This is a genomic window from Prescottella defluvii, from assembly GCF_000738775.1.
Classification (GTDB): domain Bacteria; phylum Actinomycetota; class Actinomycetes; order Mycobacteriales; family Mycobacteriaceae; genus Prescottella; species Prescottella defluvii.
Map to the genome: position 1 here is coordinate 1 of NZ_JPOC01000017.1, position 57,671 is coordinate 57,671.

At 68.8% G+C, this 57,671-nt stretch carries 56 protein-coding genes (1 of these 56 running past the window's edge); 22 read left to right on the forward strand and 34 right to left on the reverse strand.

The features are described 5' to 3' along the window. Window positions 1–16: 16 nt before the first annotated feature. The 9 genes from IJ15_RS0106115 to IJ15_RS0106155 form a co-directional block, all read right to left on the reverse strand. The gene (locus IJ15_RS0106115) at window positions 17–325 is read right to left on the reverse strand and encodes an antibiotic biosynthesis monooxygenase (protein ID WP_031937460.1); all 309 of its coding nucleotides are present in this window, start codon (window positions 323–325) and stop codon (window positions 17–19) included. Window positions 326–383: 58 nt separating this feature from the next. Further along, window positions 384–1,451 (reverse strand): ferrochelatase, encoded by a 1,068-nt coding sequence (locus IJ15_RS0106120; RefSeq protein ID WP_031937461.1) that lies wholly within the window; start codon window positions 1,449–1,451, stop codon window positions 384–386. A 67-nt stretch (window positions 1,452–1,518) separates the two neighbouring features. Further along, complete coding sequence (gene inhA, locus IJ15_RS0106125) at window positions 1,519–2,316, reverse strand: NADH-dependent enoyl-ACP reductase InhA (protein WP_031937462.1); 798 nt, start codon at window positions 2,314–2,316, stop codon at window positions 1,519–1,521. 52 nt (window positions 2,317–2,368) lie between these two features. After that, window positions 2,369–3,091 (reverse strand): 3-oxoacyl-ACP reductase FabG1, encoded by a 723-nt coding sequence (gene fabG1, locus IJ15_RS0106130; protein ID WP_031937463.1) that lies wholly within the window; start codon window positions 3,089–3,091, stop codon window positions 2,369–2,371. A 69-nt stretch (window positions 3,092–3,160) separates the two neighbouring features. After that, window positions 3,161–4,141, reverse strand: coding sequence for a VWA domain-containing protein (locus tag IJ15_RS0106135; RefSeq protein WP_031937464.1), 981 nt, complete (start codon window positions 4,139–4,141; stop codon window positions 3,161–3,163). Then, complete coding sequence (locus IJ15_RS0106140; protein WP_031937465.1) at window positions 4,138–5,094, reverse strand: DUF58 domain-containing protein; 957 nt, start codon at window positions 5,092–5,094, stop codon at window positions 4,138–4,140. The genes IJ15_RS0106135 and IJ15_RS0106140 overlap by 4 nt, the downstream gene beginning before the upstream one ends. Continuing rightward, complete coding sequence (locus IJ15_RS0106145) at window positions 5,091–6,209, reverse strand: AAA family ATPase (protein ID WP_031937466.1); 1,119 nt, start codon at window positions 6,207–6,209, stop codon at window positions 5,091–5,093. The genes IJ15_RS0106140 and IJ15_RS0106145 overlap by 4 nt, the downstream gene beginning before the upstream one ends. Before the next feature lie 112 nt (window positions 6,210–6,321). After that, window positions 6,322–7,773: an NlpC/P60 family protein gene (locus tag IJ15_RS0106150; protein WP_031937467.1), complete on the reverse strand. Its 1,452-nt coding sequence runs from the start codon at window positions 7,771–7,773 to the stop codon at window positions 6,322–6,324. 274 nt (window positions 7,774–8,047) lie between these two features. After that, a complete protein-coding gene (locus tag IJ15_RS0106155) occupies window positions 8,048–8,620 on the reverse strand; it encodes an Rv1476 family membrane protein (RefSeq protein WP_051918559.1) in 573 nt (190 codons plus the stop codon). A gap of 321 nt (window positions 8,621–8,941) precedes the next feature. On the opposite strand from IJ15_RS0106155, the gene IJ15_RS0106160 reads away from it, so the two are divergent. Both IJ15_RS0106160 and IJ15_RS0106165 read left to right on the forward strand, forming a co-directional pair. Continuing rightward, window positions 8,942–11,740, forward strand: coding sequence for an aconitate hydratase (locus IJ15_RS0106160; protein WP_031937469.1), 2,799 nt, complete (start codon window positions 8,942–8,944; stop codon window positions 11,738–11,740). Between the two features lie 113 nt (window positions 11,741–11,853). Continuing rightward, window positions 11,854–12,420, forward strand: coding sequence for a TetR/AcrR family transcriptional regulator (locus IJ15_RS0106165; protein ID WP_031937470.1), 567 nt, complete (start codon window positions 11,854–11,856; stop codon window positions 12,418–12,420). A 36-nt stretch (window positions 12,421–12,456) separates the two neighbouring features. On the opposite strand, the gene IJ15_RS0106170 is transcribed toward IJ15_RS0106165, so the two are convergent. The 4 genes from IJ15_RS0106170 to IJ15_RS0106185 form a co-directional block, all read right to left on the reverse strand. After that, complete coding sequence (locus IJ15_RS0106170) at window positions 12,457–12,813, reverse strand: hypothetical protein (RefSeq protein ID WP_031937471.1); 357 nt, start codon at window positions 12,811–12,813, stop codon at window positions 12,457–12,459. Window positions 12,814–12,823: 10 nt separating this feature from the next. Further along, window positions 12,824–13,141, reverse strand: a complete 318-nt coding sequence (locus IJ15_RS0106175; protein ID WP_031937472.1) for a hypothetical protein — start codon at window positions 13,139–13,141, stop codon at window positions 12,824–12,826. A 105-nt stretch (window positions 13,142–13,246) separates the two neighbouring features. After that, window positions 13,247–13,471, reverse strand: coding sequence for a helix-turn-helix domain-containing protein (locus IJ15_RS0106180; RefSeq protein ID WP_031937473.1), 225 nt, complete (start codon window positions 13,469–13,471; stop codon window positions 13,247–13,249). Between the two features lie 141 nt (window positions 13,472–13,612). Continuing rightward, complete coding sequence (locus tag IJ15_RS0106185; protein WP_031937474.1) at window positions 13,613–15,244, reverse strand: ABC-F family ATP-binding cassette domain-containing protein; 1,632 nt, start codon at window positions 15,242–15,244, stop codon at window positions 13,613–13,615. 164 nt (window positions 15,245–15,408) lie between these two features. Here IJ15_RS0106185 and IJ15_RS0106190 point away from each other — a divergent pair, with 164 nt between their 5' ends. Together IJ15_RS0106190 and IJ15_RS0106195 are read left to right on the forward strand one after the other, a co-directional pair. Continuing rightward, complete coding sequence (locus IJ15_RS0106190; protein WP_031937475.1) at window positions 15,409–16,179, forward strand: SDR family oxidoreductase; 771 nt, start codon at window positions 15,409–15,411, stop codon at window positions 16,177–16,179. A 29-nt stretch (window positions 16,180–16,208) separates the two neighbouring features. Then, window positions 16,209–17,294, forward strand: a complete 1,086-nt coding sequence (locus tag IJ15_RS0106195) for a lycopene cyclase family protein (RefSeq protein WP_231569437.1) — start codon at window positions 16,209–16,211, stop codon at window positions 17,292–17,294. A 1-nt stretch (window position 17,295) separates the two neighbouring features. Here the strand turns inward: IJ15_RS0106195 and IJ15_RS0106200 are convergent, their stop codons facing one another. Beyond that, a complete protein-coding gene (locus IJ15_RS0106200) occupies window positions 17,296–18,291 on the reverse strand; it encodes an alkaline phosphatase family protein (RefSeq protein WP_051918561.1) in 996 nt (331 codons plus the stop codon). A 195-nt stretch (window positions 18,292–18,486) separates the two neighbouring features. On the opposite strand from IJ15_RS0106200, the gene ku reads away from it, so the two are divergent. After that, complete coding sequence (gene ku / locus IJ15_RS0106205) at window positions 18,487–19,308, forward strand: non-homologous end joining protein Ku (protein ID WP_031937478.1); 822 nt, start codon at window positions 18,487–18,489, stop codon at window positions 19,306–19,308. Between the two features lie 113 nt (window positions 19,309–19,421). Next, window positions 19,422–19,649 (forward strand): PLDc N-terminal domain-containing protein, encoded by a 228-nt coding sequence (locus IJ15_RS0106210; protein ID WP_231569438.1) that lies wholly within the window; start codon window positions 19,422–19,424, stop codon window positions 19,647–19,649. 60 nt (window positions 19,650–19,709) lie between these two features. Here IJ15_RS0106210 and IJ15_RS25975 read toward each other — a convergent pair whose 3' ends face one another. From IJ15_RS25975 to IJ15_RS0106255, 9 genes are all read right to left on the reverse strand, one after another. Continuing rightward, a complete protein-coding gene (locus IJ15_RS25975; protein WP_156112033.1) occupies window positions 19,710–20,288 on the reverse strand; it encodes a hypothetical protein in 579 nt (192 codons plus the stop codon). 53 nt (window positions 20,289–20,341) lie between these two features. Beyond that, on the reverse strand, window positions 20,342–20,833 hold the full coding sequence (locus IJ15_RS0106220; protein WP_031937481.1) for a DUF1990 family protein: 492 nt from the start codon (window positions 20,831–20,833) through the stop codon (window positions 20,342–20,344). 4 nt (window positions 20,834–20,837) lie between these two features. Further along, on the reverse strand, window positions 20,838–21,248 hold the full coding sequence (locus IJ15_RS0106225; RefSeq protein ID WP_031937482.1) for a metal-sulfur cluster assembly factor: 411 nt from the start codon (window positions 21,246–21,248) through the stop codon (window positions 20,838–20,840). Further along, entirely contained in the window at window positions 21,245–21,784 is a 540-nt protein-coding gene (sufU, locus tag IJ15_RS0106230) for a Fe-S cluster assembly sulfur transfer protein SufU (protein WP_031937483.1), read from the reverse strand. Before sufU ends, IJ15_RS0106225 begins: the two co-directional genes overlap by 4 nt. Window position 21,785: 1 nt before the next feature. After that, window positions 21,786–23,048, reverse strand: coding sequence for a cysteine desulfurase (locus IJ15_RS0106235; RefSeq protein WP_031937484.1), 1,263 nt, complete (start codon window positions 23,046–23,048; stop codon window positions 21,786–21,788). 5 nt (window positions 23,049–23,053) lie between these two features. Continuing rightward, on the reverse strand, window positions 23,054–23,845 hold the full coding sequence (sufC, locus tag IJ15_RS0106240) for a Fe-S cluster assembly ATPase SufC (protein WP_031937485.1): 792 nt from the start codon (window positions 23,843–23,845) through the stop codon (window positions 23,054–23,056). A 54-nt stretch (window positions 23,846–23,899) separates the two neighbouring features. Further along, on the reverse strand, window positions 23,900–25,102 hold the full coding sequence (sufD, locus tag IJ15_RS0106245; RefSeq protein WP_031937486.1) for a Fe-S cluster assembly protein SufD: 1,203 nt from the start codon (window positions 25,100–25,102) through the stop codon (window positions 23,900–23,902). Further along, window positions 25,102–26,547 carry a Fe-S cluster assembly protein SufB gene (gene sufB, locus IJ15_RS0106250; protein WP_031937487.1) on the reverse strand — a complete coding sequence of 482 codons (1,446 nt, stop codon included), beginning with the start codon at window positions 26,545–26,547 and terminating at the stop codon, window positions 25,102–25,104. Before sufB ends, sufD begins: the two co-directional genes overlap by 1 nt. Before the next feature lie 62 nt (window positions 26,548–26,609). After that, window positions 26,610–27,290, reverse strand: coding sequence for a helix-turn-helix transcriptional regulator (locus tag IJ15_RS0106255; protein ID WP_231569439.1), 681 nt, complete (start codon window positions 27,288–27,290; stop codon window positions 26,610–26,612). A 222-nt stretch (window positions 27,291–27,512) separates the two neighbouring features. Here IJ15_RS0106255 and mptB point away from each other — a divergent pair, with 222 nt between their 5' ends. The 5 genes from mptB to IJ15_RS0106280 all read left to right on the forward strand — a co-directional run bounded on the left by mptB (window position 27,513) and on the right by IJ15_RS0106280 (window position 33,640). Then, on the forward strand, window positions 27,513–29,201 hold the full coding sequence (gene mptB, locus IJ15_RS0106260) for a polyprenol phosphomannose-dependent alpha 1,6 mannosyltransferase MptB (protein WP_051918574.1): 1,689 nt from the start codon (window positions 27,513–27,515) through the stop codon (window positions 29,199–29,201). A 59-nt stretch (window positions 29,202–29,260) separates the two neighbouring features. Continuing rightward, entirely contained in the window at window positions 29,261–30,169 is a 909-nt protein-coding gene (locus tag IJ15_RS0106265; RefSeq protein WP_031937490.1) for an ABC transporter ATP-binding protein, read from the forward strand. Continuing rightward, window positions 30,166–30,963 (forward strand): ABC transporter permease, encoded by a 798-nt coding sequence (locus tag IJ15_RS0106270; protein ID WP_031937491.1) that lies wholly within the window; start codon window positions 30,166–30,168, stop codon window positions 30,961–30,963. Before IJ15_RS0106265 ends, IJ15_RS0106270 begins: the two co-directional genes overlap by 4 nt. Window positions 30,964–31,031: 68 nt before the next feature. After that, window positions 31,032–32,609: a hypothetical protein gene (locus tag IJ15_RS0106275; RefSeq protein ID WP_031937492.1), complete on the forward strand. Its 1,578-nt coding sequence runs from the start codon at window positions 31,032–31,034 to the stop codon at window positions 32,607–32,609. Window positions 32,610–32,665: 56 nt separating this feature from the next. Then, window positions 32,666–33,640 (forward strand): COX15/CtaA family protein, encoded by a 975-nt coding sequence (locus tag IJ15_RS0106280; RefSeq protein ID WP_031937493.1) that lies wholly within the window; start codon window positions 32,666–32,668, stop codon window positions 33,638–33,640. 71 nt (window positions 33,641–33,711) lie between these two features. On the opposite strand, the gene IJ15_RS0106285 is transcribed toward IJ15_RS0106280, so the two are convergent. Continuing rightward, window positions 33,712–34,065 carry a hypothetical protein gene (locus tag IJ15_RS0106285; RefSeq protein ID WP_031937494.1) on the reverse strand — a complete coding sequence of 118 codons (354 nt, stop codon included), beginning with the start codon at window positions 34,063–34,065 and terminating at the stop codon, window positions 33,712–33,714. 23 nt (window positions 34,066–34,088) lie between these two features. Between IJ15_RS0106285 and IJ15_RS0106290 the strand changes: the two genes are divergently transcribed. After that, a complete protein-coding gene (locus IJ15_RS0106290) occupies window positions 34,089–35,054 on the forward strand; it encodes a quinone oxidoreductase family protein (RefSeq protein WP_031937495.1) in 966 nt (321 codons plus the stop codon). 60 nt (window positions 35,055–35,114) lie between these two features. Here IJ15_RS0106290 and IJ15_RS0106295 read toward each other — a convergent pair whose 3' ends face one another. Next, window positions 35,115–36,104: a heme o synthase gene (locus tag IJ15_RS0106295; protein WP_031937496.1), complete on the reverse strand. Its 990-nt coding sequence runs from the start codon at window positions 36,102–36,104 to the stop codon at window positions 35,115–35,117. 205 nt (window positions 36,105–36,309) lie between these two features. Here IJ15_RS0106295 and tkt point away from each other — a divergent pair, with 205 nt between their 5' ends. The 9 genes from tkt (at window position 36,310) to IJ15_RS0106340 (ending at window position 45,692) form a co-directional block, all read left to right on the forward strand. Further along, window positions 36,310–38,412 (forward strand): transketolase, encoded by a 2,103-nt coding sequence (tkt, locus tag IJ15_RS0106300; RefSeq protein WP_031937497.1) that lies wholly within the window; start codon window positions 36,310–36,312, stop codon window positions 38,410–38,412. A gap of 6 nt (window positions 38,413–38,418) precedes the next feature. Further along, window positions 38,419–39,549 carry a transaldolase gene (gene tal / locus IJ15_RS0106305; RefSeq protein ID WP_031937498.1) on the forward strand — a complete coding sequence of 377 codons (1,131 nt, stop codon included), beginning with the start codon at window positions 38,419–38,421 and terminating at the stop codon, window positions 39,547–39,549. 4 nt (window positions 39,550–39,553) lie between these two features. Beyond that, window positions 39,554–41,095: a glucose-6-phosphate dehydrogenase gene (gene zwf / locus IJ15_RS0106310; RefSeq protein ID WP_031937499.1), complete on the forward strand. Its 1,542-nt coding sequence runs from the start codon at window positions 39,554–39,556 to the stop codon at window positions 41,093–41,095. Further along, window positions 41,092–42,000 (forward strand): glucose-6-phosphate dehydrogenase assembly protein OpcA, encoded by a 909-nt coding sequence (gene opcA, locus IJ15_RS0106315; protein ID WP_197059764.1) that lies wholly within the window; start codon window positions 41,092–41,094, stop codon window positions 41,998–42,000. Before zwf ends, opcA begins: the two co-directional genes overlap by 4 nt. After that, window positions 41,993–42,742 carry a 6-phosphogluconolactonase gene (gene pgl, locus IJ15_RS0106320; protein ID WP_031937501.1) on the forward strand — a complete coding sequence of 250 codons (750 nt, stop codon included), beginning with the start codon at window positions 41,993–41,995 and terminating at the stop codon, window positions 42,740–42,742. Before opcA ends, pgl begins: the two co-directional genes overlap by 8 nt. A 294-nt stretch (window positions 42,743–43,036) precedes the next feature. Continuing rightward, a complete protein-coding gene (locus IJ15_RS0106325; RefSeq protein WP_031937502.1) occupies window positions 43,037–43,492 on the forward strand; it encodes a DUF6389 family protein in 456 nt (151 codons plus the stop codon). Between the two features lie 120 nt (window positions 43,493–43,612). Then, a complete protein-coding gene (locus tag IJ15_RS0106330) occupies window positions 43,613–44,233 on the forward strand; it encodes an AIM24 family protein (protein WP_031937503.1) in 621 nt (206 codons plus the stop codon). Window positions 44,234–44,262: 29 nt separating this feature from the next. Next, a complete protein-coding gene (locus IJ15_RS0106335) occupies window positions 44,263–44,943 on the forward strand; it encodes an AIM24 family protein (RefSeq protein ID WP_031937504.1) in 681 nt (226 codons plus the stop codon). Further along, on the forward strand, window positions 44,940–45,692 hold the full coding sequence (locus IJ15_RS0106340; protein WP_031937505.1) for an AIM24 family protein: 753 nt from the start codon (window positions 44,940–44,942) through the stop codon (window positions 45,690–45,692). The genes IJ15_RS0106335 and IJ15_RS0106340 overlap by 4 nt, the downstream gene beginning before the upstream one ends. Before the next feature lie 118 nt (window positions 45,693–45,810). Here the strand turns inward: IJ15_RS0106340 and ppc are convergent, their stop codons facing one another. After that, window positions 45,811–48,606 carry a phosphoenolpyruvate carboxylase gene (gene ppc, locus IJ15_RS0106345; protein WP_031937506.1) on the reverse strand — a complete coding sequence of 932 codons (2,796 nt, stop codon included), beginning with the start codon at window positions 48,604–48,606 and terminating at the stop codon, window positions 45,811–45,813. Window positions 48,607–48,780: 174 nt separating this feature from the next. Beyond that, on the reverse strand, window positions 48,781–49,014 hold the full coding sequence (secG, locus tag IJ15_RS0106350) for a preprotein translocase subunit SecG (protein ID WP_031937507.1): 234 nt from the start codon (window positions 49,012–49,014) through the stop codon (window positions 48,781–48,783). A gap of 117 nt (window positions 49,015–49,131) precedes the next feature. Here secG and IJ15_RS26925 point away from each other — a divergent pair, with 117 nt between their 5' ends. After that, the gene (locus IJ15_RS26925) at window positions 49,132–49,260 is read left to right on the forward strand and encodes a hypothetical protein (RefSeq protein ID WP_269321477.1); all 129 of its coding nucleotides are present in this window, start codon (window positions 49,132–49,134) and stop codon (window positions 49,258–49,260) included. A gap of 97 nt (window positions 49,261–49,357) precedes the next feature. On the opposite strand, the gene tpiA is transcribed toward IJ15_RS26925, so the two are convergent. From tpiA to uvrC, 7 genes are all read right to left on the reverse strand, one after another. Continuing rightward, window positions 49,358–50,143, reverse strand: coding sequence for a triose-phosphate isomerase (tpiA, locus tag IJ15_RS0106360; RefSeq protein WP_031937508.1), 786 nt, complete (start codon window positions 50,141–50,143; stop codon window positions 49,358–49,360). A gap of 3 nt (window positions 50,144–50,146) precedes the next feature. Next, the gene (locus tag IJ15_RS0106365) at window positions 50,147–51,358 is read right to left on the reverse strand and encodes a phosphoglycerate kinase (protein ID WP_031937509.1); all 1,212 of its coding nucleotides are present in this window, start codon (window positions 51,356–51,358) and stop codon (window positions 50,147–50,149) included. 4 nt (window positions 51,359–51,362) lie between these two features. Then, a complete protein-coding gene (gap, locus tag IJ15_RS0106370) occupies window positions 51,363–52,382 on the reverse strand; it encodes a type I glyceraldehyde-3-phosphate dehydrogenase (RefSeq protein WP_031937510.1) in 1,020 nt (339 codons plus the stop codon). A 184-nt stretch (window positions 52,383–52,566) separates the two neighbouring features. Further along, on the reverse strand, window positions 52,567–53,544 hold the full coding sequence (gene whiA / locus IJ15_RS0106375) for a DNA-binding protein WhiA (protein ID WP_197059766.1): 978 nt from the start codon (window positions 53,542–53,544) through the stop codon (window positions 52,567–52,569). After that, window positions 53,541–54,602: a gluconeogenesis factor YvcK family protein gene (locus IJ15_RS0106380; RefSeq protein WP_031937512.1), complete on the reverse strand. Its 1,062-nt coding sequence runs from the start codon at window positions 54,600–54,602 to the stop codon at window positions 53,541–53,543. The genes whiA and IJ15_RS0106380 overlap by 4 nt, the downstream gene beginning before the upstream one ends. Next, window positions 54,599–55,465 carry an RNase adapter RapZ gene (gene rapZ, locus IJ15_RS0106385; protein WP_031937513.1) on the reverse strand — a complete coding sequence of 289 codons (867 nt, stop codon included), beginning with the start codon at window positions 55,463–55,465 and terminating at the stop codon, window positions 54,599–54,601. Before rapZ ends, IJ15_RS0106380 begins: the two co-directional genes overlap by 4 nt. A gap of 29 nt (window positions 55,466–55,494) precedes the next feature. Then, window positions 55,495–57,671 carry the 3' portion of an excinuclease ABC subunit UvrC gene (uvrC, locus tag IJ15_RS0106390; protein WP_051918565.1) on the reverse strand. It continues 52 nt past the right edge of the window, so 2,177 of the gene's 2,229 nt are visible here — the last part of the coding sequence; its start codon lies beyond the right edge, outside the window — the gene reads right to left on this strand; its stop codon occupies window positions 55,495–55,497.

A 57,671-nucleotide genomic window follows, 5' to 3' on the forward strand; every position in this document is an offset into this window, starting at 1 on the left:
TGCCCGGGCATCACACCTAGGTCGTGTACATCCCCAGATCCGCTTCGATGCCGAGACGATTCCAGAACGCGGTCCTGTCGAAACCGGTGTTGCGGGCCCGTTCGGCCATCACTCGCCCAGCCGCATCGTGTGCATGCCGGTCCCTCCACTTCACGACGGTGACCACATTGAAGCGACTCTCGCCCTCGTGCAGCCGGACGACGTCGTTCCCGACGATGCCGTCCAGGCGCCCCAGCGTTTCGTGGGTCTCCCGCACCTTCGCCAGGAACTCGTGCAGGGACGACTCGGGGACGTGGAACTTGTCGATACGCAGAATCTCGGTCATCACGCGAACCTAGAACCTCGAGCCAGGTCGAGGTCAAGCACCCGGAGCGCCGATCGATTCAGTTCCCGCCCGGACGCCGCGCCGGCGCGCAGCAGTTCACCGCACACGGCAACCCGTCCACGGTCGCACCCAGCAGCGGTTCCCTGCCGAGACGTACCGGCGCGGCGCCGGAGCGGCGCTCCTCCACGAGCTCCCGGATCATCTGCGGGAACCGCGAATCCGTCCCCGGCGTCGCGGCACGCGCGAACTCGATGCCCAACTCCGCGGCCTTGTCCCGGGCCTCGGTGTCGAGGTCCCACACCACCTCGAGGTGGTCCGACACGAACCCGACCGGGCACACGATCACCGCCGGAGCACCCGCGGCGGCCACCGTCTCGAGATGATCGCAGATGTCGGGGTCGAGCCACGGCACCTGCGGCGGGCCGGACCGCGACTGCCACACCAGGTCGAAGTCGTCGACGCCGGCGACCTCCGCGCACAGACGGGAGGCGTCCGCGACCTGGCGGCTGTACAGGTTGCCGCCCTCGGCCGGCGGGCCTGCGTTCGCGTCGGCCGCGATGGGCACCGAATGTGCGGTGAACACCAACCGGGCGTGATCCCGGACGCCCTCCGAAAGCTCCTCGCGCGCAGCACGGATCGCGTCCGCGAACGCGGCGACCATCAACGGGTGGTCGTAGTACTGCCGAAGCTTCGCCAGCGTCGGCGCGTCGGTCACCGCGGTCCGGGCCCGCGCGATGTCCTCGTCGTACTGCCGGCACCCGGAGTAGCCGCCCCACGCCGACGTCGGGAACACCAGGGCGTTGCGGACACCGTCGTCACGCATGCGGGCGACGGTGTCCTCCACCATCGGATGCCAGTTGCGGTTGCCGAAGTACACCGGCAGATCGATTCCGGCGCCGCGTAGTTCGGCCTCGACGCGTCCGATGATGTCCCGGTTGAGCGCGTTGATCGGCGACACGCCCCCGAAGTGCATGTAGTGCTCGGCCACCGCGGCGAGGCGTTCCGGTGGCACGCCCCGTCCGCGGGTGACGTTCTCGAGGAACGGCATCACGTCCTCGGGCTTCTCCGGTCCCCCGAAGGAGAGCACGAGGAGTGCGTCGAAGTCCGTGTCCCGCTGTCCGCTCATGCCCTCATTCTCGCCCAGTGCCGAAATCGCCGCCCGCGACGGGGCCGAAATCTCTGCCCGCGACGGGTCAGCCGACCACCGCATGGAAGCCGCCGTCGACGTAGATGATCGACGCCGTGGTGCCGGGCAACCAGTCCGAGAGCACGGTGCACACACTCTTCGCGACGGGAGTCGGGTCGTCGACGTCCCAGCCGATCGGCGCGGCGTTGTCCCACGCGGTATTGAGCTTGTTCAGTTCCGCACCGGGGCCGGTGGCGTCGCCGGCGATGGCCTTCGCGGCGAGCGTCTTGACCGGGCCGGCCGCCACGAGGTTGGAGCGGATCCCGCGGACGCCGACCTCCTTGGCGACATACCGGTTCACTGCCTCGAGCGTGGCCTTGGACACGCCCATCCAGTTGTAGAACGGCATCGCGCGCGACGGGTCGAAGTCCATGCCGACGATCGACGCGTTGTCGTTGAGGACCGGCAGCAGCGCCTTCGCCAGCGACGCGTACGAGTACGCGGAGACCTCCATCGCCTTCGAGATGTCCGACCACGGCGCGTCCAGGAACGGTGCGCCGAGACCCGAGCGCGGCGAGAACGCGATGGAGTGCACGACGCCGTCGATGCCCTCGGGCGCCAGCTCGCGAACTCGGTCGGCGAGGGTCGCGAGGTGTTCGTCGTCCTGGACGTTCAGCTCGACGGCCGGCGGCACCGGCTGCGGCAGACGCTGCGCGACGCGATCGATCAGCCGCAGTCGGTCGAATCCGGTGATGATCACCTTCGCGCCCTGCTCCTGTGCCACCTTCGCGACGTGGAACGCGATCGAGGCGTCGGTGATGATGCCGGTGACGAGAATGGTCTTGCCCGCGAGCAGTCCGCCCATGTTGCTACTCCTGTTGATGAAAGTCGTTGGGTGCGTGAGGTTTCGGGCGAATCTAGTGACCCATGCCCATGCCGCCGTCGACCGGGATCACGGCGCCGGAGACGTACGCGGAGTCCTCGGAGGCGAGGAAGCTGACCACCGCGGCGACATCCTCGGCCTTGCCCAGGCGCTGCAGCGGGATGAACTTCTTGGCGGTCTCGCGCAGATCCTCGGACAGCTCGGCAGTCATGTCGGTCTCGATGAAGCCCGGCGCCACGACGTTCGCGGTGATCGACCGCGAGCCCAGTTCACGGGTGATCGAGCGCGCCATGCCGATGACGCCGGCCTTGGAGGCCGCGTAGTTGATCTGACCCGCCTGTCCGGCCATACCGACGACCGAGCCCAGGAAGATCATCCGTCCCCAACGCGCGCGCAGCATGGCCCGGTTGGCGCGCTTGGCGCACCGGAAGGCGCCCGTGAGATTGGAGTCGATGACGCGCGAGAACTGCTCCTCGTCCATCCGCATGAGCAGCGTGTCGTCGGTGATACCCGCGTTGGCGACCAGCACCTCCACCGGACCCTGATGCTCCTCGACCTCCTTGAAGGCGCGGTCGATCGACTCCGAGTCCGTCACATCGCACTTGACGCCGAACAGGCCCTCCGGCACGCCCGACCCGCGGTGGGTGACGGCAACCTTGTGTCCGTCGTCCAGAAGGCGCCGCGCGACGGCCAGGCCGATACCGCGGTTGCCTCCGGTCACGAGCACGGAACGGGACGGGGAGCTGGAATTCGACATGCGGTCAAACCTATCTGTTCGGTCGCCGGTTTCGGGCGCAGGTGGACGAATTCGACGAAGCGGACCGGATCAGGGCACGCGCTGGCGCAGGACCAACGCCGTCGCCAGTCCCGCCGCGCTGAAGAGCACGCCCAGCACCAGCCAGGGACGGCTGGCGTCACCGCGGGCGTTCTCGAAACCGATCTGCTCCTCGAGGGTGTCGTACACGTCGCGCAGTTCCTCGAGGCTGGACGCGGTGAAGAAGCTGCCGCCGGAGAGATTCGCGATCTCTCGCAACGACGGATCGTCCACCGGGACCGGGATGCGGTCGCCCTCGATCTCGACGGTGCCGTAGTTGGTGCCGAACGAGATCGTGGAGATCGGCACGCCCTTGTCCTTGGCCAGCCGGGCCGCGGTGAACCCGCCACGCGGGTCGTCCTCGCCCTCGGGCACCGTCTGCTTGCCGTCGGAAAGCAAGACGATCCGCGCCGGCGGCGCCTGCTCACTGCCGCCGAGGACGGCCGCGAGCGTGTCGATCGACTGCAACGACGTGAAGATCGCCTCACCGGTCGCCGTGCGCTCGCTGAGCTCGAGATTGTCGATCGCGGCCTTCGTCTCGTCACGGTTGGGCGTGGGAGAGACCAGGACCGAGGCGGTGCCGGCGAACGCGACCAACCCGAGGTTGATGCCGGGGGTCAGGCCTTCGGCGAACGCCTTGGCCGCCTCCTGCGCGGCCGCGAGCCGGCTCGGTTCGACGTCGGTGGCCTTCATCGACAGTGACACGTCGATCACCAGCACCACCGTCGCGCGGTTCCGTGGCACCCGCTTGTCGGCGGTGGGCCCGGCCAGCGCGACGGTCAGGAAGACCAGGCCGACGAGCATCAGGGCGATCGGAATGTGCCGGGTCAGGTTCGGCCGGTTGGGCGCGACCTTCTCGAGCAGCTCCATGTTCGCAAAGCGCAACACGTGCTTCTGACGGCGACGCTGGACGACGACGTAGCCCGCGACCAGCGCCGCGACGACCGCAAGGAACAGCAACCACCACGGAGAGGCGAACTGCGACAGGCTCATCCGCGTGCCACCCGGGTTCCGGGCGCCCCGTAGCTGTGCCGCCGGGAGGAGACGAACCGCACCACGTCGGCGATCCAGTCCCGATCCGTGCTCAGGCTCAGGCGCGGCGCCCCGCAGCGGCGCAGCGTCGCCTCGACGTCCGCCCGATGCGACTGCGCGGCGCGCGCGAAGTCCGCACGCAGCTGGGGTGTGGTCGAGAACTCCCGTGTCCGTCCCGATTCGGGATCGAACAGCACCACGTCGCCCGCGTCGGGCAGCGCCGTGTCACGCGGGTCCAGGACCTCGATGCCGAGCAGATCGTGTCGGCCGGACAGGGCCCGCAGCGAGCGTTCCCAGTCGATCGGCCCCAGGAAGTCGCTGATGACGACGGCCAGTCCGCGTCGACGCTCCGGACGGCGGAGCGACTCGAGGGCACCGCGCAGGTCTCCCCGGACGCCGTCGGCCGCGTGCGGTGTGGAGGCGATGCGCCGGAGCATCGCCTGCGCGTGGACGCGTCCCCCGCGCGCCGGAATCCGCACCGTCCGATCGCCGGTCGCGACGATCGCACCGATCCGGTTCCCACTGCCCCCGGCCAGGTACGTGATGGCCGATGCCGCGGCCACCGCCAGGTCACGCTTCTCGCATCCGACGGTTCCGAAGTCCAGGCTCGACGACAGGTCGACCACGAGCCAGGTCTCGAGTTCCCGGTCGGCAACCGTCTGCCGGACGTGCGGATGGGTGGTGCGGGCGGTCACCGACCAATCCATCTGCCGCACATCGTCACCGGGCTGGTACTCCCGGGCGTCACCCGGTTCGGAACCCGGCCCGGGAATCAGTCCGAGGTGATCGCCGTGCAGCACCCCGTCCAGTCGTCGGCGCACGGTGAGTTCGAGAGTCCGCAGGGCCGCGGTCAGCTCCGGGTCGCGCAGCGATCCGGAACGGAACGACGGCACCGCTGCCGCGCGCCGGGTCACTGTTGCTGCGTGCCCGTCGCAGACAGGGACGCGGGCTCGAACGCGGGCGGCGCCGGCGGCGCGACCGGCTGAGCGCCGACCTGCGGCAGTCCGACCGTCTGCAGCACCCGGGCGATCACGTCCTCCGGCGACACCTCGTCGGCGAGCGCGTCGTACGACAGGACCAGACGGTGCCGCAACACGTCGGGAATGACCTCGAGTACGTCCTGCGGGACGACGTAGTCGCGTCCGCGCAGCAGAGCCAGCGCGCGCGATGCGGAGATGATGCCGAGCGTCGCGCGCGGCGATGCCCCGTACGCGATCCAGCCGGCGACGTCGTCGAGGCCGAACTGTCGCGGGGTGCGGGTCGCGGCGATCACCCGGACCACGTAGTCGACCAGCGCATGGTGGACGAACACGTTGCTCGCGACCTTCTGCAGCCGGACCAGTTCCTGCGCGTCGAGAACCTGATGGGGCTCCGGTGCGGCGACACCCATCCGGTAGACGATCTCGCGCTCCTCCTCCACCGACGGATAGTCGACGAGCACCTTGAACAGGAAGCGGTCCCGCTGCGCCTCCGGCAGCGGATAGACACCCTCGTTCTCGATGGGGTTCTGCGTCGCCATCACCAGGAACGGCTCGGGCATCGGGTACGTCTTGCCGCCGATCGACACGTGCCGTTCGGCCATGACCTCGAGCAGCGCCGACTGCACCTTCGCGGGTGCACGGTTGATCTCGTCGGCAAGCAGGAAGTTCGCCACGACCGGGCCGAGTTCGGTGTCGAACTGTTCGCGGCCCTGCCGGTAGATGCGGGTGCCGATCAGGTCGGTGGGCACCAGGTCCGGGGTGAACTGCACGCGGGAGAACGATCCGCCGACAACCTTCGCGAACGTCTCGACCGCGAGGGTCTTCGCGACACCCGGAACGCCTTCGAGCAGTACGTGTCCCTTGGCGAGCACACCGACGAGCATGCGCTCGACCAGCCTGTCCTGTCCCACGATGACTCGCTTGACCTCGTAGATCGCCCGTTCGAGGGTGTGCACGTCACGAGCGAGATCGGACACCGGCGTCCCCGCGCTCGCGTGCGCCCCCTCCGAGCCGGACCCAGCTACCGCGCCGTCACGTGAGGTCACCAAGAATCCCCGCTTCCACCTAGATCGTTCTCATCAACTCGACCGACTCGACTGACTCGACCGTCCGTTCAACTATTCCAGGTGTCGCCCGCAGACCGCAGCCAGGCGACGTGACCTAGGACACCATACGGACAGCGTAGGGCGTCATCCCGTCCCATCGCACCGGTGAGACCTTCACGATCGACCCGGACTGCGGCGCCTCGAGCATCGTTCCGTCGCCGAGGTAGAGCGCGACGTGCTGACTCGCGTTGGGACCGTAGAAGATCATGTCGCCGCGCCGCATCTCCGACACCGCCACCTGGGTGCCCGCCGTGTACTGGTATCCGGAGTAGTGCGGCAGGGAGATCCCGGCACCGGCGAAGGCGTAGATCATCAGTCCGGAGCAGTCGAATCCGATCTTGTCGAAATCTCCGAAGCTGTCGGCGACGCCGCCGTCCCGGATGCCGAGGGTCGGGCCGCTGGCGTTGCCGCCGCCCCACGCATAGGGGACACCCAGTTGCGACATGCCTCGGTCGATCACCGTCTCGATCGCCGCACCCCCGGTGACGGCCGGCGACATCGGGCGCGGTGCCGACTGCGCCGGCGGCGTCCAGCCGCCGGAGTCCCCGTCGTCGATCTGGGTGTGCGGACGCTGACCGTCCGCCAACTGGGACGCCCGGTCGTTGGCCGCACGATCCTCCGCGGCCCGCCGCGCCGCCTCCTGAGCAGCGGCTGCGGCGGCCGCCGCGGCCGCCTCCTCCGCTTGCCGCTGGTTGTCCCAGTCGATGTAGGCCTCGCGCTGCCCCTGCAGTCCGGCAACGTTGCTGCGGGCCGCGTCGAGTTGCGTCTGGGCCGCGTTCCGGTCGGCCTCGATCCGCGCCTTCCGGGACGCCTGCTCCTCGAGCGCGCTGCGGGCGGCGACGATCGACTGCTCCGCTTCCGCCTTCTTCGACTCGGCCTCGCTCGCGGCGGCGTCCGCGCGCTGCTTGGCCTCGCGAGCGGCGGAGTCACGGTTGGCCTGCTCGGTCCGCGCCCGCTGCAGGTTGTCGAGGACCGCCTTCTGGCTGCCCGACAGCAGCCGCAGGGTCTGTGCGCGGTCGAGGACGTCGTCGGGTCCCTCGGCTCCGAAGTACGACGACAGTGACGACACGTTCCGGCCCTTGGTGTAACTCGACACCGCGTAGTCGGTGAACCGCTTCTGCGCCTGCTCGATCTGCGTTCCGGCATCCGTGAGCGCCTGCTGGCTCTGCGCGACCATGCCGTCGGCCGCGTCGGCGGCGTCCCGCGCGCTCTGCAGGTCGACGAGGGCGCGGTTGACGTCCTCGCGCCTGATGGCGACCTCGTCGTCGAGTCGGGACAGTTCCTGGTTCGCGGTGGCCACCTGGTTGATCAGATCCCCCACCTCGACGACACCGTCGGAGACCTGGGCATTTCCGCTCTCGATCTCGGCGTCGGACGGATTGGGCGGTGGCGGCGGTACCGCGGCCGCGATGCCCGGCGTCCCCGCCACCAAGGCCCCGACGACGCTCAGTCCCAGCACGACTCGGGCGAACCGGGAAACCGTAGGCGGGAAGTCCGGACGTCGCACGCCGACGCGTGTGCGTCTGGAACTGCGCCTCACAAGACCTCCCAACGGCTGCGACCGGGCCGGAAACTCGCCCGACGCTTCTCTAGACACTTCTTCCCCAGAAAGTGCCATTGGCACCGTACGACACTTTGCGCTCCCTGGTGAACTCTTGTCACAAATGACGTGGCAGTAATTCGACCTGGGGAAATGGCGTGAATACACCGAATCGACGACCCTCGCGCAGGCAGGGGTCGTCGATTCGGCAGGTGGACGTTCGCGCGGCGAACGTCGGGTGTCAGGGAGTGTTGCGGTCCCCGCCGAGATCGGAACCGGCGGACGGCACCGCGGCGGTCGGCGTCGACGTGGTGGCGTCTGGGCCGCGACGGACCTTCGCGACGTAGGACGCCCCACCCACCAGCACGACCACCAGCACCAACAGCGCCGTGATCAGCGCCCAGGGCGTACCGGAATCGGTGATCTCGTCGACGAAATTGTTCGCCGACTGCACCGCGTTGCCGGTGTAGGTGTGGTCCTGCGCGCCCTCGAGCACGACGCGGCTCACCGTGTCGCTGTAGGTACCGGGCGAGGACGGCGACAGGACGAGCACCGTACCGCCCTCGGACTGCCCCACCTCCGAGGCGAGATCCCGCAAGTACTCGGCCCGAGCCGGGTCCTTGTCCACCACAACGACGCTCAGCTTGATCCCGTGGTCCTCGGCGCGGATCACGACGTCGCGGAGACCGTCCACGTCCGATGCGGGCGCCGAGACTCCGTCGTCCGCGAGATCCGCGAGCACCGAGTCGATGGAGACGCCATCGGGAATGGTGGTGGCGTGCGGGAGCAGGGCGTGCGCGATAGGAACAGACATCTCTCATCCGGGGTCGGTGACGAAGGGCAAGCGTGCACTGCACAGTACGTGACGGGCCACCGTGTCCACCGTCCCCGCAGTTGTGCGCGCGCGCCGACTGCGTGAGGATTGGATCGACGCGAACCGGCCCGGGCCCGCCCGGCGAAACCTGACAAGACCCTGCAGTCTCACAGGACAAGCGTACTGTTAGACTTCATTCGAGACGCCCGCGGAACTGTTCGGGTTCGGTCCACCGACCGGATCGGGCACTGTTCGCGTGCCTCGCTTCAGCCGTCGACACAGCCCCGTCGACGGCGAACCTCAAAGACGAGTGGAGCTGACGTGACCACCAGTATTGATTCGTTCGGCGCCAAGGGAACGCTAGAGGTCGGAGACAACTCGTACGAGATCTTCCGCCTCGCGTCCGTCCCCGGCACCGAGAAGCTGCCCTACGCGCTGAAGGTTCTCGCCGAGAACCTGCTGCGCACCGAGGACGGCGCCAACATCACCGCCGATCACATTCGCGCCATCGCGAACTGGGACCCCTCGGCTCAGCCGAGCGTCGAGATCCAGTTCACGCCCGCACGCGTGATCATGCAGGACTTCACCGGCGTGCCGTGTGTCGTCGACCTCGCCACCATGCGTGAGGCCGTCACCACCCTCGGCGGCGACCCGAACAAGGTCAACCCGCTCTCCCCCGCCGACATGGTCATCGACCACTCGGTGATCCTCGACGTCTTCGGCCAGGCCGACGCCCTCGAGCGCAACGTCGACCTCGAGTACCAGCGCAACGGCGAGCGCTACCAGTTCCTGCGCTGGGGCCAGGGCGCGTTCGACGACTTCAAGGTCGTCCCCCCGGGCATGGGCATCGTGCACCAGGTCAACATCGAGTACCTGGCACCGACCGTCATGACCCGCAACGGCCAGGCGTACCCCGACACCTGCGTCGGCACCGACTCGCACACCACGATGGTCAACGGCCTGGGCGTGCTGGGCTGGGGCGTCGGCGGCATCGAGGCCGAGGCCGCGATGCTCGGCCAGCCGGTCTCCATGCTGATCCCGCGCGTCGTCGGCTTCAAGCTGACCGGTGAGATCAAGCCCGGCGTGACCGCGACCGACGTCGTGCTCACCGTCACCGACATGCTGCGCAAGCACGGCGTCGTCGGCAAGTTCGTCGAGTTCTACGGCAAGGGCGTCGCCGAGGTGCCGCTGGCGAACCGCGCGACCCTGGGCAACATGAGCCCCGAGTTCGGTTCCACCGCGGCGATCTTCCCGATCGACGGTGAGACCATCAACTACCTGCGCCTGACCGGCCGCAGCGACGAGCAGCTCGCGCTCGTCGAGGCGTACGCCAAGGAACAGGGCATGTGGCACGACGCCGACAAGGAGCCCGCCTACTCCGAGTACCTCGAGCTGGATCTCGGCACCGTCGTGCCGTCGATCGCCGGCCCGAAGCGCCCGCAGGACCGCATCCTGCTGTCGGAGTCCAAGGACGCGTTCCGTCGCGACATCGTCACCTACGTCACCAACGGTGCCGAGGCTGCACACTCCGACCTGGACGAGGCCGTCGAGGAGTCCTTCCCGGCGTCCGACCCGGCCTCGACCGCCGGCGTCTCCGACGTCGCCGCGGTTCCGTCGGCTGCCAACGGTTCGCACGGCCGTCCGTCCAAGCCGGTCACGGTGACGACCGACCGCGGCGAGTTCGTCCTCGACCACGGCGCGGTCGCGGTCGCGGGCATCACGTCCTGCACCAACACCTCGAACCCGTCGGTCATGCTCGGCGCCGCACTGCTCGCCCGCAACGCGGTCGAGAAGGGCCTCGAGACCAAGCCGTGGGTCAAGACCAACATGGCGCCCGGCTCGCAGGTCGTCTCCGACTACTACGAGAAGGCCGGCCTGTGGCCGTACCTCGAGAAGCTCGGCTTCTACCTGGGCGGCTACGGCTGCACCACCTGCATCGGCAACACCGGTCCGCTGCCGGAGGAGATCTCCAAGGCGATCAACGAGCACGACCTGTCGGTCACCGCGGTCCTCTCCGGTAACCGCAACTTCGAGGGTCGCATCTCCCCCGACGTCAAGATGAACTACCTGGCGTCGCCGCCGCTCGTCATCGCGTACGCGCTGGCCGGCACCATGGACTTCGACTTCGAGACCGACGCTCTGGGTCAGGACCAGGACGGCAACGACGTCTTCCTCAAGGACATCTGGCCGTCCGCCCAGGAGATCGACGACACCATCAAGACGTCGATCAGCCAGGACATGTTCCGCAAGTCCTACGCCGACGTCTTCAAGGGCGACGAGCGCTGGCAGAACCTGGCCACCCCGGAGGGCGACACCTTCGCGTGGGACGAGAAGTCGACCTACGTCCGCAAGGCGCCGTACTTCGACGGCATGACGATGGATCCGGCTCCGGTCTCCGATATCTCGGGCGCTCGCGTGCTCGCGCTGCTGGGCGACTCGGTCACCACCGACCACATCAGCCCGGCCGGCCCCATCAAGCCCGGCACCCCGGCCGCGCAGTACCTGGACGCCAACGGTGTCGAGCGCAAGGACTACAACTCCCTGGGCTCGCGTCGCGGCAACCACGAGGTGATGATCCGCGGCACGTTCGCGAACATCCGCCTGCAGAACCAGCTGCTCGACGGCGTCTCCGGCGGCTACACCCGCGACTTCACGCTCGAGGGTGCACCGCAGTCGTTCATCTACGACGCGTCGCAGAACTACCAGAAGGCCGGCATCCCGCTGGTCGTGCTGGGCGGCAAGGAGTACGGCTCCGGTTCGTCGCGTGACTGGGCCGCCAAGGGCACCAGCCTGCTCGGCGTCAAGGCCGTCATCGTCGAGTCCTTCGAGCGCATCCACCGCTCGAACCTCATCGGCATGGGCGTCGTCCCGCTGCAGTTCCCCGCCGGCGAGTCGGCCGGGTCGCTGGGCCTGGACGGCACCGAGGTCTTCGACATCGCGGGCGTCGAGAAGCTGAACGAGGGCGTCACCCCGGAGACGGTCAAGGTCACCGCGACCAAGGCCGACGGCTCCAAGGTCGAGTTCGACGCGGTCGTCCGCATCGACACCCCCGGCGAGGCGGACTACTACCGCAACGGCGGCATCCTGCAGTACGTGCTGCGCAACATGATCCGGGGCTAGTCACCTGATCGTGTGATCTCGGTTCCCCGGGATCATTTCAGCGCGTTTGACGGCGGGCTCGGGACGTCAGTCTCGGGCCCGCCGTCGCAGTTTCGTACGAAAGGATGTCGGCTGTGCCCAAGGTCAGCGAAGACCATCTCGCAGCACGGCGGAGCCAGATTCTCGACGGGGCCCGCCAGTGCTTCGCGCAGTACGGCTACGACGGCGCGACCGTGCGCCGCCTCGAGGAAACCACCGGGCTCTCGCGCGGTGCGATCTTCCACCACTTCAAGGACAAGGACGGACTGTTCCTCGCCCTTGCCCACGAGGACGCCAAACGCATGGCCGACGTCGTCGCCGAGGGCGGTCTCGTCCAGGTGATGCGTGACATGCTCGCCTCACCGGAGCAGTTCGACTGGCTCGGCACCCGACTCGAGATCGCCCGACGCCTGCGCACCGACCCGGAATTCGCCCGCGACTGGACCCAGCGCAGCGCCGAACTCACCGAGGCCACCGTCCGCCGGCTCGAACGTCAGAAGTCGGCCGGACGTCTGCGCGACGACCTGCCCACCGATGTCCTGCTCGACTATCTCGATCTCGTCCTCGACGGTCTCATCGCCCGCATCGCCTCCGGGCACGGCGGCGAAAACCTTTCGGCCGTCCTCGATCTCGTCGAGGAATCGGTGCGGCGTCAGGAGTGAGCCACGCCGCGGGGTTCCAGAACGTCGCAGGCCGGCTCACACGCGGCGTCGGCGCCACACCCGGACGCACAACGCGATTCCCGCGAGGGACACCGCGGCCAGCACCCATCGCAACCGGCGCAGTGTCACGAGCCGCTGGTACTGCTCGCCGGAGAGGAACTGCCTCGTCGTCGGACCGAAGCTGGGCGCATCCCACCAGTAGCTCCCCGCGCCGGTAACCACCTGGGGCCACCCGAAGACACCCAGCGCGGCAGCCACGGCGAGGCACGTCGCAGGGAACACGACCCAGAACCACGGGAAGCCCGACGCCCGCCCGAGCCTGTCCCGCCGGGGCAGTACCGCAACCATCACCGAGATCACTGCCCCCAGAACGACGAGTGCCAACCAGCCCATGGCTACGCGCTCACCCCGCTCGCTCGGTGGTCCCGTCAGCTCCACGCCGACGCGCACCACTCGGGTCGATGCTGAGCCGGACACTCTCGTACACCACCGCGTACGGAACATCGTCGTCGTTGGCGGGGTCACCGGAGTCCGCAGGATCCGGCAGTCCCACAATCTGCTCGACAACGATCTGTGCTCGCGCCGCACCGGGATCGAACATCTCCTGGAACGGCCCGACGAACGACCCCCCGAGCCCGCGGCGCTTCGCCCGAATTGCCGCCCACCCGAACAACACCAGCGGGCCGATCATGGACATCAGCACCAGCAAGGCCCCACCCATGCCCGCCAGCGTACCGAGCAGATTCTCCGCGCCACCTGGAAAGAAAGGAGACCGACCACCAACGGTCGGTCACTTCGAGAACGAGCCGGCGGTACGCCGCGTCGGCTACTGCGCCGGCTTCTTGCGCCGATTCGGCCCACCGCGTCGCCGCAGGGTCACGTCGGCTTCGACGAGCACGTTGTGGATGAACCCGTACGAGCGGCCGGTCTGTTCGGCGAGGGTACGGATGCTCGCGCCGGCCTCGTACTGTGCTTTGAGGTCGTCGCGGAGCTTGTCACGCGATTCCCCGGTGATGCGGGCCCCCCGCGAGATTCCCGTGCTCTCCGCCATGATGACCTCCGGTCAGCTGAGCGAGCCTCGGTTTCCAGGCTAGATCACTTTCCGGCGCCTGATCAACGAAACAGGCGGCTGCGCCGCCCGTGCGCCGATTGCGTAGTTTCAGCTACCGGTAGGCGTACGGGCGCGGTGCGCCTAGGCGAGCTGGATGAGCTCGAGGTACTCCTGCGACCAGTGATCCTCCTGGCCGTCGGGCAGCAGGATGACCCGCTCCGGGTTCAGCGCCTCGGCGGCACCCGGGTCGTGGGTGACGAGGACGACGGCGCCCTTGTAGCTGCGGAGGGCGTCGAGCACCTGCTCACGCGAGATCGGGTCGAGGTTGTTGGTCGGCTCGTCGAGCAGCAGCACGTTGGCCGCCGACGACACCAGGCCGGCCAGCGCCAGACGGGTCTTCTCACCGCCGGACAGCGTGCCCGCCGGCTGCTCGAGCTGCGGACCGGTGAACATGAACGCACCGAGCAGGGACCGCAGCTCCTGCTCCCCCGTGTCGGGGGCGGCGTGCCGGATGTTCTCCCACACACTCGCGTCGTCGTCGAGGGTGTCGTGCTCCTGTGCGAAGTAGCCGATCTTCAGACCGTGGCCGGGAACGAGGTCGCCGGCGTTCGGCGTCTCCGTACCCGCCAGGATGCGCAGCAGCGTCGTCTTTCCGGCGCCGTTGAGACCGAGGACGACCACGCGGCTGCCCCGGTCGATCGCCAGGTCCACGCCGGCGAAGATCTCCAGCGAGCCGTACATCTTGGTGAGGTTCTCCGCCATCAGCGGAGTCTTGCCGCAGGCGGCCGGTTCCGGGAAGCGGATGTGGGCGACCTTGTCGTCGACACGCACCTCGTCGAGCGCCGCCATCATCTTGTCGGCCCGCTTGGCCATGTTTTGTGCGGCGGTCGCCTTCGTCGCCTTCGCACCGAGCTTGGCCGCCTGCACGCGCAGCGCGCCGGCCTTCTTCTCGGCGTTGGCGCGCTCACGCCGGCGACGCTGCTCGTCGGTGGCGCGGGCGTCGAGGTACTTCGTCCAGCCCATGTTGTAGATGTCGGCCTCGCCGCGGACCGCGTCGAGGAACCAGACCCGGTTCACGACGTCGTTGAGCAGGTCGACGTCGTGGCTGATCACGATCAGGCCGCCGTCGTGGTTCTGCAGGAAGCCCCGCAGCCACGTGATGGAGTCGGCGTCGAGGTGGTTGGTGGGCTCGTCGAGCAGCAGCGTCGTGTTCGACTTGCCGCCGGAGCCGTCGGAGGCGGCGAACAGGATCCGAGCCAACTCGACGCGGCGACGCTGACCACCGGAGAGGGTGCGCAGCGGCTGCTCCAGGATCCGATCGGCCAGGCCGAGGCTGCTGCAGATGCGCGCCGCCTCGGACTCGGCGACATAGCCACCGAGCGCCGAGAACCGGTCCTCGAGCGAACCGTACTTGCGCACGGCCTTGTCGCGCACGGCGTCGTCGACGGCCTCGGCCATGATGGTCTGCTGCTTCTCCATGCTGCGCATGATCTCGTCGAGACCGCGCGCGGACAGCACCCGGTCCTTGGCGAGAACGTCGAGGTTGCCCTCCTTGGGGTCCTGCGGCAGGTAGCCCAGGTCACCGCTGCGGATCACCTCGCCCGCGTAGGGCTCGCCCTCCCCCGCGAGGATGCGCAGCGTGGTGGTCTTGCCGGCGCCGTTCCGCCCGACCAGTCCGATCCGGTCACCGGCCTGCACACGCAGCGCCGGACCCGGTGCAGACAGCAGGGTCCGCACACCGGCACGAACTTCGAGGTCGGTGGCGGTAATCAAGCAAAACTCCTCGAGTGGACAATCAGTGGAACGGCCCCGAGCGCGCGTGAGCGGGCACATCGGACGTCATCGTGCCCGCGACTGGGCACAAGAACCACCCATTTTACCGTGGCCTCGGCTCGCCATCGCGCCCCGGTCTAGTGACTCCGCTAACGTTCGCTTCCATGACACGCGCGAACGATCTGCAGGGACGGAACGCTCTGGTCACCGGCGCGAGCCGTGGCATCGGCAAGGCCATCGCCGCGGAACTGCTGGAGCGGGGCGCCAACGTGGTGGTTACCGCGCGCAAACCCGAACCGCTCGAGGCCGCGGCCGCGGATCTGCGCGCCCTCGGGCACGGCGGGAAGGTGATCGCGATCGCCGGCAACTCCGGCGACGCCGACGCCCGGCACGACGCCGTCACCCGGACGGTCGCCGAACTCGGTTCCCTCGACATCCTGATCAACAACACCGGCATCAACCCGGTGTACGGCGCGTTGATGGACGCCGACCTCGACGCCGTGCGCAAGATCTTCGACGTCAACGTCGTCGCCGCCCTCGGCTACGTCCAGGAGGCGTACCGGGCGTGGATGGGCGAGCACGGCGGCGCGGTCGTGAACCTCGCGAGCGTCGCCGGTATCCGTTCGACGGGCACGATCGCCGCGTACGGCGCCTCGAAGGCCGCGCTCATCCGGCTCACCGAGGAACTGGCGTGGCAGCTGGGCCCGACCATCCGGGTCAACGCCGTGGCGCCGGGCGTCGTGAAGACCAGTTTCGCGGCCACGCTGGTCGCCGCCGGCGAGGAGCAGGTGTCGTCGACGTATCCGATGGGTCGCTTCGGCACCCCCGAGGACGTCGCCGGCCTGGTCGGGTTCCTGGTCTCCGACGACGCCGCGTGGATCACCGGTGAGACCGTGCGCGTCGACGGTGGACTGCTCGCGACGGGCGGGCTCTGATCGCTGCGCACTCCGCCGATGTCGCGGTCGTGGGACTCGGTCCCGCCGGCCGCGCCCTCGCGCACCGTGCCGCCGCAGCCGGACTGAGTGTCGTCGGGGTCGACCCGGCACCCGACCGGCCGTGGGCGCCCACCTACGCGGCCTGGGTCGACGAACTGCCGTCGTGGCTGGATTCGTCGGTGCTGCGCGCCCGCGTCTCCCGTCCCCGGGTGTGGGCGACGCGGGAACACACCATCGACCGCGCGTACGCCGTGCTCGACAACACCGAATTGCACGCGCGACTCGGCGTCGATCGCGTCGTGCGCGGCGTCGCGGCCGAGGTCGGGCCCGGTGTGGTCACCCTCCGGGACGGCACCGACATCCGGGCCGCCCGGGTGATCGACGCCCGCGGACTGCGCCCCGGCCCGGCGCTCGCCGAGCAGACGGCCTTCGGGATCGTGCTGCCGATGTCGGCGGCGGCGCCTGCACTGGGCGGTGCGGACTGCTGGTTCATGGACTGGCGGCGCGACAACGGCGCCGCCCCGGACGAGCCGCCGTCGTTCCTGTACGCGGTGCCGCTCGGCGACGACACCGTCCTGCTCGAGGAGACGTGCCTGGTCGGACGGCCAGGCCTTCCCCTCGACGAACTCCGGCGCCGCCTCGACACGCGCCTGCGCAACCGTGGCGTCGAACCTCCCGCCGACAATCCGGTGGAACGCGTCCGGTTCCCCGTCGAGGCGCCGCGATCCCGCGCCGTCGTCGCCACGTTCGGCGCCCGGGCGGGACTGATCCACCCGGGCACCGGATACAGCGTGGCCACCTCACTGAGCGCCGTCGACGACGTCGTCGGACTGCTGGCATCGGGAGGCGATCCAGGAAAAGCGTTGTGGCCGTTGCAGGCCCGCACCGTCCGGACACTGCGCGAGGTGGGGCTGCGGGCGCTGCTGCACCTCGATCCGGCGAGCACCGCCGAGTTCTTCGACGCATTCTTCGCGCTACCCGTCGAGCGGCAGCGATCCTATCTGTCGGGACGCGGCGACGTCCGCGGGACGGCCTCCACGATGTGGCAGTTGTTCCGGACCGTCCCACCGCCGATCCGCCGGACACTGGCCGCGGCCGGCGTCCGGCGGTCGTGACTCAGGAACCGAGCGAGCCGGTCGGGATCCAGGACGGCAGTCGGCCGACGGACCCGGTGGCGGGCGGGGCCGTCTTGGGCAGCGGCGCACCGTCGAGGTCCGCGGGCTGGGCGATACCGAGATTGTCGAGCACGGTGGGCGTGATGTCGGCGATCGTCACGTCGTCGTCGGTGGCGCCCGCCTGGTAGCCGGCACCGCGGGCGATCACGAACGTCGTTGCCTCCTCGGCACTCTGGCCGCCGTGCCCGCCGGTCGGCTTGTGCCCGTGATCGGAGGTGACGAGGATCGTCCACTTCTCGCCGGTCGCCTTGCTGCGGGCGTCGACGGCGTCGACGATCCTGCCGACCTCGGCGTCGACACGCTCGAGCGCCGGCACGTACTCGGAGCCGGCGGTACCCGACGAGTGTCCGGCACCGTCCACCTGGTCCAACTGGGTGAACACGAAGTCCGGTCCGTTGGTGGCGATCTCGGTGGCGACGGCGGTCGCGGTCGCCGTGTCCGTCGCGGCGCCGCTGCCGGCGCCGGGGGTGCTGACGACGACGTCGGCCTTCGGGGTTCCGGATCCGGCGATGGTGGCGATGCCACCCCACGTGGAGATGGACGCGGTGCGCAGCGCCGGATCGGCCTGCTCGATGCGGGTGAACGCGCTCGGGTACAGGTCGTAGCGGGCACCGCTGTACGAGTTGTCGACCACTCCGTGCTTGGTGTGCCACACGCCGGTGAGGATCGTCGACCACGACGGGCCGGAGATCGTCGGGTGCCCGAGGATCGACGACTGGCCGCTGGTGCCCTCGTCGATCAGTCGATGCAGATTCGGGGTGTTCGCGCTCTTGACGTGGTCGAGCATCGTGCCGTCGAGGCCGATGACGACGGTCTTGGTGACCGCCGGGGCCGGAGCCGCGTTCGCGGCGCCGGCGCCGGCGACGGTGCCTGCTGCAACCGCACCGGCCGCGAGGAGGAGGGACAGGGCCTTGGGGGGTGTGATGTTGTTGGTCACAACGAACAGACTGAATCGGCCTAGACCAATTGTCGCGGCGTGCGCGAGACTGTTCGCCCGCTGTTCGACGAGCGTTCGACCCGGGCGCTGCGCGGATGCCTACCGGTCGCTTCGATGTCGCCGGATTGTCTCGAGATGGTGATGATCTTCGCGGCGGACCGGACGCGAGCCCGGATGTGGGCGATAGTTGGTTCCATGCGATCAATCTGGAAGGGTTCCATCGCGTTCGGGCTGGTCAACGTGCCGGTCAAGGTGTATTCCGCGACGGAGGACCACGACATCCGCTTCCACCAGGTCCACGCCAAGGACGGCGGCCGGATCAAATACAACCGGATGTGCAGCGAGTGCGGACAGACGGTGCAGTTCGCCGACATCGACAAGGCCTACGACTCCGACGAGGGCGATCGCGTCATCCTCACCGACGAGGACTTCGACAAACTCCCGGCCGCCGAGAAGCACGAGATCCCGGTGTTGCAGTTCGTGCCGACCGACCAGATCGACCCGATCCTGTTCGAGAAGAGCTACTACCTGGAACCGGACTCGGCCACACCGAAGGCGTACGTGCTGCTGGCGAAGACGCTGCAGGAGACCGATCGCACCGCACTGGTGCACTTCACGCTCCGCCAGAAGACCCGACTGGCCGCCCTGAGGGAACGGGACGGGGTGCTGGTGATCCAGACGTTGCTGTGGCCCGACGAGGTGCGCGCCGCCGCCTTCCCGTCCCTCGACGACGCCGAGGAACCGAAGGCCAAGGAACTGAAGATGGCCGGCACCCTCGTCGAGAGCATGGCCGAGAACTTCGACCCCACCGAGTTCACCGACGACTACCAGATCCAGCTGCGGCAACTGCTCGACGACGCCATCGCCAGCGGCGGCACGAAGGTCATCCCCGCCGCCGAACGGACCGAGGGCGGCGAGGACGCCGAGGTCGTCGACCTGGTCGCTGCGCTGCAGCGCAGCCTGGAGGCGGCCGCCGAACCGACCGCGGCGAAGAAGCCGCGACGCAAGCGGGCCTGAAGTGGGGCCGTCGTCGTGGTCCGCGATACGGCGACCCTCCCGGCATCGCGCTCTGCGTGTGCGCATCCGATAGCGTCGAGTTCGGATCGTCCCGAGGGGAGGGGAAGTTTTTCGTGGACCACAACCCGATGGTGCCGCTCAGCTTCGACATTCGAGCGACGCTCATCATGCTCGCCTACGCCCTGCTCACCGCCGCGGCTCTGGTCTCGATCTTTCGCACCCGCCACGACCGCGCCGGATCGAAATTCTGGTGGTCCGTGCTCGTCATTGCTCTCCCCGTGCTCGGCGCAGCAGCATGGTTCCTGCTCGGCGCGCCACCACTACGCCGACGAGCCCGCTGAACCGCCCGCCACCAGGAGCCCGGTCACGCCCCTCAACCTACCGCCGGCGCTCGTATCCGTTCACTGCTTGTCGACGAACGACTTGCAATCAATCCGGCCCGAGGCCCTGACAGGGATCGGTCCGGTGTCGATGCTGGTCGCGTTTCCGGCCACCTCGAACGCGACCGTGGGGTCGTTGTCACTCACGGTGATCGTGGCGCCTTGGCCTTCTACCGCGCCGAGACTGAAGAATCGGGCATCGCGGTCCGAGAATCGGATCATCGCGTGAGGCAGGAACGGCGTCCCGTCGGGATACACGCTGTTGTCCGGCACGTAGATCACGATGTCGAAATCACGTCCGGGGAACTCGCCTCCCCCGTCGTAATCCGCGAAATCACTGGTTCGCGCCGAGAATTCTCGCCAGCCGTCTCCGCGCTCGTCGACTCCGTATCGGACACATCGGGTCTCGCCTCCTGCGGGCAAGGAGACCCGTTCCGGCCAGGCACCCTCCAGTTGGAGCCACGCGCCTGGCGCGAAGTGCCCGCTCGTTGTTGCGATTTCCGTACTCCCCGACTGCCCGGAGGTACCGCATCCGGCAAGTGCCGCCGCCACTCCCACCATCGATACCAGCGCTGCACCATGACTGATCCCACCCCTCATGAACCCCACCGTATTCCGAGCAGAGCCGTCGCGGGTGGTGGCGGGCGTGAGTGTCAGCCGGCGAGCGCCCGCAGATAGCGCCGGGTCATGTGGCGCTGGACGACGCGCGCGACCGGGTCGCCCAGCCGTGTGAACCAGCGGCCCGGCCGGGAGAACGCGGTGATCGTCGCGTGCACCGAATCGTCGGGGCGGCGTTCGACGGCGAACAGTTCCTCCCCCGATTCCGGATGCCCGGTCAGGGTGCCGTAGGCGAAGCCGCGGCGATCGGGTTCGGCGAGCACGTAGATCACCCGGCACGGGATCGGGAAGCCGCACCAACGCAATTCCACGGTGGCGCCCGGTACGGCCGTCGCAGACTCGGCCCGCACCCGCAGCCCCGCACGACGGTGGACGTCCCACCGCATCAACGCGTCGGACGCGGCGAGGAAGACATCCTCGCCGCGTCCGATGGCGATCGATTCCCGCACGTGTCGGTAGCCGGCCGGCAGTTCTCCGGCGGTGGCACCGACCTCGAGGTAGGTCAGTACCCGGGAATCCCGGGCCAATCCGCTAGACCGTGAATCCGAGAGCGCGCAGCTGCTCGCGACCGTCCTCGGTGATCTTGTCCGGACCCCACGGCGGCATCCAGACCCAGTTGATCCGCAGCTCGTCGCACAGTCCACTGTTCACCAGCGCCCGCTTCGACTGCTCCTCGATGACATCGGTCAGCGGGCACGCCGCCGACGTCAGCGTCATGTCGAGCTGCACGATGTCCAACCCGGCCTCGTCGACGGCCTTGAAGTCGTAGACGAGTCCGAGGTCGACGACGTTGATTCCGAGCTCGGGGTCGACGACGTCACGCATCGCCTCCTCGAGTTCGTCGAGGCGCTCCGGGGTGAACGCCGCACCGTACTCGGCGCTGTCGGCCTCGGTCGTCGCCGTGTCCTCCGGCTGGGCCTGCTCGGCCTGGGTCTCGGTCATGATGTCTGTCCTCCGCTTCGAGCAAGGTCGTCTTCGGGATTGCCGTCGACTGGGTCGACGTCGCCTGATGCTTCGTCGACCGACGTTTCGTCAACGATACGAACAACGGCGTCCTTGAAAGCCATCCATCCCAGCAGCGCACACTTCACGCGCGCCGGGTACTTCGACACCCCGCTGAACGCGATGCCGTCACCGAGCACGTCCTCGTCGCCCTCGACGGTGCCGCGACTGCTCACCATCTCGTTGAACGCGTCGACGGTGCGCAGCGCCTCGTCGAGGGGCATGCCCACGATCTGGTCGAACAGCACCGACGTCGAGGCCTGGCTGATCGAGCAGCCCTGGCCGTCGTAGGAGACGTCCGCGACGACGAGCCGGCCGTCCTCGCCCTCCGACAACTGCGCCCGCAGCGTGATCTCGTCGCCGCACGTCGGGTTCACATGGTGCACCTCGGCGCCGAACGGTTCACGCAGCCCACGCCCGAGTGGGTGCTTGTAGTGGTCCAGGATCACTTCCTGGTACATCTGCTCCAGACGCACGTCACACTCCTCCGCCGACACCGAAGAAGTCCTGCGCGCGCCGGATACCGGCGATCAGCGCATCGACCTCGTCGAGGGTGTTGTACAGCGCGAACGACGCCCGCGCGGTCGCGGCGATGCCCAGCCGCTGGTGCATCGGCCACGCGCAATGATGTCCGACACGCACGGCCACACCGTCGTCGTCGAGGACCTGCCCCAGGTCGTGGGCGTGGATCCCGTCGACGAGGAACGACACGGCGGAGCCGCGATCGACGCCGTCGGTGGGGCCCACGATGCGGACGCCGGGGATCGACGCGAGGCCCTCGAGCGCCGCGGCGACGAGCTGATGCTCGTGTGCCGCGATCGCCTCCATACCGACATTCTCGAGGTACTTCACAGCCGCGCCGAGGCCGACGACCTGCGAGGTCATCGGCACACCGGCCTCGAACCGCTGCGGCGGGGCCGCGTAGGTGCTGCCCTCCATCGTCACGGTCTCGATCATCGAACCACCCGTGATGAACGGCGGCATCGACGCCAGCAGCGCACGCTTCCCGTAGAGGACACCGACGCCGGACGGACCGAGCATCTTGTGCCCCGAGAACGCCGCGAAATCGACGTCGAGCGCACGGAAGTCGACGGCGAGGTGCGGTACCGACTGGCAGGCGTCGAGCACCGTCAGCGCACCGACGGCCCGCGCCCGGCGGACCAGCTCGGCCACCGGCGAGATCGCACCCGTCACGTTCGACTGGTGGGTGAACGCGACGACCTTGACCCGCTCGGTCAGCTCGAGCGAGTCCAGGTCGATGCGACCGTCGTCGGTGATGCCGTACCAGCGCAGGGTGGCACCCGTGCGGCGCGCGATCTCCTGCCACGGAACGAGATTCGCGTGATGCTCGAGTTCGGTGACGACGATCTCGTCGCCCGGGCCGACGACCCGGGAGAACCGGTCGTCGCCGAACGCGTGCGCCACCAGGTTGAGTGACTCGGTCGCGTTCTTGGTGAACACCAACTCGTCGGCATCCACGCCGACGAACGACGCGATATCGGACCGGGCACCCTCGTACGCGTCGGTGGCCTCCTCGGCCAACTGGTGCGCACCACGATGCACCGCAGCGTTGCACGTGGTGAGGAAGTGCCGCTCGGCGTCGAGCACCTGGACCGGACGCTGCGCCGTGGCACCGGAGTCCAGGTACACCAAGGGCTTTCCGTCGCGCACGGTACGACCCAGGATCGGGAAGTCTTCCCGGATCCTGGTGACGTCCAGCGCAGCCGCGGTGGTGGTCATCGGATCTACGCTCCTGCCCCGGCAGCCTGCGTGAAGCGCACGTAGCCGTTGGCCTCGAGTTCGTCGGCGAGTTCGGCGCCACCGGACTCGACGATCTGGCCGTTCACGAACACGTGCACGAACTCGGGCTTGATGTAGCGCAGGATCCGCGTGTAGTGCGTGATCAGCAGGACGCCACCGTTGCGGCGCTCCTGGTAGCGGTTGACACCCTCGGAGACGACGCGCAGGGCGTCGACGTCGAGGCCCGAGTCGGTCTCGTCGAGAATCGCGATCTTCGGCTCGAGCAGGCCCAGCTGCAGGATCTCGTGGCGCTTCTTCTCGCCACCGGAGAAGCCCTCGTTGACGCTGCGCTCGCCGAAGGTCGGATCGATCTCGAGCTCGCTCATCGCCTCCTTGACCTCCTTGACCCAGTGGCGCAGCTTGGGGGCCTCGCCACGGACCGCGGTGGCGGCGGTGCGCAGGAAGTTCGACATCGACACGCCGGGCACCTCGACCGGGTACTGCATGGCCAGGAACAGACCGGCGCGGGCGCGCTCGTCCACGCTCATCTCGAGGACGTTCTCACCGTCGAGGGTGATCGAACCGGAGGTCACCTCGTACTTGGGGTGGCCGGCGATCGCGTACGACAGGGTGGACTTGCCGGAACCGTTGGGGCCCATGATGGCGTGCGTCTCGCCCGAGCGGATCGTGAGATTCACACCCTTGAGGATGTTGATCGGCTCGGCGTTCTCGTCCGAGTTGGCGACGTTGACGTGCAGGTCCTTGATTTCGAGAACCGAGTTTTCAGGTGCAGACATTCGATTTCCTAGAAGGGTATCGGCGAAGTATCGGTGGGTAGGCGGCTGACCGGATCAGACGCCGACGGCGGCGAGTTCGGCCTCGACCGCGGCCTCGAGGCGCTCGCGCACCTCCGGAACGGCGATGCGGTTGATGATCTCGTGGAAGAACCCGCGAACGACCAGGCGCCTGGCCTGGGCCTCCGGAATGCCCCGGGCGCGCAGGTAGAACAGCTGCTCGTCGTCGAACCGGCCGGTGGTGCTGGCGTGGCCGGCGCCGACGATCTCGCCGGTCTCGATCTCGAGGTTCGGCACGGAGTCGGCGCGGGCGCCGTCGGTGAGCACCAGGTTGCGGTTCATCTCGTACGTGTCGGTGCCCTCGGCCTCGGCACGGATCAGCACGTCACCGATCCACACGGTGTGCGCGTCGGGCTTGCCGGAGTCCGGGGCACCCTGCAGCGCACCCTTGTACACGACATTCGACTTGCAGTGCGGCTGCGAGTGGTCCACCAGCAGGCGGTGCTCGAAGTGCTGACCGGCGTCGGCGAAGTACAGGCCGAGCATCTCGGCGTCGCCGCCGGGGCCCGCGTACTTGATCGTCGGCGTGATGCGGACGAGGTCGCCGCCCAGGCTCACCGAGGTGTGCCGCAGCACCGCGTCGCGGCCGAGCAGCGCGTGGTGCGCCGCCGCGTGCACGGCGTCGTCCGCCCAGTCCTGGACCGCGACGATCCGGAGCGACGAGCCGTCGCCGAGCACGAACTCGACGTTCTCCGCGTAGGTTCCGCTGCCCTTCTGGTCGAGCACGATCGTCGCCTTGGCGAACGTCTCCAGCCGGATCTGCAGGTGACCGAAGGCCACCTTGCCCTCACCGGGGCCGGTGACGACGATGTTGATCGGCTCGGCCACCTCGACCTCGCGACCCACCGTCACCACCGTCGCCGACTCGAACGCCGAGTACGCCTGTGCGGCGACACGGTCGAACGGGACGCCGCCCTGCCCGAGGCGAGCGTCGTCACGTCCGACGGTCTCGACGGTGACGTCTCCGCCGGTGACCTCGATCTTCGCGGTTCCCCGTGCCCCGTCCGCGGCAGCGGTGCCGTCGTGCAGGCCCCGCAGTCGACGCAGCGGGGTGAACCGCCACGCCTCGTCCCGTCCGGCAGGGATCTCGAACGCATTCACGTCGAACGAGGCGAAGACCTCACCCTTGTTGGTGGCCGGAGCCACGTTCTCCGCGGCGACCGCTGCCTTCACACCGGTCGTCTCACTTGCGCTGGCCACTAACCCACGGCCCCTTCCATCTGCAGTTCGATCAGGCGGTTGAGCTCGAGGGCGTATTCCATCGGCAGCTCCTTGGCGATGGGCTCGACGAACCCTCGCACCACCATGGCCATTGCCTCGTCCTCGCTCAGACCGCGGCTCATGAGGTAGAACAACTGGTCGTCACTGACCTTCGACACCGTCGCCTCGTGGCCCACCGTCACGTCGTCCTCACGGATGTCGACGTAGGGGTAGGTGTCGGAGCGGCTGATCTGGTCCACCAGAAGCGCGTCGCACTCGACGTTCGACTTCGCGCCGTGCGCACCCTTGTTGATCTGGACCAGGCCGCGGTACGAGGACCGGCCGCCGCCGCGGGCCACCGACTTGCTCACGATGTTGGACGTCGTGTGCGGTGCCAGGTGCAGCATCTTCGCACCGGTGTCCTGGTGCTGGCCCTCACCGGCGAACGCCACGGACAGCACCTCACCGCGGGCGTGCTCGCCCATCATCCACACGGCCGGGTACTTCATCGTGACCTTGGAACCGATGTTGCCGTCGATCCACTCCATCGAGCCGCCCGCCTCGACCTTGGTGCGCTTGGTCACCAGGTTGTAGACGTTGTTCGACCAGTTCTGGATGGTCGTGTAGCGGCAGTGGCCGCCCTTCTTCACGATGATCTCGACGACCGCGGAGTGCAGCGAGTCGGACTTGTAGATCGGAGCCGTGCAGCCCTCGACGTAGTGCACCGAGGCGCCCTCGTCGACGATGATCAGCGTCCGCTCGAACTGGCCCATGTTCTCGGTGTTGATCCGGAAGTAGGCCTGCAGCGGGATGTCGACCTTGACGTTCGGCGGAACGTAGATGAACGAGCCACCGGACCAGACGGCGGTGTTCAGGGCCGAGAACTTGTTGTCGCCGGCGGGGATGACCGAGCCGAAGTACTCCTGGAAGATCTCCGGGTGCTCACGCAGACCGGTGTCCGTGTCGAGGAAGATGACGCCCTGCGCCTCGAGATCCTCACGGATCGAGTGGTAGACGACCTCGGACTCGTACTGCGCGGCGACACCGGCGACCAGACGCTGCTTCTCCGCCTCCGGGATGCCCAGCTTGTCGTACGTGTTCTTGATGTCCTCGGGCAGGTCTTCCCAGCTCTCCGCCTGCTTCTCGCTCGAACGCACGAAGTACTTGATGTTGTCGAAATCGATCCCGTCGAGGTTCGAACCCCAGTGTGGCATCGGCTTCTTACCGAAGGTCTTGAGCGCCTTGAGGCGGATGTCCAGCATCCACTCGGGCTCGCTCTTCTTCGCGGAGATGTCCCGCACGACAGCCTCGGACAGCCCTCGTTGCGCACTGGCACCGGCGACGTCGGAGTCCGACCAGCCGTAGTCGTAGCTGCCCAGGGAGGCGATCGTCTCTTCCTGCGTGAGCGGCGCCTCAGGTGTCACCTGGTCTGATGTGACGGTCATGCGAGCTCCTTCCGGAGTCTTGGTACGTACCGATGAGAGCTGGTCACCGGCAGCGAGAACAACTATTCGGTCGTTTCGGTCGTGCGGGGTAACGCGAGCGGGACATGGGTGGTGCAGGCGCAGTCCCCGTTGGCGATGGTCGCCAACTGCTGCACGTGCCGGCCGAGCAACGCGGCGAACGCGGCCTGCTCCGCCTCGCACAGCTCGGGGAACTCCTCGGCCACGTGCGAGACCGGGCAATGGTGCTGGCAGATCTGCACCCCGTTCCCGACCGGGCGGATCGAGGCCGCGAACCCGGCCGAGGTGAATGCCTCCGCGATCTCCTCTGCGGTGGACTCGACCTCCTCCGGCTTGTCCGCGGTCACCGGAGTGACGGCGCCGACGATGGACTGCACCCGACGTCGGGCGAAGTCCTCGATGGCCGCGTCGCCGCCGATCTCCCGCAGCTGCCGCATCGCGGCACCGGCGAGATCGTCGTACGTGTGGCCGAGCTTGCCTCGACCGGCCGCGGTGATCTGGAACAGTTTCGCCGGACGACCGCGCCCACGCTGCCGCCAGCTGGCCGCACTCGCTGCCTGGGCCTCACCCGCGTCGATGAGCGCGTCCAGGTGCCGCCGGACCCCGGCCGCACTGAGGCCGAGCCGGGCGCCGATGTCGGTGGCCGAGATGGGACCCTCCTCGACGAGCAATCGGACGACCGCGGCGCGGGTGTGTCCTTCGTGCGCACCGGCGACGGACACCACGGACCCAGCAGAGGACGACGCAGTCGCGTGAGCTGCGCTTTCTCCACTGGGGCGTCGAGCCGCTTCCGATTTCACAACACCAGTGTGACGGAATTAGATCCCGCGGTCCACGAAGGGTTACCTGCGTGATCGTCGACACACCCTTCCGGGTGGGTTCCCGATCCGCCGCGACCGGAGCACCTCACCCGCCCCGCTACGCTGCACCGTGTGCCGCACACCGAGATGGACAACGAGTCGGACGCCCCGGCCCGATCTCGGGCCGAGCGGGCGACGGCCTTCGTCAAGCGTGCGCTCGGGATCGACGGGCACTCGCCCCGGGCGTCGGTAGGCGACGCCCTCCACGGCGACGAACCGGAAGCGCCAGGCCTCGACGCCCGCGAGAACCGTCAACTGCACTACATCCGCCTCTTCGGCGCGACCGGTGCGGTCCTCATGGCCGTCGGCGCACTGGGTGCGGGAGCGCAACCCGTACTCCAGAACCCCGTCCAGGGCCTGCGACTGCTCGGCCTGCCGGCGCGCATGCCGAGCGCGACCCTGAGCATGGCGATGACGGGCACCGTCATGGTGGTGCTCGCCTGGCTGCTGTTGGGCCGATTCGCGGTCGGCAGCCTCCGAGGCGGCCGCGCCCCCCGTCAGCTGAGCCGGTCCCAACTCGATCGCACCCTCCTGCTGTGGGTGATTCCCCTCACTGTCGCACCGCCGATGTTCAGCCGCGACGTGTACTCGTACCTCGCACAGAGCGAGATCACCGCCCGCGGCCTCGACCCGTACGAGATCGGACCCGCCGGCGCGCTCGGCGTCGACCACGTCCTCACCCGGACCGTGCCGAACATCTGGCGGGAGACACCCGCGCCGTACGGTCCGCTGTTCCTCTGGATGGGCCGCGGAATCACCTCACTGACCGGCGACAACATCGTCGCCGGGATCTTCCTGCACCGCGTCCTCGCGCTCGCCGGTGTGGCGCTGATCGTGTGGGCGTTGCCCCGCCTCGCCCGACGCTGCGGCGTGTCCGCGGTGAGCGCGCTGTGGCTGGGCGCGGCGAACCCCCTGGTGCTGTTCCACCTCGTCGCCGGCATCCACAACGAGGCCCTCATGATCGGGCTGATGCTGGCCGGTGTCGAACTGGCCCTGCGCGCGATCGCCAGCGTGCACCCGATCCGGGGACAGGTACTACTGCTGCTGATCGCCGGCGCGACACTGATCGTGTTGTCGTCGACGATCAAGATTCCGTCGCTCCTGGCCCTCGGTTTCGTCGGCATGGCGCTGGCCCGGCGATGGGGCGGCAATCTCAAGGCACTCGCGTCGGCCGCGCTCCTCCTCGGTGCGGTGACCGTCGCCGTGACCGTCTTCGTCAGCGTCGCGAGCGGACTCGGGATGGGCTGGACGCAGACCCTCGGCACCGCGACCGAGGTACGCAGCTGGATGTCGATCCCGACGCTGCTGGGGCTGGGCACCGGCCTCGCCGGCGTCCTCCTCGGCCTCGGCGATCACACCACCGCCGTGCTCAGCCTGACCCGCCCGATCGCGTCGCTCGTCGCCGCGTTCATCGCACTGCGCATGCTCCTCGCCGTCCTCGTCGGACGCATCCACCCGGTGGGCGCACTCGGCGTCTCGCTGGGCGCGATCGTCCTCCTCTTCCCGGTCGTGCAGCCGTGGTACCTGCTGTGGGCCGTGATCCCGCTCGCCGCGTGGGCGACCCGGCCCATCTTCCGGATACCCGCGATCGCGTTCTCGGCGTTCGTCAGCGTGATCCTGATGCCGAACGGGGCCGAATACGAGCCGTTCATGATCGTCCAGGCCGCGATCGCGACGGCGGTCACGAGCATCGCGCTGATCGTCCTGACCCGGAACCAACTGCTGTGGCGGGCCCCCGCCGGACCACCGGACCGGATCGAACCGGTCAGGGCCTAGGCTGGTTCCTCGTGATTGTCAGAGCGTCGAACACGACGTCCACAAGGGGCGAGCCCGCCGTGCGACTCGACGGTGTCGTCAAATCGTTCGGCGACCTGCGCGCAGTCGACGGTCTGGACCTCACCCTCGAGTCCGCGCAGGTGCTGGCCCTGCTCGGCCCCAACGGCGCCGGCAAGACCACGACCGTCGAGATGTGCGAGGGCTTCGTCTCCCCCGATGAGGGATCGGTGCGGGTCCTCGGTCTCGACCCCATCGCCGACTCGGCCGCCCTGCGCCCGCGGATCGGCGTCATGCTCCAGGGCGGCGGCGCCTACCCGGGTTCCAAGGCCGGCGAGATGCTCGACCTCGTGGCGTCCTACTCGGCCGACCCGCTCGATCCCGAATGGCTGCTGCGCAGCCTCGGACTGCAGGACGCTCGCCGGACGCCGTACCGGCGACTGTCGGGTGGCCAGCAACAGCGCCTCGCGCTCGCCTGCGCGCTCGTCGGACGTCCCGAGCTGGTGTTCCTCGACGAACCCACCGCGGGCCTGGACGCCCAGGCCCGACTGCTGGTGTGGGAACTGATCGACGCGCTGCGCCGCGACGGCGTCAGCGTCCTGCTGACCACACACCTGATGGACGAGGCCGAGGAGCTCGCCGACGAACTCGTGATCATCGACCACGGGCAGATCGTCGCGTCCGGGACACCGTCGGAGGTCACCCGCACCGGCGCCGAGGGCCAACTGAGCCTCGTCGCGCCGCCCGGACTCGACCTCGCGCGGCTGCGAGCCGTGCTGCCCACCGAATACCAGGCCCTCGAGCGCACGCCCGGCAACTACGTGGTGCGCGGCACCATCGATCCGCACGTCGTCGCAGCGGTGACGTCGTGGTGCGCCGGACAGGACGCTCTCGCCACGGAACTCCGCGTGGACCAGCGCCGACTCGAGGACGTCTTCCTCGAACTCACCGGACGGGACATTAGGGGATGACCGTGACGAACCACGACCGCCTGGCCGACAACCGTTTCGCCGACGGCACGTTCACCCCGCGCCCCCAGCCGGCGCCGGCGGCCCGCATGCTCGCCGCGCAGACGCGGCTCGAACTGACGCTGCTGCTGCGCAACGGTGAGCAGTTGCTCCTCACCATGTTCATCCCGATCACGCTCCTGATCGGTCTGACGCTGCTCCCCATCGGCGACTTCGGCAGCGACCGGGTCGACACCGTCGTCCCGGCGGTGATGATGGTCGCGATCATGTCGACGGCGTTCACCGGGCAGGCCATCGCCGTCGGCTTCGACCGTCGCTACGGCGCCCTGAAACGGCTCGGCGCCACTCCCCTGCCACGCTGGGGCATCATCGCCGGCAAGAGCGCCGCGGTCGTGATCGTCGTCGCGATGCAGACGGTGCTGTTGGGCGGGATCGCATTTGCGCTCGGCTGGCGGCCCAGCATCCTCGGTCTCGCACTCGGAGCGGTCGTGATCGCGCTCGGGACCGTCACCTTCGCGGCGTTGGGACTGCTGCTCGGCGGCACGCTCCGCGCCGAGATCGTGCTCGCGCTGGCCAACATCCTGTGGTTCGCGATGGCCGGCATCGGCAGCATCATCTTCGCCGATCAGCTCAACGACGGAGTTCGGATCGTCGCACAGTTGGTCCCGTCGGGCGCCCTCGCGCAGGCCCTCGAGGATGCCACCGCCGGCAGCATCAACATCATGTGTGTGGCGGTACTGGCGGCGTGGGCGACGGTCGCCGGCATCGTCGCGACCCGCACCTTCAAGTTCACCTGACACGCACCATTCGCACGTTCGTCCCGTGTCGGGCGAAACGCCCCCGCGACCGACCGTTCAGTACCAGAATGTCCCTCGTGACTGCCACCCTCATGATCGGACTCCGTCGAACCTCGATCGCCGCGTGCGGCGCGCTCGCCCTGGCACTGTCTCCGTTGACCGCGGACGCGGCCACCGGATGGGGTCCGCTCGCACCGGCCAACCCGTATCTGGGCCCCGACGGGACCTCGACGATGCACGGGGACGCCGGATCGTCGGATGCGACGCGGCTCGCCGGTCCGGGCACCGGCGCGGTCTCGATCGCGCAGTACCCGCTAGCCTCGGCCTGCCCGACGCTGCTGCAGGGATCCGACGGGCTGGTCGTGGCCCTGTGCACCACGATGATCGGTCAGAACCCGACCGTCCATCTCCTCGATCCCGCCGCCTCGACCTTCCCCGTCGGCGGCACGCTCGCTCAACTCCAGCTCACCAAGGGCAGTCTCCTCGGCGGCGTGTACGCCTACCTCGATTCGGACGACCGCCTCGTGGTGGTCGACGGCTCCCGTCACCTGCTGCGGATCGGTCACGCGCAGGTCGACGGGAAGTGGACGCTGAGCATCGACTCCAGTACCGACCTGACCTCGGACATCCCCGACGGCGACAACGTCACCGGACTCGCACCCGACTGGGCCGGGAACGTGTGGTTCGCGACGGGCGGCGGGATCGTCGGCACCGTCGACGGCGACGGCGACGCCCGAACGGTCCCGCTGCCCACCGGGGAGCAGGTGCAGAACAGCATCTCGACGTCGGAGGGCGGCACGGCCGTCGCCACGACGCACGCCACCTACCAGCTCAGTGCGGGCCCCGACGCGCAGCCGCAGATCGATTGGCGCCAGGAGTACGACCGCGGATCGGCCCGTAAACCCGGACAGCTCAGCTGGGGCACGGGGTCGACACCCACGTACTTCGGCCCCGTCACCGGCTCCGAGTACCTGACGATCGTCGACAACGCCGACGGCCAGGTGAATCTGCTGGTGTACCGCTCGGCCACCGGTGAAGAGGTGTGCAAGGAGCCGGTCCTGCCCCCGGGCACCGACGGCGGCAGCCTGTCGGGCAGCACGGGCAGCGCCGACGGTTCGGGCGGCAGCCTCTCCGGGAGCGTCGGCGGCTCCGTGGGGTCGGGCAGCGGCAGCGAGAACTCCCCCATCGCCGTCGGCCGCTCGGTGTTCGTCGCGAGCACCTACGGCTACCCGTACCCGACGGTCCCGGCCGGTGCCGGCGAGGCGGTTCCCGCATCGGCTCCGTTCCGCGGCGGCATGACCCGGGTCGACGTCGACGGCGACGGCGAGGGCTGCACCACCGTGTGGCAGAACCAGGTCCGGAGCTCCGCGGTGCCGCACCTGTCCACGGCCGACGGGAACATCTACACGATGGTCCGCGAGGGGCTGGACACGACCACACCGCTCGACGGCTTCGCGTTCGCCGTGCTCGATCCCGAGACAGGCGCGGTCAAGACCACCAGGACCGTCACCGGCACCCTGCTCGGGGACACCCTGCAGATGTCGGCGCTGATCACCGACGACGGCCGGTACATGCAGGGCACGATCTCGGGGATCGTGTCGGTCGATCCCGGCACCGGGGGCTCGGGCGGATCGTCCGGGTCGTGACCTCCGCGGTCGGGGCCAACTACATCACGTAGTGGACGGCCCTCTACCATCGTCCTGTGCTGTATCGCGGCTTTGTGAACCTGGTCAACCGTCTTCCGCTGCCGTCGCTTGCGGTCCAGAAGTGGATCGCGCTCGCGGTGATCGTGACGCAGGGCGGCATCGCGGTCACCGGATCGGTGGTCCGGGTGACCGCGTCGGGTCTCGGCTGCACCACCTGGCCGCAGTGCCATCCGGGCAGCTTCGTCCCCACGGGTGATTCGACCGCGCCGTGGTTCCATCAGGCCGTCGAGTTCGGCAACCGCCTGCTGACGTTCCTGGTGGTCGCGACCGCCGCGGCTGCGGTGATCGCCGTGACCCGCGCCGCGCGCCGCCGCGAGGTGCTCTTCTACGCCTGGCTGATGCCGCTGTCCACGGTGGCGCAGGCGGTCATCGGCGGCATCACCGTGCTGACCGGGCTGCTGTGGTGGACCGTCGCGGTGCACATGCTGGTGTCGATGGGCATGGTGTGGGTGTCCGTGATCCTCTACCACAAGATCGACCAGCCGGACGACGGCGTCGAGAAGTTCGTGCTGCCCAAGCAGTTGCGCTGGCTGACCGCACTCTCCGGGGTCGCGCTGGCGGGCACCCTGGTCGCGGGCACGATGGTGACCGGAGCCGGTCCGCACGCCGGTGACAAGAACCCGGAGCGCACCGTCGAACGCCTCGATCTCGACATCACCAACCTGGTGCACCTGCATGCCGAGTTGCTCGTCGCCTACCTCGCACTGCTCGTCGGCCTCGGGTTCGCCCTGTACGCGATCGGTGCGAGCGCCGCGGTGAAGCTGCGGCTGAAGGTCGTGATCGGGTTGGTCGTCGCGCAGGCAGGCATCGGACTGGTGCAGTTCTGGACGCACGTGCCGGCCGTTCTCGTGACGATCCATGTGGCATTCGCCGGCGCCTGCACCGCTGCGACCGCCGCCCTGTACGCGGCAGGCCGGATCCGCGAGCCGATCGCCGACCGCGCCGACGCGGAACCCGTCGCGTCGGCCTGACCCGAGCTCACCCACGAACGACGAAGGCCGGGGTCCTGCACGTTGTGCAGGGCCCCGGCCTTTCGGGTGTTTCAGCGTTCGTTGCGCGCCTTCGGGAACCGCGTCTGCTGCGCCACCCAGCCGGCCATCTTCGCCCAGTGCCCCGGACGCGGGGTCACGACGCTGGTGAGGGCGCGGTCCCACTCCGAGACGGTGATCTCGTCGAACGAGGCGACGATCGCGTTGGCGATCGCGACCGTGTCGACCACCTGGTCGCCGAGGATGCCGTCGGCGCCGACGAGGGTGATGCGGACGCCGGCCCGGCCGACGGGCTGGATGACGGCACTGGCGGTTCCGCCGTGCTCGGAGAGGAACTTCCGGATGGCGGCGACAGTGCCCGAGGGCAGGACCGGGGCCGCAGCGGTGCTCTGGGTGTCGGTGCTCATGGGGTCAGACTACTGTGCGGGTCATGCGCGCAATCGTGGTGTCCCAGTTCGGCGGCCCGGAGGTTCTCGTCCCCACGGAGGTGCCAGATCCCACGGTCGGTGCCGGTGACCTGCTGGTGGCCACCGACGCGATCGGCATCAACTTCATCGACACCTATTTCCGCACCGGAACCTATGCCCGCGACGTCCCGTACGTGCCGGGCGACGAGGGGTCCGGCGTGGTGCTCGAGGTCGGATCCGGTGTGACGGACTTCGCGGTGGGTGATCGGGTCGCGTGGGCGGCGGCGCCCGGCAGTTACGCCGAGAAGGTCGCCGTGCCCGCCACGGTCGCGGTGAAGGTCCCGGACGGTGTGGCTCCCGAGTCGGCGGCGTCGGCGCTGCTTCAGGGCATGACCGCGCACTACCTGATCGAGTCGGCGTATCCCGCGCAGGCCGGGGACACCGTCCTCGTGCACGCCGGCGCGGGTGGCGTGGGTCTGCTGCTGACGCAGATGGCGGCCGCGAAGGACGTCAAGGTGATCACGACGGTCTCCAGCGACGAGAAGGAGGCCCTGTCGCGTGAGGCGGGCGCGTGGCGGGTGCTGCGGTACGGCACCGGGCTCGCGGAGCAGGTTCGTGAGGTCACCGGCGGCGAGGGCGTCGCCGCGGTGTACGACGGCGTAGGCAAGGACACGTTCGATGCGAGTCTCGCGTCGCTGCGGATCCGCGGCACCCTGGTGCTGTTCGGGGCGGCGAGTGGACCCGTCCCACCGTTCGACCTGCAGCGCCTGAACTCGTCGGGATCGCTCTACGTCACTCGCCCCACGCTCGCGCACTACGTGCGGACCCGGGAGGAGTTGACGTGGCGCGCGGGCGCGGTGCTGGACGCGATCGCCGCCGGGACGCTGACGCTGCGCGTCGGCGGCAGCTACCCGCTCGCGGACGCTGCGCGGGCGCACGGTGACCTCGAGGGCCGCAGGACCACCGGGTCGATCGTGCTGACGCCGTAGTCGACCGTGCACACGAGAGCAGGGCCCGCTCCGGAGAGCGGGCCCTGCCTCGGTGTGCGATCAGAAGTAGCTGGCGATCGTGTTCCAGCCGAGCACCGAGTCCACGGCCAGACCGCAGCACACCACCGCGAGGTAGTTGTTGGACTGCAGGAACAGCTTCAGCGGCTTGATGGGGGTGCCGCCGCGCACGCTCCGGTACAGCTGGTGGGCGACGAGCAGGAACCAGGCGCCGGCCAGCAGGGTGACGACCGCGTAGATCCAGCCGGCCGCCGGCACCAGTGCCAGCGACGCGAGGACGGTGGCCCACGTGTAGATCACGATCTGCTTGGTGACGTGCTCCTCGGAGGCGATGACCGGGAGCATCGGGACGCCGGCCGCCTTGTAGTCCTCCTTGTAGCGCATTCCGAGCGCCCAGGTGTGCGGCGGCGTCCAGAAGAAGATGATCAGGAACAGCACGAGGGGTTCCCAGCTCAGCGATCCGGTGACCGCGGCCCAGCCGACCATGACCGGCATGCAACCGGCGGCACCACCCCAGATCACGTTCTGCCAGGTACGACGCTTGAGCACCATCGTGTAGACGAGCACGTAGAAGGCGATGGTGAGGACCACCAGGAAACCGGCGAGCAGGTTCGCGCGCCACCACAGCCACAGGAACGACGCGACACCGAGCGTCATGCCGAACACGAACGCGTTCCGTGTCGGGACGGCCTGGCGAGCCAGCGGTCGCAGGGCGGTCCGCTTCATCACCTTGTCGATGTCGGCGTCGACGACACAGTTGAGCGAGTTGGCGCTGGCCGCACCCATCCAGCCACCGAACAGCGTGCTGATGATGAGGACGAGGTCGATGTGACCGCGGTCCGCGAGGAGCATCGCCGGAATCGTCGCGACGAGCAGCAGCTCGATCACCCGCGGCTTCGTCAGCGCGATATACGCCAGAATCGTCGCCGAGATTCGCCCCCACCGGGTGGCGTTCTCCCGCGCAGCCTTCGATTCGGATGCGGCGGCGGGGCTGCCGAAGCCATGTCCGCTCGGCCGTTGCCCTGTACGCACGCTATCTCCTTGCCCCACGCGACTACATCCTCGTTTGCTACTGCACTACTACAAACGATGGTAGACGCCGCCAACGTGCGAACCGAATCGACCCGAACGGGGAGGCACAACTAGGCTGGAGGCGCACTCGAGGTCCGGCGATGCCCACTGCACCCTCCGGATTCCTTCCGGCTCCACGTACAACCATGTCAGGAGACATCTGCCCGTGTCGATCACAGACGAGATCCGCGTCCTCACGCAACCGGTCCACCCCAGCGACTGGACCGACCTGGACACCAAGGCCGTCGACACCGCACGAGTCCTCGCGGCGGACGCGGTCCAGAAGGTCGGCAACGGCCACCCGGGCACCGCGATGAGCCTCGCGCCGCTGGCGTACACGCTGTTCCAGCGGGTGCTGCGCCACAACCCGAAGAATCCGGAGTGGGTCGGACGCGACCGCTTCGTGCTCTCGTGCGGGCACAGCAGCCTGACGCTGTACGTGCAGCTGTACCTGTCGGGATACGGCCTGGAACTGTCCGACCTCGAGGCGCTGCGCACGTGGGGCTCGCTCACCCCGGGCCACCCCGAGTTCGGTCACACGGCCGGCGTCGAGATGACCACCGGTCCGCTGGGTCAGGGCCTGGCGTCGTCGGTCGGCATGGCGATGGCCGCCCGCCGCGAGCGTGGCCTGTTCGATCCGGACACCGCGGCCGGCGCCAGCCCGTTCGACCACTACGTCTACGTGATCGCGTCCGACGGCGACCTGCAGGAGGGTGTCACCTCCGAGGCGTCGTCCATCGCGGGCGTCCAGCAGCTGGGCAACCTCATCGTCTTCTACGACGACAACGAGATCTCCATCGAGCACGACACCGCGATCGCGTTCGGTGAGGACGTCGCGAAGCGCTACGAGGCCTACGGCTGGCACGTCCAGCGGGTCGAGGGCGGCGAGAACGTCTCCGCGATCCTCGACGCCGTCGAGGCCGCCAAGGCGGTCACCGACAAGCCGTCGATCATCGTGATGCGCACGATCATCGGCTACCCGGCCCCGACGATGATGAACACCGGCGACGTGCACGGCGCCGCGCTCGGCGCCGAAGAGGTCGCGGGCGTCAAGCGCGCGCTCGGCTTCGATCCGGAGAAGAGCTTCGACGTCGACCCCGCCGCCTTCGAGCACGCCCGCCAGGTCGCCGACCGCGGTGCCGCGGCGCACGCCGAGTGGCAGGCCGACTTCGACGCGTGGGCCGCTCGTGAGCCGGAGCGCAAGGCGCTGTTCGACCGCCTGCACGCGGGCGAGTTCCCGGAGGGCTGGACCGATCACCTGCCGACGTGGGATGCGGACGCGAAGGGCGTCGCGACCCGCAAGGCGTCGGGCAAGACGCTGAACGCGCTGGGGCCGATCCTGCCGGAGCTGTGGGGCGGCTCGGCCGACCTCGCGGGCAGCAACAACACGACGATCGACGGTTCGGACTCGTTCGGCCCGACGTCGATCTCGACTAAGGACTGGAACGCGCAGCCGTACGGCCGCACGCTGCACTTCGGCATCCGCGAGCACGCGATGGGCTCGATCATCAACGGCATCGACCTGCACGGGCCGACCCGCGCCTACGGTGGCACGTTCCTGGTGTTCAGCGACTACATGCGTCCGGCGGTCCGTCTGGCCGCGCTGATGCAGACGCCGGCGCTGTACGTGTGGACGCACGACTCCATCGGTCTCGGTGAGGACGGCCCGACGCACCAGCCGATCGAGCACCTCGCGTCGCTGCGCGCGATCCCGAACATGTCCGTCATCCGTCCGGGTGACGCCAACGAGACCGCCCAGGCGTGGAAGGCCGCGCTCGAGCACAAGACCGGCCCCACCGCCCTGGCGCTGACCCGTCAGGACATCCCGGTCCTCGAGGGCACCCGCGAAAAAGCTGCCAAGGGCGTCAAGTTCGGCGCGTACATCCTGGCCGAGGCGTCGACCGGCACCCCCGAGGTGATCCTGCTGGGCACCGGTTCGGAGCTGCAGCTGGCGGTCGCCGCCCGCGAGGCGCTCGAGGCGGACGGCATCGCCACCCGCGTCGTGTCGGTCCCCTGCCTCGACTGGTTCGAGCAGCAGGACCAGGCATACCGCGACGAGATCCTGCCGCCCGCGGTCCGCGCCCGCGTCTCCGTCGAGGCCGGCATCGCGATGCCGTGGTACAAGATCCTCGGCAGCGACGGCGAGGCCGTGTCGATCGAGCACTACGGCGCCTCCGCCGACCACAAGACGCTGTTCCGCGAGTTCGGCTTCACCGCCGAGGCCGTCACCGACGCGGCTCGCCGCGTCGCTGCACGTGTGAAGGGATGATTCACCATGACTGACACCGCAACCCAGAACGCCAACCTCGCCGCCCTCGCCGCGGCGGGAGTGTCCGTGTGGCTCGACGATCTGTCGCGCACGCGGCTCGAGTCCGGCAACCTCGCGGAGCTGATCGCCACCCGCAGCGTCGTCGGCGTCACCACCAATCCGTCGATCTTCCAGGCCGCGCTGAAGGGCCCCGAGTACCACGCCCAGCTGCACGAGCTGGCGGCGCGTGGTGCCGGCGTCGACGAGACCGTCCGCGCGCTCACCACCGACGACGTGCGCGACGCGTGCGAGGTCCTGGCCCCGCAGGCCGCGGCGTCGGACGGCGTCGACGGCCGTGTGTCGATCGAGGTCGATCCGCGTCTGGCCCACGAGACCGATGCCACGGTCGCGCAGGCGATCGAGCTGTGGAAGCTCGTCGACCGCGAGAACCTGCTCATCAAGATCCCGGCCACCAAGGCGGGTCTGCCCGCGATCACCCGTGTGATCGCGGAGGGCATCAGCGTCAACGTCACACTGATCTTCTCGGTCGAGCGCTACGAGGCCGTCATCGACGCGTACCTCGCGGGCCTCGAGGCCGCGCAGGCCGCCGGGCACGACCTGTCGAAGATCCACTCGGTGGCGTCGTTCTTCGTCTCGCGCGTGGACAGCGAGATCGACGGGCAGCTCGACAAGATCGGTTCGGAGGCGGCCCTCGCGCTGCGCGGCAAGGCCGGACTGGCCAACGCCCGCCTCGCGTACGCGTCGTACCAGCAGGTCTTCGAGGGTGGGTCGCGTTGGGCGGCGCTGGCGGCCGCCGGCGCCCGCGCGCAGCGTCCGCTGTGGGCGTCGACCGGCGTGAAGAACCCCGACTACCCGGACACGCTTTACGTGACCGACCTCGTCGCCCCGAACACCGTCAACACGATGCCGGAGAAGACGATGGAAGCGGTCGCCGATCACGGCGTCGTCTCCGGCGACACCATCTCGGGTACCGCCGCGGCGTCGCAGGCCGTCTTCGACCAGCTCGCCGCCGTCGGCATCGACATTCCCGCGGTGTTCGACAAGCTCGAGACCGAGGGCGTGGACAAGTTCGAGGTCTCGTGGAACGAGCTGCTCGACGCCATCTCGGAGCAGCTCTCCGCTGCTCGAGAGGGCTGACCCCGTGAGCGGACCCGCGGCGGACGGTTGGATCAACCCACTTCGGGACAGCAGGGACCGGCGACTGCCTCGCATCGCCGGCCCCTGCGGCCTGGTGATCTTCGGTGTCACCGGCGATTTGGCTCGCAAGAAGCTGATGCCCGCGGTGTACGACCTCGCCAACAGAGGCCTCCTACCGCCCGGGTTCGCTCTGGTCGGGTTCGCCCGGCGTGACTGGGCGGACCAGGATTTCGCACAGGTCGTGCACGACGCGGTGCGCGAGCATGCCCGCACACCGTTCAGTGAGGACGTCTGGGAGCAGCTCGCGAAGGGCATTCGCTTCGTGCAGGGCAGCTTCGACGACGCGGACGCCTTCGCGGACCTCTCCAACACTCTCGACACGCTGGACCGTGAGCGCGGCACCCGCGGCAATCATGCGTTCTACCTGTCGATTCCGCCCGCGCAGTTCCCGACGGTGTGCGAGCAGCTGTCGCAGTCCGGTCTCGCCAAGTCCGCCGACGGGCAGTGGCGCCGGGTCGTCATCGAGAAGCCGTTCGGTCACGACCTCGAGAGCGCGCAGGAGCTCAATGCGGTGGTGAACAACGTGTTCCCGGAGGACATGGTGTTCCGCATCGACCACTATCTGGGCAAGGAGACGGTCCAGAACATCCTGGCGCTGCGTTTCGCGAACCAGCTGTTCGACCCGATCTGGAACGCGCACTACGTCGACCACGTTCAGATCACCATGGCCGAGGACATCGGGCTCGGGGGTCGGGCCGGGTACTACGACGGGATCGGCGCCGCGCGGGACGTCATCCAGAATCATCTGCTGCAGCTGCTGGCCTTCACCGCGATGGAGGAGCCGATCAGCTTCGAGCCGTCCGAGTTGCAGGCCGAGAAGATCAAGGTGCTGTCGGCGACCCGGCTCGCCGAGCCCCTCGACGAGACCACCGCCCGCGGTCAGTACGCGGGCGGCTGGCAGGGCGGACGCAAGGTCGTCGGGCTCCTCGAGGAGGACGGCTTCGCGCAGGACTCCACCACCGAGACCTACGCGGCGATCACCCTCGAGGTGGACACCCGCCGCTGGGCCGGGGTCCCGTTCTACCTCCGAACCGGAAAACGATTGGGCCGCAGGGTCACCGAGATCGCCGTCGTGTTCAAACGCGCCCCGCATCTGCCCTTCGACGCGACCATGACCGAGGACCTCGGCCAGAACGCGTTGGTGATCCGGGTGCAACCCGACGAGGGCGTCACCATGCGATTCGGCTCCAAGGTGCCCGGATCGAGCATGGAGGTCCGGGACGTCAACATGGACTTCAGCTACGGGCAGGCGTTCACCGAGTCCTCCCCGGAGGCCTACGAGCGTCTGATCCTCGACGTCCTGCTGGGCGAGCCGTCCCTGTTCCCCGTCAACGCCGAGGTCGAGCTGTCGTGGAAGATCCTCGATCCCGTCCTCGAACACTGGGCGGCGAACGGCAAGCCCGAGACCTACGAGGCCGGCACGTGGGGTCCGCCGTCGGCACAGGAAATGATGCGCCGCACCGGTCGCGAATGGAGAAGGCCGTGATCATCGAGCTGCCGGGCACCACCACCGGTGCGATCAACAAGAAGCTCGTCGAGCTCCGCGAGTCGGGCGGCGCGGTCACGTTGGGGCGGGTCCTGACGCTGGTCGTATGCACCCGGGACAGCAAGAACTCCGAGTACGTAATCGACGCCGCGAACGAGGCCAGCCGGGAGCATCCCTGTCGTGTCATCGTGGTGGCGCGCGGATCCCGTTCGGAAGAGACGCATCTCGACGCAGAGATCCGGGTCGGCGGCGACGCCGGCGCATCCGAGGTCGTGGTGCTGCGGGTGTACGGCGAACTCGCCGACCACGAGGCCAGTGTCGTCGTCCCGTTCCTGCTGCCCGACACCCCCGTCGTCGCGTGGTGGCCCGAGGACGCCCCCACCGTGCCGGCGCTGGATCCGGTGGGCCGCTTGGCGATCCGTCGAATCACCGACGCCACCGGTGCCGAGGACCCCACGTCGACCATCAAGAGTCGGCTCGGGTCGTACACCGCCGGGGACACCGACCTGGCGTGGAGCCGGGTCACGTACTGGCGGGCGCTGTTGACGTCCGCGCTCGACCAGCCGCCGCACGAGCCGATCGTCTCGGCGACGGTGTCGGGCCTGGCCACCGAGCCTGCTCTGGACGTACTGGCGGGCTGGCTGGCCGATCGGATCGACGGTCCGGTCCGCCGGCAGACCGGCGAGCTGTTCGTGGAGTTGAAGCTCGCGAACGACACCATCTCGATCAGCCGCCCGCAGGTCGAGACCACGGCGACCCTGAGCCGGACCGGTCAGCCCGACGCCCTGGTGGCGCTGGCCCGGCGCGAAACCCGGGACTGCCTGGCCGAGGAACTGCGGCGGCTCGATCCGGACGAAATCTACGAGGCTGCCCTGACCGGACTGTCGAAGGTGGAATATGTCTGACCTGAACGAGATTCACCGCTACGCGGACACCGACGCCCTGGTGCGTGCGGCCGCGGAACGCTTCGTCGACGCCGTCGTTGCGGCGCAGCAGGCCCGCGGGTCCGCATCGGTGGTGCTCACCGGCGGCGGCACCGGCATCGCGCTGCTCGAACATGTCCGGGAGAACCCGGGGGCGATCGACTGGTCGGCGCTGGACGTGTTCTTCGGCGACGAGCGTTTCCTGCCGGCGGGCGATCCCGAACGCAACGAGGTGCAGGCGCACCAGGCGCTGCTGGACCATGTTCCGGTGGACCCGGCACGCGTCCACGTGATGGCCGCGTCCGACGGTGCGTACGGCAGTGACCCGGTCACCGCGGCCGCGGCCTACGCCGAGGTGCTCGACGCGTTCGGCTCCGATCGCACCGGCCCCCTGTTCGACGTCCACCTCCTGGGCATGGGCGGTGAGGGGCACGTCAATTCACTGTTCCCCCACACCGATGCGGTCCGGGAGAACGAGAAGTTGGTCGTCGCGGTCACCGACTCCCCCAAGCCGCCCGCGGTGCGGGTCACGCTCACGCTGCCGGCACTGCAGTCGGCCCGCGAGGTGTGGCTGATCACCTCGGGCGAGGCGAAGGCCGAGGCGGTCGCCGCCGCTGTCGGTGGCGCTTCCGCCGACGAGATCCCGGCCGCGGGTGCACGCGGGATCGAGAAGACCGTGTGGCTGCTCGACGAGACCGCCGCGAGCGGACTGTCCCGCTCCTGACACCGGCCGCGGTCAGTCCGGTTGGTCCTCGACCGGCCGGACCGGCCGCGGAGGTTCACCGGCGTCGGCCACGATGGGCCGTGGCCGACACCCGGTCGCCAACAGTCCCCCGCTGCGCGGCCCGCTCGCACCGCGTGCTCCGAGACGTCGATACGTCGCATCCCTCGGGTATCGCTCCATCGGTCGGCTCCCTTCCTGACGCTCCGTCATTGCTTCCGTTCGATCAGTAGGACGTGGCTGGGCGCCGATCGGTTCCCTCAGTCGCCCAGCCGATCCCGGCGGTAGTCTGCGGTGGTGGACCGCGATGAGTACCTGACGACGCTGGCTGCCGTGCTGAACGATCACACCGACGCGGCCGCTGCCGAGCTCACCGCGATCCTCGACGCCCTTCCGGCGGAGACGACCGAACTGTGCATCGACGTCTTCCCCGACCAGGACGGCGAGGGCACCTTCGACGTCCTGGTTCGCCTCGAAGGACCCGACCACTTCGCGCTGAACAAGACGATCGACGCCCACCGCCATCTCTTCGGCGTCGTGTACACCGAGGACGGGCTCGACCCGGACGTTCCGCAGTGGTCGCGCAGCGCCCCTTTCTGCGTCCAGGACGCGGTGGTCGACGCCGCCGCGGCCTGGATCGCCCAGTTGTGGTCCCGGGTCGGTGAGGGTCGGTCGACCGTGCCCTGGCACGTCGAGGGCCACGACAGCTACGGAACCATCACCCCGCTGCTGTTCGCGGCGACGACCGGGTAGGGACCGCACCGCTCGGGCTCATCCCGATGCGGTCGAGTTCACCTCCAGGCCCTCGTGATTCACTTTGATCCGAGATTTCGCCGGCCGATCCCTGCCGGTCGGACGTATGGGGAGACGAACATGCAGTTGGTGCAGCGATCCAAGAGGATCCTCGAGGCACACCTGACCGGCGACAGTGTCCGCGCACTGAGCGGATCAATGATCGCCTACGACGGCAAGATCACATTCAAGTCCGCCGGATTCGGTGGCGGCGACGGCGTGCTTGCGGCGCTGAAACAACGCACCTCCGGCGAGGGTTTGTCGCTGATGGAGTGCACCGGCACCGGGACCATCTATCTCGCGCACGACGCCGCAGATGTCACCATCATCGAAATGACGGGCGAGACCTTGCAGGTCGAATCCGAACAGCTACTGGCCCTGACCGGGAACCTACGCACCGCCGTGGCGTTCACGGGCCTGCGCGGCGCGGTGGGCGGCCAGGGCTTGTTCACCACCACTGTCACCGGCACCGGCCAGGTCGCGTTGATCTCCCACGGTGGTCCTCTCGTCCACCTCGAGGTGGCCCCGCAGCACCCACTGGTTGTCGACCCTGATGCGTTCGTGTGCGCTCGCGGTCAGCTCACCCAGTCGTTCGTCACCGATGCGTCCTGGCGGACGGCGGTGGGTCAGGGCAACGGCGAGGCGTTCTCGCTGAAGTGGGACGGCACCGGCGTGGTGTCGATCCAGCCGGCCGAACGCTGATCAGCTACAGCGGACACAGGGAGCAACGGATGTTCACAAAGGTCAACGACAAGGTTGTCACCGTGGATCTGGGCCGGACAGGGCCCGTGGTGGCGCGCCGCGGCGCGATGCTGTTCTACACCGGGCAGGTGCAGTTCACCCCGCACCAGGTCCCAGGTCTCGGGAGCGGAGGTGGTGGGCTCGGGGCCATGGCCGGCCGGATGCTGCAGGGCGAGCACGAGGCGACGATGCTCGCGCAGGGAACCGGTGCCGTGCACTACGGGTTCCGCGGAATCGAAACCCACGTCGTCGACGTCTCGGCCGCGGGGCACCTGCGAGTCGAAGCCTCCCGCCTGCTGGCCTACACGAGCGGGTTGCAGGTCTCGGTCGTCTCCGCGGCCGCCCCGTCCAGTGGTGGCGGATTGCGGGGGGCGTTGCGTGGCGCTGCCGCCGGAATGGCCACCGGGCAAGGCATGTCGACCACACAGCTCGCCGGACACGGTTTCGCGGTGGTCCTCGGCCACGGCGGGTTTCTGGAACTACAGGTCACCCCCGATCGGCCGGTGATGGTTGATCCGCAGGCCTACGTCGCAGCCCTCGGGTCGGTGACAACGACATTGAAATCCGGGATGAGCTGGCGGAACGTCGCCCGCAGCGGCGGCGAAAGCATGCAACTCGAGTGCACCGGTCACGGTGTGGTGCTCGTCCAGGCATCAGAGGAGAAGCTGTGAGCACGATCTGGAATCCGGCGACGCTGCCCGGCAACGACAACATTCCGAACAACCACTACACGTTCACGGTGGATCTGCAGCACCCGTGGTTCATGTCCAAGGGCGCGATGATCGCCTACTACGGGCAGATGACGTTCACCTCGCTCCAGCACGGTTTGCAGGGTCACATGCTGCAGATGGTCGCCCAGCAGTTCTCCGCTCCCCTGCACCTGCAAGACTTCGTCGTCGCCGACGGACAGGGCAAGCTGATCCTCGGCGACCGCGGCTACGACATCAACTCCTACGACCTCGATGACGGCAACCTGACCATCCGGGCAGCGAACCTCCTGGCGTTCGAACCCGCCCTGGCGCTCAACCAATCGATCGTTCCGGGCTTCGTGACGCTGATCGGCACCGGCAAGTTCCTCGCCTCATCGAACGGGCCGGTCATGTTCGTCGAACCACCGGTGCGGGTGGACCCGGAGGCACTCGTCGGGTGGGCGGACTGCCCGTCGCCGAGCCACCACTTCGACCAGGCGTGGGTGACCGGGTTCGTACAGGCCGCCGCGCGCCGCATCGGCGTGCAGTCGGGCGAGGAACGACAATACGACTTCACCGGAGCCGGCACCGTGTTGGTGCAGTCCAGCGAGAAAGTCATCAACGATCAGTCGCTGGTTCGCAACATCCTCGGCATGCTGCCCGGGGTCTCCTCGCCGGGACTGCAGCAGATCAACCGTGAGATCAGCAGCCAGCTGGGAGGCCAGGGCTGACGACTTCGGTGATCGACGCCAGGACGGTGCCGCGCCCGAATCGACCTCCCGCGGACGCGATCGCGGGGGCGGCGGGTCGATTCGGAAGCGGCGTCGACGGGTGTGGGCCCTCCGACCGTCAGCCGCTGTTCCGCAGCGCCGTCGCCAGTCCGTTCATCGTCAGCTGGATGCCGCGCCGGACGGCGTCGGAGTCGTCGCCGCTGCGGTAGCGGCGCAGCAACTCCACCTGCAGGTGGTTGAGCGGCTCGAGGTACGGGAACCGGTTGTGCACGGACCGGTCGAGGGCCGGGTTGTCCCACAACAGGTTCTCGTGGCCGGTGATGGCCCGGTACATGGCAATCGTGCGCTCGTGTTCGGCAACGATCTTGCCGAACACCTCCTCACGCAATGCCTCCTCGGGCACCAGCTCCGCGTACCGCGCCGCCAGGCCCATGTCGGACTTGGACATCACCTGCGCCATGTTCGACAGCACCGTCCGGAAGAACGGCCACCGCTCGTACAGGCCGGTCAGCGTCGCGAGCCGGTCCGGGTCACCGCCCACCCACTGCTCGAACGCCGTTCCGGTGCCGTACCAGCCGGGCAGCATCACCCGCGACTGACTCCACGACAGGACCCACGGGATCGCCCGAAGATCGGAGATCGACTGCGTCGGCTTGCGGGACGCCGGACGGCTGCCGATGTTGAGGGCGCCGATCTCGGCGACCGGCGTCGACGCCTTGAAGTACTCGACGAATCCCGGGGTGTCGTGCACCAGGTCCGCATAGGCCACCCGTGCGAGTTCGGCCAGTTCGTCGAGGATCTCGTAGGCGGGCACCGCATCGGCGCCGAGCCCCTCGACGTCGAGCAGGGTCGACTCGAGGGTGGCCGCGACCAGTGCCTCGAGATTGCGGCGCGCGAGCCGTGGCTCGGCGTACTTCGCTGCGATCACCTCGCCCTGTTCGGTGATCCGCAGCGACCCCTGCACCGCGCCCGGCGGCTGCGCGAGGATCGCGTCGTAGCTGGGGCCACCACCGCGGCCCACCGTGCCGCCGCGACCGTGGAAGAGCCGCAACCGGATTCCCGTCTTCCGCGCGGCCTGCACCAACTCGAGTTCGGCCCGGTACAGCGCCCAGTTCGCGGCGAGGTAGCCACCGTCCTTGTTGGAGTCGGAGTAGCCGAGCATCACCTCCTGGCTGTCACCGCGATTGGCCACCAGCGCCCGATAGAGCGGCACGGCCAGCGTCGCGGCGAGCGTGTCGGCACCGTGCCGCAGATCCTCGATCGTCTCGAACAGCGGCACGATCCCCACCGAGCACGACGGCCCGCCGGCGCCGTCCGGGTCGAACAACCCCACCTCGGCGAGCAGGATCGCGGCTTCGAGCATGTCGCTCACCGAGTCGCACATGCTGATGACGAAGTTCGGGACCGCTTCCGGGCCGATGCGTTCGACGGCGTCGGCGGCGGCCCGCAGGATGCCCAGTTCCTTCGTCGTCAGCTCGCTGAACTCGGCGTTCGGCCCCGACAGCGGCCGTCGGGTCGCGAGTTCCCGGGACAGTAGCGCGACCCGCTCGTCCTCGGGCAGCGATCGGTAGTCCGGGTGCACCCCCGACCACGCCAGCAGCTCCGCGACCACCGTCTCGTGGACCTCCGAGTTCTGCCGCATGTCCAGCCCGCACAGGTGGAAGCCGAAGACCTCCACCGAGTTCCGCAGTCGCGCCAGCCGGTCGTCCGCGATGGTGTCGTCGCCGTGCGAGCGCAGGGACACGTCGATGGCCTCGAGGTCGGCCAGCAGTTCGGCGGGGCCACGGTAGTCCGGCCGGTCGCCGGCGACCGCGTGCACGGCCGGATGCCCGAGAATCCTCGCCGCCGTGGCACTCAGCCGCGCCCGCAGACCGCGGACTGCACGCCGATACGGCTCGTCGGCACGGAACGCCGACTCGTCACCGGATTCATCCGCGAGTCGGTCCAGTTCGGCGGTCACGGTGACCAGCCGAGCCGACATCGACAGTTCCCGTTCGAGCACCTCGAGCTCCCCGAGGTGGTGTTCGAGCGCGGTCTCGGCGGCACGGTGCGTGGCCCGAGCGACGACTTCGGCAGTGACGAAAGGATTTCCGTCCCGATCGCCGCCGATCCACGACCCCGGCCGCAGCATCGGCTCCGCGAGCACGGCCGAGCCGGGCCACCTCGCCCGCAGCCCCTGACGGAGATCCGCGTTGATCTGCGGGACCACCTCGAACAGCGAGGCGTCGTAGTAGCGCAGGCCCACCTCGATCTCGTCCTGGATCCGCAAGCGGGACAGACGGATCAGCGCGGTCTGCCACAGCGTGAGGATCTGGCGTCGCAGACGGCTCTCGATCGCGGCCGACTCGCTCGGGTCCCCCGACACCAACTCCCGCATCCGCATCAGTTCCATGATGCGATTCTGGGTCTCGAAGATCGTCCGTCGACGAGTCTCGGTGGGGTGCGCGGTGATCACCGGCGCCACCAGGGCACCGACCAACGCGGCACGTGCCGTCACCGGATCGATGGTCGCCGCATCGAGTTTCGCGTAGGTGGCCGCCAGGCTGCTGTCCTGTGGGGGTTCGCCTGCCCGCGTGTGGATCGCACGACGTCGCTCGCGGTGGATGTCCTCGGCGACATTCGCGAGCAACGCGAAATGACTGAAGGCGCGGATCACCGGTATGGCGTCTGCGGTGTCGATCCGCCCGAACATCTCGGCGAGGTCCGCACGGTCGATCTCCGAACGCCGGACCCGGAAGGACTCCACCCTCGCCCGCTCGACCAGCGTGAAGATGTCGTCGCCGGCCTGTTCCCGAACGATCTCGCCCAGGATGCCGCCGAGCAGGCGGATGTCCTCGCGGAGAGGTTCGGTGGCCGCCCGCGAGGCGGACTGCGCAGAGGAACGAGCTGCCGACGAATCTGGGATCCCGGTCATCACCCGATTATCGGCCGACGACCGGTCACCCGCACGACAACGGGGGTGGGCGTCAGCCCTTCCAGATCACCTTCGACGGCGTGAGCCGGACGATGACCCGAGGCGTGTCGGGTGTGTGGATCAACGCCGCGGCAGCATCGGGGATGGACGTGGAGGCGTTGTACCCGGCCGTCGTCAGCCGAACTTGATCTCGAGCCCGATGCCGACGATCGCGATCAGCCAGATCGCCGCGGTGAACACCGTCAGGCGGTCGAGGTTCTTCTCGACGACGCTCGAGCCGGCGAGGCTGGACTGGACACCGCCACCGAAGAGGCTGGACAGGCCGCCGCCCTTGGCGCGGTGCAGCAGGATGAGCAGGATCAGCAGCAGGCTGGTGATCACCAGCAAGATGTCGAGGAACAATGCCATTTCGGTATTAGCTGCCCTTCACGCACGACGATTTCGGCCACTAGCGCGCCCAGCTTACCTGTTACCCGGGCAACCGGGCGCGAACCGGCCCACCCTCGCGCCGCCACCCCACCGCACATGAGTGACCACCTGCTCACCGACGAGCACACAGCCGAGACGTACGGGACCGTCCAGAACCATCTGCGAACCGGTCTCGACCTGTCGCCGGAGACCATCGGCAAGATCGCCGTCGAGCTGCTCGGCTGAAACAGCCCCGCGAACGACGCTGGGCGCGTGACCGATTCGGTCACGCGCCCAGCGCTGTCTTCGATCGTCACCGCATCACGGCGACGACATCAGCCGCTTACGGCAGCGGTCCGCCGGCCGCGATGGCCGACAGCGTCGCGAACTCGTCCGCCTTGAGCGATGCTCCGCCGACCAGTCCACCGTCGACGTCGGGCTGAGCGATGAGCTCGCCGACGTTCTTGGCGTTCACCGATCCGCCGTAGAGCACCCGCACGGCCTGCGCGACCTCGGGCGAGGCCAGCTCGGCGAGCGTGTCACGCACCGCCTTGCAGACTTCCTGCGCGTCGGCGGCCGAGGCCACCTTGCCGGTGCCGATGGCCCACACGGGCTCGTACGCGACGACGATCTTGGAGATCTCGTCGGCCGACAGACCCGCGAGCGACGCCTTCAGCTGCGCGACGTTGTACGCCACGTGCTCGCCGGCCTCGCGGATGTTCAGGCCCTCACCGATGCAGACGATCGGGGTGATCCCCGATCCCAGCGCCGCCTTGGTCTTGGCCAGCACCGTCTCGTCGGACTCGCCGTGCAGCGTGCGCCGCTCGGAGTGACCGACGACGACGAACGTGCAGCCCAGCTTGGCGAGCATCGAACCGCTGATCTCGCCGGTGTACGCACCCGACTCGTGGGCGGAGACGTCCTGCGCACCGTAGGTGAGCAGGAGCTTGTCGCCCTCGACCAGCGTCTGCACGCTGCGGATGTCGGTGAACGGCGGGATCACCGTCACGTCGACCTTCTCGAAGTACTTCGACGGCAGCGAGAAAGCGATCTTCTGCACCAGAGCGATGGCCTCGAGGTGATTGAGGTTCATCTTCCAGTTGCCGGCGATCAAAGGCTTACGTGCCATGTCTCAGTCCTCCAGCGCCGCGATGCCGGGAAGCGTCTTGCCCTCGAGGTACTCGAGGGAGGCGCCGCCGCCGGTCGAGATGTGCGAGAAGCCGTCCTCGGGCAGACCGAGCTGACGCACGGCCGCCGCGGAGTCGCCGCCGCCGACGACGCTGAACGCGCCCTTGCCGGTGGCCTCGACGATCGCCTCGGCGACACCCTTGGTGCCGGCCGCGAACTTCGCGAACTCGAACACGCCCATCGGGCCGTTCCAGAACACCGTCTTGGCACCCGAGAGGATCGCGGCGAAGCGCTCCACCGACTGCGGTCCGATGTCCAGGCCCATCCAGCCGTCCGGGATCTCCATCACGGAGACCGTCTTCGACTCGGCGTCCGCCGAGAACGAGTCGGCGATCACCACGTCCTGCGGGATGTGGATGACGTCCGCGTACCGCTCGAGCAGGTCCTTGCAGGTGCCGATCATCTCTTCCTGGCACAGCGAGTTGCCGACCGAGATGCCCTGTGCGGCAAGGAAGGTGTAGTACATGCCGCCACCGATGACGAGGGTGTCGACCTTGGGGGCCAACGCCTCGATCACGGCGAGCTTGTCCGAGACCTTCGAGCCACCGAGCACGACCGCGTACGGGCGCTCGGAGTCCTGCGTCAGCTTCTGCAGGACCTCGACCTCGGCAGCGACCAGGTTGCCCGCGTAGTGCGGGAGCAGCTTGGCGATGTCGTAGACCGACGCCTGCTTGCGGTGCACGACACCGAAGCCGTCGGAGACGAACGCGCCGTCACCGTCGACCAGGTCGACGAGCGCCTTGGCGAGTGCCTCGCGCTCGGCGTCGTCCTTGCTGGTCTCGCGGGGATCGAAGCGGATGTTCTCCAGCAGGAGCACATCGCCGTCCGTGAGGCCCTCCGAACGCGCGAGCGCGTCCTGGCCGACGACGTCACCGGCCAGCTGGACATTGCGGCCCAGCACGTCGCCGAGCTTCGCGGCGACCGGCGCCAGCGACAGCGCCGCGTCGAACTCGCCCTTGGGACGGCCCAGGTGTGCCATCACGATGACCTTGGCGCCCGCCTCGGCCAACGCCGAGATGGTCGGCGCGGACGCGACGATGCGGCCCGGGTCGGTGATGGTCCCGTTGTCCAGCGGGACGTTGAGGTCGGAGCGCACCAGCACGGTACGGCCCTCGACCCCCTCGTCCAGCAGGTCCTTCAGAGTCTTGACTGCCACGGCGTCAGAGGGACTTCGCGACGAGACCGATGAGGTCCGCGAGGCGGTTCGAGTAGCCCCACTCGTTGTCGTACCAGGAGACGATCTTGACCTGGTCGTCGATGACCTTGGTCAGGCCGGCGTCGAAGATCGAGGAGTGCGGGTCGGTGACGATGTCCGACGACACGATGGGAGCCTCGGTGTACTTCAGGATGCCCTTGAGCGGTCCCTCGGCGGCAGCCTTCATCGCGGCGTTGATCTCTTCGGCGGTGGCCGGCTTGCGCAGGTTCGCGGTGAGGTCGGTGACCGAGCCCGTGGGGATCGGCACGCGCAGCGCGTAGCCGTCGAGCTTGCCCAGCAGCTGCGGGAGGACCAGGCCGATGGCCTTGGCGGCACCCGTGCCGGTCGGGACGATGTTCAGGGCTGCGGCACGCGCGCGACGCAGGTCGCTGTGCGGGGCATCCTGCAGGTTCTGATCCTGCGTGTACGCGTGGATCGTGGTCATCAGACCCTTGACGATGCCGAACTCGTCGTCGAGCACCTTGGCGATCGGGCCGAGGCAGTTGGTGGTGCACGAGGCGTTCGAGATGATGTTCTGGCTGCCGTCGTACTGGTCGTCGTTGACGCCCATCACCACGGTCAGATCCTCACCCTTGGCGGGCGCGGAGATGATGACCTTCTTGGCGCCGGCCTCGAGGTGACCCTTGGCCTTCGCGGCGTCCGTGAAGATGCCCGTGGACTCGACGACGACGTCGACGCCCAGCTCGCCCCAGGGGAGCTCGTTCAGCGGGCCACGGTGCGCCAGCGCCTTGATCTTGGTGTCACCCACGACGATGGTGTCTTCGCCCTCGAGCGAGACGTCGTACGGCAGACGACCCAGGATCGAGTCGTACTTGAGCAGGTGAGCCAGCGTGGCGTTGTCCGTGAGGTCGTTGACCGCCACGATCTCGATGTCGGTGGTGCCGAGCGCCTTCTGCGCATCGACCGCCCTGAAGAAGTTACGTCCGATACGACCGAAGCCGTTGATGCCTACCCGGACCGTCACAGTTAGCTCCTTTGCCCATCTACTCTGTTTTCGCCCGCGAGAACCTCGCGAGCACGTGATACCCACGACTATCGAACCGAAACGCGAGATCCATCGGCCGATGCGTGTCCCACACTAGTGCGCGCACCCACAGGCGCGCGCATCTGCCCCGGTCACCGGAACCGGGGTGGTCGTCGACCGAACGTCACGCCTCGTCGAGCAACTCCGCGGTCACCGCCGACTCCGTGTCCGCGACCCCGACCTCCTTGGCCTTCCGATCCGCCATCGACAGCAGTCGCCGGATGCGACCGGCGACGGCGTCCTTGGTCATCGGCGGGTCCGCGAGCTGACCCAGTTCCTCGAGCGACGCCTGCCGGTGCTTGACCCGCAGCGTGCCCGCCGCCGCGAGGTGGTCGGGGACGTCCTCGCCGAGGATCTCGAGCGCACGCTCAACCCGCGCCGCCGCCGCGACGGCCGCGCGCGCGGACCGCCGCAGGTTCGCGTCGTCGAAGTTCGCGAGGCGGTTCGCGGTGGCGCGCACCTCGCGCCGCATGCGGCGTTCCTCCCACGTGAGCCGGGTGTCCTGCGCGCCCATCCGGGTGAGCAGGGCGCCGATCGCCTCACCGTCCCGCACCACCACCCGGTCGCTGCCGCGCACCTCGCGGGCCTTCGCGGCGATCCCGAGGCGGCGCGCGGCGCCGACCAGCGCAAGCGCCGCCTCCGGCCCGGGGCAGCTGATCTCGAGAGCCGACGAGCGCCCCGGCTCGGTGAGCGAACCGTGCGCCAGGAACGCACCACGCCACGCCGCCTCCGCGTCTCCGACGCTGCCACCCACCACCTGGGCCGGCAGGCCCCGCACCGGACGCCCCCGCATGTCGAGCAGTCCGGTCCGGCGGGCCAGCGCCTCGCCCTCCTTCGCGACCCGCACGACGTAACGGGAACTCTTGCGCAGACCGCTGGCACTCAGGACGTGCACGTCCGAGTGATACCCGTAGAGGTCGAGAATCTCGCCACGCAGACGGCGGGCGATCGATCCGAGGTCCACCTCGGCCTCCACCACCACCCGGCCACCCACGATGTGCAGCCCGCCGGCGAACCGGAGCAGCGCCGACACCTCCGCCTTCCGGCAGCTGACCTGAGTCACCGCCAGCCTGCTGAGCTCATCCTTGACCTCGGCTGTCATCGCCACGTGGCGCTCTCCCTTCCCCCTGCTGTCCGTTCGGCGGACCGCTCGTCGCCGCACACCTCGACGTGGCGGTAGTCGTCCGCCTGCTGCCCGGTGAGTCGTTCGAGCACCGCCGCGAGCTTGCCCGCATGATGCTTGTGGGTTCCGTCTTCGGCGACGTCCGCGTAGACGACCTCCGCACCGAGTTGCACCGCAGCCCGGCACAGGTGGTCTCGTTCCCGCCCGGCCGGTACCGACGCCGAGTCGACGACCACGTGGTCGACCCTGAACTCGGGCGCGTGCTGGCACAGTACGTGCAGATGGCGCTCCGCGGAGAATCCTGCGGTCTCGCCGGGTTCGGGCGCGAGGTTGAGGATCAGCACCTTCCGCGCCGACGAACGCATCAGACCGTCGAGCAGGTCCGGCACGAGAACGTGAGGAATCACACTCGAGAACCACGAACCGGGGCCGAGCACGGCGACATCGGCGCTCTCGATCGCGGCCAGCGCGTCCGGGCAGGCCGGCGGGCCCGCCGGCCGCAACCGCACGCGGCGCACCTTCCCCGGCGTGGTCGCGACCGCGACCTGCCCGCGAATGCACCGGCTGACCCGCGGGTCGGACTCCAACCCGACGACGTCCGCCTCGATCTCCAACGCCACCGGCGACATCGGCAGCACCCGGCCCTCGATGTCGAGCAGTCGGGCAACGGTGTCGAGGGCCGCGACGGTGTCCCCGAGCACCTCGGTGAGACCGGCGATGATCAGGTTCCCGACCGAGTGGCCGGCGAGGGCACCCGTGCCGCCGAAACGGTGCTGGACGGTCTCCGTCCACGTCTGGACCTGCGGTTCCCGCGACGCGAGCGCGGCCAGCGCCATGCGCAGATCGCCGGGGGGGATGACACCCAGTTCACTGCGCAGGCGTCCGGAGGAGCCTCCGTCGTCGGCAACGGTGACCACGGCGGTGACGTCCGCACTCAGTCGCCGGGCGGCGGTGAGGGTGGCGTACAGGCCGTGGCCGCCGCCCAATGCGACGATCCGCGGACTGCGGCCGGTTCCGGGCGGTCGATCCTCGCTCATTCGCGCCCCACATCACGGTGCACGACGCGAACGGAGAGACCGTCCTCCTTCTCCAGTCGCGCCGCGAGCGCCTGCGACATGGCGACACTGCGGTGTTTGCCGCCGGTGCATCCGACCGCGATGGTCATGTAGCGCTTTCCCTCCCGGCGGTATCCCGCCGTCGTCAGTTCCAGCAGACGCAGGTAGGTATCGAGATACTCCTGGGCCCCGTCACGGGACAGGACGTAGTCCCGCACCGCCTCTTCCAGTCCGGTGTGCTCGCGCAGTTCGGGAATCCAGTGCGGATTCGGCAGGAAGCGCACGTCGCACACCAGGTCCGCGTCCATCGGCAGACCGTGCTTGAACCCGAAGGACTGCACCGTCACCTGGATCTCCGCGCTGGACTCACCACCGAACGCCGACTCGATCTTCTCGCGCAACTCCCGGACCCCGAGCGATGAGGTGTCGACCACCAGATCGGCTGCGGCCCGCATCTGGGCCAACTTCGCGCGTTCGGCGGCGATCCCCTCCGACAGGGTGCCGTCCTTGCTGTCGCTCTGCAGCGGATGGCTGCGTCGCACGTGCTCGAACCGGCGGATCAGTACCGCGTCGTTGGCCTCCAGGAACAGCACCCTGATCTGCACGGGCATCGCCTCGAGCGCGGTCACGACCCGGCCCAGGTCGCCGGAGAACGGGCGGCTGCGCACGTCCATCACGACGGCGAGCCGGCGAATCGGCGGATCGGACTCGACGCCGAGGTCGACCATCCGCGTCACGAGTTCGGGCGGCAGGTTGTCGACGACGTACCAGCCGAGGTCCTCGAGGAGCTTCGCCGCCGTGCTCAGGCCCGCACCGGACAGTCCGGTGACGAGCGCAACCTCCATGCCTTGCCCACCAGAATCCTGCAGGTCGTTCACGCTGGGGTGTGTCCTGTTCGTCTCGAAGCACCGATGTCCGTGACATCATCCCCCACGACGGGGCCGACCGCAGTGACATCCGATCCGGCCTCGCCCGGTCCGGGGGCGGGATCGGCTGCGGGATCGGACGCCGCCAGCGCCGCCAGAACCGCTCGCGCGGTGGTCGGGCCGACACCCGGAACCGCGGTGATCTCGTCGACGGTCGCGTTCCGCAACCGGGCCACGGACCCGAAATGCGTGACGAGCGCGGTCCGGCGGGTCTCCCCCAGTCCCCGCACCGAGTCCAGCGCCGACGCCGTCATCCGCCGCGACCGCTTGCTGCGGTGGAACGTGATCGCGAAACGGTGCGCCTCGTCACGCACCCGCTGCAGCAGGTACAGCGATTCACTGGTCCGGGGCAGGATCACCGGATCCGCCTCCCCCGGCACCCACACCTCCTCGAGGCGCTTCGCGAGTCCGATCACCGCGACATCGGTGATGCCGAGTTCGTCGAGGACCTCCGCGGCTGCCGCGACCTGCGGGGCACCACCGTCCACGACGTACAGATTGGGTGGATAGGCGAACCGGCGTGGCCGACCCGTCTGCGGGTCCAGCGCGGCCTCCGGCGCCAGGTCGCCGCCGTCAGCGCCGTCGGCGGCGTCCGGGGCATCAGTACCGCCCGCGCTACCCGAGCCCGCTGCCACGTCCCGGTTGTGCCGCAGGAACCGCCGCCGGGTCACCTCGGCGATACTGGCCACGTCGTCGGACCGACCGTCGCCGGCCGCCTCCTTGATCGCGTAGTGGCGGTAGTCGGACTTGCGCGGAAGACCGTCCTCGAACACCACCAACGAGGCGACGACGTCGGTGCCCTGGACGTGACTGATGTCGACGCACTCGATCCGCAGCGGAGCCGAATCGAGGTCGAGCGCCTCCTGAATACCCTGCAACGCAGCCGATCTCGAGGTGAAGTCGCCCGCACGCTTGAGCTTGTGCTGGGCGAGCGCCTCCTTCGCGTTGCGTTCGACGGTCTCGGCGAGCGCCTTCTTGTCGCCGCGCTGCGGGACCCGCAACTGCACCGACGAACCACGCAGCGTCGAGAGCCAACGCTGGATCTCCTCGGCGCCCCGCGGCAACACCGGGACGAGCACCTCCCGGGGGACGGCATTGGCCGGCCGGTCGGCTTGCGCTCCGCCGTCCAGCGCGGCCTGCTCGCCGTAGAACTGGGTGAGGAACTGCTCCACCAGGATCGCGTCCTCCGAATCATCAGCAGCGCTGGCAGCGCCCGTAGCGCCGGCAGTGCCGGCAGTGCCGTCGCTATCGGCGCCGTTCGTCGCATCGAGGGCGACCGCGTCCCGCTCGATCACGTCGCCGGCCTTCTCGACCACCCAGCCGCGCTGACCCCGGACCCGGCCACCGCGGACGTGGAACACCTGCACCGCGACCTCGAGGTCGTCGGAGGCGAACGCCACCAGATCGGCGTCGGTGCCGTCCCCGAGGACGACGGCCTGCTTCTCGAGGGCCTTCTTCAACGCACCGATGTCGTCGCGGAGCCGGGCGGCGGTCTCGAAGTCCAACTCCTCCGCCGCGTCCTGCATCCGGATCTCGAGCTGGCGGACGAGCCGATCGGTCCGCCCGGACAGGAAGTCGCAGAAGTCCTCCACGATCTCCCGATGCTCCGCGGCACTGACCCGGCCGACGCACGGCGCCGAACACTTGTCGATGTAGCCGAGCAGGCACGGCCGGCCGATCTGTTCGTGCCGCTTGAACACTCCGGCCGAGCAGGTCCTCGCCGGGAACACCCGCAACAGCAGATCCAGCGTCTCGCGGATGGCCCAGGCGTGCGCGTACGGACCGAAGTAGCGCACTCCCTTGCGACGCGGTCCGCGGTAGACGAACAGCCGCGGGAACTCCTCGTTCAACGTCACCGCTAGGACCGGGTACGTCTTGTCGTCGCGGTAGCGGACGTTGAACCGGGGATCGAACTCCTTGATCCAGTTGTACTCGAGCTGGAGAGCCTCCACCTCGGTACTGACGACCGTCCACTCGACGCTGCCCGCGGTGGTGACCATCTGCCGCGTCCGCGGATGCAGCGACGAGACGTCCGCGAAGTACGAGCTCAGCCGCGACCGTAGGCTCTTGGCCTTGCCGACATAGATGACCCGGCCGTGCGGATCGCGGAACTTGTAGACGCCCG

Coding starts and splice junctions, on each gene's coding strand:
- IJ15_RS0106115 (WP_031937460.1), bottom strand. CDS start 325: ATGACCGAGATTCTGCGTATCGACAAGTTCCACGTCCCCGAGTCGTCC.
- IJ15_RS0106120 (WP_031937461.1), bottom strand. CDS start 1,451: ATGAGCGGACAGCGGGACACGGACTTCGACGCACTCCTCGTGCTCTCC.
- inhA (WP_031937462.1), bottom strand. CDS start 2,316: ATGGGCGGACTGCTCGCGGGCAAGACCATTCTCGTCACCGGCATCATC.
- fabG1 (WP_031937463.1), bottom strand. CDS start 3,091: ATGTCGAATTCCAGCTCCCCGTCCCGTTCCGTGCTCGTGACCGGAGGC.
- IJ15_RS0106135 (WP_031937464.1), bottom strand. CDS start 4,141: ATGAGCCTGTCGCAGTTCGCCTCTCCGTGGTGGTTGCTGTTCCTTGCG.
- IJ15_RS0106155 (WP_051918559.1), bottom strand. CDS start 8,620: ATGTCTGTTCCTATCGCGCACGCCCTGCTCCCGCACGCCACCACCATT.
- IJ15_RS0106170 (WP_031937471.1), bottom strand. CDS start 12,813: ATGGGCTGGTTGGCACTCGTCGTTCTGGGGGCAGTGATCTCGGTGATG.
- IJ15_RS0106175 (WP_031937472.1), bottom strand. CDS start 13,141: ATGGGTGGGGCCTTGCTGGTGCTGATGTCCATGATCGGCCCGCTGGTG.
- IJ15_RS0106180 (WP_031937473.1), bottom strand. CDS start 13,471: ATGGCGGAGAGCACGGGAATCTCGCGGGGGGCCCGCATCACCGGGGAA.
- IJ15_RS0106190 (WP_031937475.1), top strand. CDS start 15,409: ATGACACGCGCGAACGATCTGCAGGGACGGAACGCTCTGGTCACCGGC.
- ku (WP_031937478.1), top strand. CDS start 18,487: ATGCGATCAATCTGGAAGGGTTCCATCGCGTTCGGGCTGGTCAACGTG.
- IJ15_RS25975 (WP_156112033.1), bottom strand. CDS start 20,288: ATGAGGGGTGGGATCAGTCATGGTGCAGCGCTGGTATCGATGGTGGGA.
- IJ15_RS0106225 (WP_031937482.1), bottom strand. CDS start 21,248: ATGACCGAGACCCAGGCCGAGCAGGCCCAGCCGGAGGACACGGCGACG.
- IJ15_RS0106235 (WP_031937484.1), bottom strand. CDS start 23,048: ATGACCACCACCGCGGCTGCGCTGGACGTCACCAGGATCCGGGAAGAC.
- sufC (WP_031937485.1), bottom strand. CDS start 23,845: ATGTCTGCACCTGAAAACTCGGTTCTCGAAATCAAGGACCTGCACGTC.
- sufB (WP_031937487.1), bottom strand. CDS start 26,547: ATGACCGTCACATCAGACCAGGTGACACCTGAGGCGCCGCTCACGCAG.
- mptB (WP_051918574.1), top strand. CDS start 27,513: ATGGACAACGAGTCGGACGCCCCGGCCCGATCTCGGGCCGAGCGGGCG.
- IJ15_RS0106270 (WP_031937491.1), top strand. CDS start 30,166: ATGACCGTGACGAACCACGACCGCCTGGCCGACAACCGTTTCGCCGAC.
- IJ15_RS0106275 (WP_031937492.1), top strand. CDS start 31,032: ATGTCCCTCGTGACTGCCACCCTCATGATCGGACTCCGTCGAACCTCG.
- IJ15_RS0106285 (WP_031937494.1), bottom strand. CDS start 34,065: ATGAGCACCGACACCCAGAGCACCGCTGCGGCCCCGGTCCTGCCCTCG.
- IJ15_RS0106290 (WP_031937495.1), top strand. CDS start 34,089: ATGCGCGCAATCGTGGTGTCCCAGTTCGGCGGCCCGGAGGTTCTCGTC.
- tal (WP_031937498.1), top strand. CDS start 38,419: ATGACTGACACCGCAACCCAGAACGCCAACCTCGCCGCCCTCGCCGCG.
- pgl (WP_031937501.1), top strand. CDS start 41,993: ATGTCTGACCTGAACGAGATTCACCGCTACGCGGACACCGACGCCCTG.
- IJ15_RS0106330 (WP_031937503.1), top strand. CDS start 43,613: ATGCAGTTGGTGCAGCGATCCAAGAGGATCCTCGAGGCACACCTGACC.
- IJ15_RS0106335 (WP_031937504.1), top strand. CDS start 44,263: ATGTTCACAAAGGTCAACGACAAGGTTGTCACCGTGGATCTGGGCCGG.
- ppc (WP_031937506.1), bottom strand. CDS start 48,606: ATGACCGGGATCCCAGATTCGTCGGCAGCTCGTTCCTCTGCGCAGTCC.
- secG (WP_031937507.1), bottom strand. CDS start 49,014: ATGGCATTGTTCCTCGACATCTTGCTGGTGATCACCAGCCTGCTGCTG.
- IJ15_RS26925 (WP_269321477.1), top strand. CDS start 49,132: ATGAGTGACCACCTGCTCACCGACGAGCACACAGCCGAGACGTACGGG.
- tpiA (WP_031937508.1), bottom strand. CDS start 50,143: ATGGCACGTAAGCCTTTGATCGCCGGCAACTGGAAGATGAACCTCAAT.
- whiA (WP_197059766.1), bottom strand. CDS start 53,544: ATGACAGCCGAGGTCAAGGATGAGCTCAGCAGGCTGGCGGTGACTCAG.
- IJ15_RS0106380 (WP_031937512.1), bottom strand. CDS start 54,602: ATGAGCGAGGATCGACCGCCCGGAACCGGCCGCAGTCCGCGGATCGTC.
- rapZ (WP_031937513.1), bottom strand. CDS start 55,465: ATGGAGGTTGCGCTCGTCACCGGACTGTCCGGTGCGGGCCTGAGCACG.